This window comes from Pseudoalteromonas sp. AS71, from assembly GCF_038900275.1.
Lineage (GTDB): Bacteria > Pseudomonadota > Gammaproteobacteria > Enterobacterales > Alteromonadaceae > Pseudoalteromonas.
In genome coordinates this window covers 1-48,320 of the sequence record NZ_JBBMQZ010000032.1, presented here as the reverse complement: position 1 = coordinate 48,320, position 48,320 = coordinate 1, and the positions used below count along the sequence as shown (strand labels likewise).

Here is a 48,320-nt window from a genome sequence, read left to right as displayed (position 1 = left end):
TTTCACCCAAATTTGTATGCTTATCAGCATAACATTTCTTTCTTAATGGGTGGCCAAATTAACTATGCCACTACACCCCCACACCACCCATCATGCGGGTCCGCAATGGGCGGTTCATCTCCCGTAATGAATCTTGATCCAAATATCTCTCAATGACACTAAACCTTGTGACGCTAAATACTCATTACCTAATGCAATGTTAATTCCTTTTGTTTTTGAGCTTCGACAAGGGCCTTTGCTGGTGATACCACAGGCTATGGCGAGTCGTTCGCTAACACCCAGCTTTATTAAACTGCGTACTTTCGTGCGTGGTTTACGCCATTGCCGCCAGTAGGGGACAGCTAGGATGACACCCATTCTAACTTTTACTGAAATCATTAATTAAAGCAATGTGTTAAGTGGGAATTATAAATAATTAGTTACGCAAAAAGCTGAGTAATGTAGACAAGATGAAAGTAAAAATAGACAGCCCAATAGGGCGACGACAGCTGTTTATTAAAGAATGGCAAACGACTCGGTTGTATTGAGCCTGCTTTCCTTTAAATAAAAAACGCAATATTACCGTCAACAAGGGCATGAATAAATTGGCCTTACGGGGTCAAACGAAAGTGAATGCGCAATGGCAACTGTATTGCCTAGTTCATAATATAGAAAAGCTGCAAAACACGATGCATTAAGAAAGGGAAGCCCTTTTACCCTAAATATAAGCCACTCAAACACCCGTAATTCCTTTCAAAACGCGAATAAAACCCACACTAAACATTTTTTACTATTCTGCGTAAAAACACAGTAATTAATTGAACCAAAATAGGAACTCAGCTATGGTTTGTTTATCAATAAAAACAAATAAAAAACGAGTTAATCTACAGGCTCGTTGAGTGTTCAAGGAGGAAACATGATCAAAGCTACTTGTCATTGCGGTAATATCGTTATAACAGCAGACATGCTACTAGAATCCATTACCAGTTGTAATTGTTCAATGTGTTACCGGCTGGGTGCTCTTTGGGCTTATTACACAGTCGATCAAGTTGATATTAAAGTAAAGTCAGAGGCTACTGTTTATTTGTGGGGTAGCAAAGTTCGCTCATATCATTCTTGCACTTTTTGTGGTTGTACGACTCACTACACACAAAAAAGAGATGACGGTACAAATAGGGTCGCAATCAACACCAGAATGGCTACTCCTGAGCTATTTAAGTCCGTTCATGTTAGGTTTTTCGATGGTGCTGATACCTTTAAATATGTTGAGCAATAGAGCACTTACAAGGGTCTAAGGTTACGACAGTCCACTCATGACACTTTCCAGCCACTCGACAACATAAAAGATTGATGATAATTGGCAAGATATTTTACTGTGTCGGATGGTGTGGCGAAGCCACTTATCCGACCCACGTTAAAAGGTAGATTGGTTAAGCCGAAGACACCACCCAACAGAGTATCGATTCACGCTTTAAGGTCAGCTTTTGGCTGTGAGTTCAACTGTGAGCGAAAAACTGGCTGTCAGCCCCAATTATTCCAAATATTGATTATCTTATAAAAGAAACAACAACGATAACCAGAGTAATAAACCCCGCAATCACAGCCTAATTAATAAGTATAAATTGATGAGCTATTGTTACTTTTAGTGCCTTATTGTTATTTATTGATCGTAATCAATAGATAACCTTTTAATACTCACTACACTTAACCTGCTGAGATGGAGCCGAGTCTATTCTTATGGAGTTGGTAATATCATTGAAAAATATGATTTTAAATTGTGAAGGAGAATAATATGCGAACAGGTAATATTTTATGGCCTACGGATTTTTCTGATACTGCATCACATGCTTTGCAATATGCCATTGAAATGGCGAATTTATATCAAGTAGGCATTCGTATTTTACACATTGTTGATCAGCCTTCAGATAATGAAAATTATATGATCCTTGCGATAACTCCCCAAGAGTTAGCTAAAAATATGGAAGACGCTGCGGCGAGTAAAATGCACGAGCTATTAGGTCAGTTGAATACTGATTTAAAGATTGAAGCGGTTATTCGACATGGTGATGCCATTAATGAGATTTTAGATGAGACTAATAGCGGTGATATAGGCATGGTGGTAATTGCCAGTCATGGAAGGACCGGACTTTCTCATTTTTTGAATGTTAACGTTGCAGAAACGATCGCCAATAAAGCGGGTTGCCCAGTGTTAATAGTCAAATAAAATTGGCGCGTATCTCTTGTCCCGCTGCGGTCTTAGACGGGACAAAGTGGCCAGCACGTTGGGTAAAAATGTGAGTTGTGTAAACGTCAATACACGGTTTAACTGCCCGAAAGTGAACTTTTCATACTGGGGCAGGGTCAACGCAAAACTTTTACAGCAGTGAGTGTTAATTTTTGCACTCATTGCGTAGGCATTCATTGCAGACGTCTTTTAACTGATACTTTCACTCTACCAGTATGTACAACCTGGTCTTTTCCTCTTGAATTGACTGAATAATGAAGGTCCGCTCAACCACTCGACAACATAAAATATTGATAATAAATGACAAGGTATTTTACTGTGTAGGATGGCGCTTCGCTTATCCGACCTACGCTAGCACAAAGCGGATTATCCCTAAGTCCATCCATTTAACTCCCAAGCTATAAAACCATTACTCAATACTAATACCTTGTTTTAAAAGATACTCCACTGCTTTATCAGTATGAGGTTTAAATGCTTTCCAGCGGCCGATTGCTTTATTATTAAGTGGTTGGCGTACTTGCACCTTGCTTGCGGTAGAAACCGGAGCGGTATTTAAGTGAAAATCTATACATTGTTCTTGCCACTCTAAGTTACAAAAGCTGACTAACTCTTTTATTTGCTGCTCGGGCTGTGCGACTAATTGTTCGTATTTTACTAATTTTATATTGCTGTGTTGCATGCTGAAGTGCTGCATTAGTTTGTAAAAACGGCTGTAAATTTTAGCGGTGTCGAGTAAATTGAGCGAGTACGCGTAGTAGAGGTTATTAATGGTAAATAACTGTCGGTAGTTACCAATGCAGGTGTCCATAGGATCGCGCAGCATACAAATAATTTTAGCGTTTGGCAGGGCTTTGGTAATTAAGTCGATATAAAAAAAGTTAAACGGGAGCTTATCAATAAAGTGCTTATGGCTGCCTGTTATTACGCGTGTTGCGTTTAAATAGGTTGACCCAAGCTGATTAAAATCAAGCTCGTAGGCTTTACTGAGTGTTTGAGTGTCGAGTACATGCGGTGTTTGCGTTTGGCTTAGCTTTTTAACACTTAGGCCAAAGTCTTGTAATTCACCGGCTGATTGCACGTCGCTGTGGCTCGATAAAATACGCTCAACCAATGTGGTGCCAGAGCGGGGCATGCCTAATACAAAAATAGGCTCTGCCGTTGGGTTACCTTGTGTCAGCGCTTGTGTGTGCTGCTCACTTAAGCGTTTAATATGTTCAAATAACTCAGTTGAGCTTTTATGATCAAACGGCTGCACAGCTCGTTTTGCTACTTTACCTTGCTCTAACGCGTTAAAAGCCTCTGAAAACTCACCAAGATCTTGATATTCTTTTGCTAAAGCATGGCCAATATGCAGTTTTGCATCGGGGTGTGTTACTTGCTCAAACACGTTTTTTAAGCGTTCAATGTGGTTGTTTTGCCTACTTACATTAGTTAAATCACTTAATGCAAAGTGACTTTGATGATGCAGCGGGTTAAGCGCTATTGCATTTTCAAAAGCGTGTTGGGCTTTATCAAATAATCCTAAAAACTTAGCGCTTACACCGTAGTTATAATAAAACGGTGGTTGAGCTTTGTTAGCCGCTGTAGCCAGTTTAATAGCGCGTTCAAAGTAGTTAAGTGCGTGTTCGTGAATGCCTGCTTGAGTAAGTGCAACGCCAAGTGTGTCGGCATCAAGTGCTTTAGTTATTTGTTTTAATGGCACCGATAGTGCGGTGTTTTTTGCTTTTTGTAATTCGCCAGTAAGTGCGTAACATTTAGCAAGTTGCGCGGTGTATTCAATACTTTGGCCAAGGGTGAGGGCTTTTTCGATGAGCTTTATTGCTTTGTGTATTTGCCCAACAGTTAAATTAACCATTGCCAGCAAAAAATACCCATCAGCAAAGTCTGGTTTGAGTGTAACTAACTCCACTAGGGCTTTGTGTGCTTGCTCTATTTTACCTTGGTTTAGGGAGTGTATTGCGCTTTGATGAAGTTGCTTTAAATTTGGCTGCATGGTTTTTGGTAATTATATTGTAAAAGAAAATAAAAAGGCTCAAATAAATTTGAGCCTTAAAACAGTGTTTAAAAAGTGAGACTGTTTAAAAGTCGCTTAAATTATATTTCAAATTTGTAGTTAAATTTAACACCTACCGTTAGCGGGCGATTAATGTAATGGCCGTAGTTACGTTGTATATCGGCGCCATTAGCTGATGTTATATCGGCATCTGAACGACGAACTGACGTAACTGCGTATTTGTTGAATAGGTTATCAACATATAGGGTAGTTGACCATGCATCAGCTGTTAATTTAGCTGATATATTACTTAAGCTGTAACCTGGTAGTGTTTCGCCGTTATCACGAAGCCCAACTCTTGAAAGCACGTCGCTTTGCGCGGTTAAACCGTAGTTAATATCGAGTGTTTTGTCGTTAAATACGTCTGTTTGATAGTTTACACCCATCGAAAATTGGTTTTCAGGTGAACCAGGTAAACGGTCGCCATCTTCTGCGCCACCGGTGCCATCGGCGTTAAACAAAAATGGGGCGTCTGATGTTAGCTCTGCTTTTGTGTAGGCATAAGTTGCATAAACCGAGAACGAGTCAGATAAAATTGCACGAGTTGATATTTCAACCCCTTTTGCATTAGCGCTGCCTGCGTTTGAAATATATGTTAATTGGCCTATATCTGTAGCGCCCGTGATTTGCGCATCATCCCAATCTACGTTAAATAACGCGGCGTTAAAGTGTAGTTGGCTTCTAAACCATGTACTTTTAAAGCCTAGCTCGTAGTTTGTTGTGGTGTCTGCTTCATATAATAATTCGTCAGGTTTACCACAACCTGTTTGTTGATCCTCAACAATTGGATCAGGACAAGACACTAAACCGTTTGAGCCGCCAATTCTGAAACCTTCACTGATTGTTACATAGCCCATTACAGAGTCAGTAAACTGGTATTTAGCATTAAATTTAAATAAGTTACCGTTATCGTCTGCTTCGTCTTTTTCGTATTCGACGGTTATTTCATCAGGACCAGCGCCATTATACAATGTATTTGCTAGCGGGAAGTCAAAAGCCGCTTGCGACTCTATGTCGTACTTGTAAAAACGGGCACCAATGGTAATATCTAATTTTTCGGTTACTTGGTAGCCAACTTCACCAAATAGTGCAGACTCAGTGACTTTACTTTTTGTAAGCTCTAAGTATTCTAATGAGTCTGGTCTTAGCTGCTCGCCACCAAAGTTATCGATAGCGAATTGGTCAAACCCAGGCGTAAACTCTCTGCTTGATGCTTCGGTTTCTGTTTTGTTGTAAAAGCCACCCACAATCCAGTTGAAGTCGCTGTCGCCTTGCGACACTAAGCGAATTTCTTGAGTGAAGGTATCTTCTTCATCTATTTCACGGGTAAACGTTGAAAACGAAGGAAACTCTTCATAGCCGTAATCAAGACGAATAAGTAAGTCTGTTTGGTCGCGTTGGCCGTCGGCATCAAAGCTCGAAATACCAGTAGCCGATACTAGCTCTGCAAAACCTAGGTCGGCTTTTAGTTCAAGGCTTAGTAATTGGTCTTTTTTCTCGCGAGGCTCTTCAAAGCGATAAGCTGACTCGTATTTACCTATTACGTCGCTTAAACCGTTGTTTGCATTAAGACTGTTGTAATGAACAATCGAGCGGCCTTCGCTGTCTTGGTTTTGGTAAAAGTAGTTAAGCGTACCTTCAAACGATTCATTTGGTTTAAAGCGAACAGAAATACGACCTGTTGTGGTGGTTTCGCCGTTGGCGTCTTTTACATTTTTAAGGTTGTTATTAACTGCTGAGCTGTCGCTCCAATCTGGATCTGGCAACGATACGCCAGGCTCACGTACTACATAACCGTAATCGATAAAACCCGGATCTTCATATACGTTTAAGCTTGCACGAACTGCTAATTTATCTTCAATAATAGGAAGGTTAAATATAAAGCCGCCTTCGCCACCTAAAGAGTCACTTTCTTTTGTTTGAAATAGGTCGCCGTAAACTTCAAGCGATGTAAAATCAAGCTCAGGCTGTTTAAGCATGTAACGAATTGCACCGCCTAATGTGCCTGCACCATAAAGGGTGCCTTGTGGCCCAATCAATACTTCAACGCGCTCAATATCTACTAGGCGCATATCTACCGAAACTGGAATTTCGTTTATATAAGTAGATACCGTGCCGCCATCTGACGATGGACCAGAAGAATTTGTATTTAAACCACGAACAATAATAGGCGAGCCTGAGCGGCCACCTTGATCGGTAATTGTTAAACCAGGTACCCAGCGTGCTACATCCGCAAGCTCATTGATATTTTGATCTTTCATAATATCTGCATCAAGAGCGGTAATATTTAGCGGTGCATTTTGCACAGAGCCGCTGCGCCTTGTTGCTGTAACTTCGATTACTTCGAGTGATTTGTTTTTAGCTGCAACTTCTTCTTGAGCAAGTGCGGCATTTGGTAATAAAAATACGCTAGAAACAGCGCTCGAAATAGCCAAGGTTAACAAGCTTGGTTTAAACATAAAAAGTGATCCCCAGTTCAAATGTTTTACATTAGTAAATTAAGTTAAGTAGTTTATCAGGGAGTGAAGTAGCTGGGAATATTTAAATTGAATTTTAATTCACTTTTATAGAATAAATATGGCTTATTTTCAGGGTTTTTATTTGGTTAATAGGCAATACAAGCAATAGGTTAGTGGAATTAGGTACAGTTAGGTTAAAAATTACACCCTTGTTTAAAGGTAAATAGTCATTCATGTTTTAAAGCTGGTGTTATGACGTGCTCGTTAAACAGATTATTACATTAAAATTAATATTTCATAATGTCATTACTTATACTTTTATTAGCACTATTAAAGTGTGTTTTTATCCCCATTATGAGTGATAGTCGTAATTATAAGTGACTGCATAAGCTTTTGAGTGGGCGTGTTTGATTGCCGCTTCGTATTCTCTTTTTTATTTTGTCCGCACTTTTTTGTGCGTGTTTTAAGGATTAACAATGAGCCAACTATTTTCGCCTTTATCACTTGGGCAAGTAACGTTAAATAACCGTATTATTATTGCACCCATGTGTCAGTATTCAGCAAACAATGGCGCTGCTAGCGATTGGCACACTATTCATTTAGGCCAATTGAGCTTAAGCGGTGCCGGGTTACTTATTTTAGAAGCAACAGCAGTAAATCCAGAAGGGCGTATTAGCTACGGCGATTTAGGGCTTTGGAATAACGAAACACAACAAGCGTTAGATAAAAGTCTAAAAGCAGTAAGGCAATACAGCCCTATGCCTATTGGCATTCAGTTAGCACATGCTGGGCGAAAAGCATCAACTGAAAAACCATGGGACGGTGGCGATGCGATTGCACCTGATGACGTAAATGGCTGGCAAACGCTCGCACCTTCGGCAATTGCATATGACGATAAAAGCCCAGTGCCAAAGGCAATGAGCCAACACGACATAGACTCATTAATTAAAGACTTTGTAAGTGCAGCTAAACGCGCTGATGAACTCGGCCTTGATTTAATCGAGCTACATGGTGCACACGGTTACCTGTTACACCAGTTTTTGTCGCCACTTTCAAACAAGCGCGATGACAACTACGGTGGTAGCCTAGAAAACAGAATGCGTTTATTGCTTGACGTGTTTAAAGCAGTAAGAGCGGTATTCCCTAGTGAAAAAGCAGTGGGTGTACGTATTTCGGCAACCGATTGGGTTGAAGGTGGCTGGGATTTAGAGCAATCGATAGTGCTTAGTAAAGCGCTTGATGAACTCGGCTGTGATTTTATTCATGTAAGTACGGCGGGCCTAAGCCCTGATCAACAAATACCTGTTAAACCTAATTTTCAGGTGCCGTTTGCAACAGCCATAAAAGAAGCTGTGAATATGCCTGTTATAGCGGTGGGTTTAATTACTGAGGCGCAGCAAGCCGAAGATATTATTAGTGAGCAGCAAGCCGATGGCGTAGCACTTGCGCGTGGCATTTTATATAACCCGCATTGGCCTTGGCATGCAGCTGCAGAGCTTGGCGCTACAGTAACAGCACCTAAACAGTATTTACGCTCAAGCCCACATGGGCAGCCATCTCCAATTAAATAAAACACGCCCTAAGCAAAACCCAACCCGCGTTTGCGGGTTGGGTTTTATTATTTTTATAAAGTAGAGACACACATGACTCAAACAGGCGTTTCACCACAACCTCTTAGCAATACACTCGTTACTATTATTGCTTTGTGTTGTGGCCTTATTGTTGCCAATATTTACTACGCTCAACCTATTATTGAGTTACTCGCCCCAGAGGTGGGACTAAGTGCACACAGTGCTAGCCTTATCGTATCGCTTACACAAATAGGCTACGCTTTGGGGTTGTTTTTTTTAGTGCCGTTAGCTGATTTAGTTGAAAATAAAAAGCTCATGTTGATCACACTTGGTGTGTCATTTTTAAGCTTAGTGGGGACTGCACTTGCTGACTCACCTAATGTAATGCTTATTTTATGTTTAATGATAGGTATTAGCTCGGTTTCTGTTCAGGTGCTAATTCCGCTTGCTGCGCATTTATCGTCTGACGAAAAACGCGGGCAAGTCTTAGGCAATATTATGGCTGGCCTGTTGTTAGGTATTTTGCTGGCAAGACCTATATCGAGCTTAATAGCCGATCACTTTGGTTGGCGTGCTGTATTTTACTTTGCAGCAGGATGTATGGTGTTTATTGCTGGCGTAATTTATTTTGCTATTCCAAGCAGGCAACCTACCCACAAAACAACGTATTTTAAGTTATTAAAATCGCTTAAACAGTTAATGATAAGCCAGCCAGTACTGCGCCAACGTTCACTTTTTCAAGCATTAATGTTTGCATCGTTCAGCTTATTTTGGACAAGCGTACCGGTTGTGCTTGCCCGTGAGTATGGTTTATCTCAATCAGAAATAGCACTGTTTGCACTAGTGGGTGCGGCAGGTGCTGTAGCTGCCCCCATTGTTGGGCGTTTGGCAGATAAAGGCTATACACATCAGGTATCGTTACTGGCCAAAGTAATTGCAGCAGTGTGCTTTTTACCAAGTTTATTTGAGTTACCTTACGGGATCGTAATTTTGGCATTAACCGGTGTGTTTATTGATTTTGCTGTGCAGGCCAATATGGTATTGGGTCAACGTGCAGTGTATGCACTAGAGCCACAAAGCCGTGCGCGTTTAAACGCTATTTACATGACGAGTATATTTGTAGGTGGCGCAGTAGGCTCGCTTATTGCCAGCCCATTATATGAAGCAGGCGGTTGGACAAGTATTGCCCTGGTTGCTACGGGCATGCCGCTTATTTCGTTGATTGGCTATTTGGTTACAATTAAAAAGCAAAGTAAGACGGTAATCTAATTACGTTGCTACAAAAAAGCCACTGCTTATGCGGTGGCTTTATTTTTTAGGATTAGTCGATTACAGTTTTTACTTAAGCAACCTGTTTTTTTGCATTTGAAAACGAGCTACCAACAGATGCAACAATCACAAGTAAAATAGCGAGCCACTGCCATAAAGTAAGTAACTCACCCAGTATAATAAACCCCGCGAGCGAGGCTATTGCAGGCTCTAAGCTCATCATTACGCTAAATCCTTGCGAGGGCATGTTACGCAGTGCAACCATTTCAAGTGTGTAAGGCAATGCGCTTGATAAAATAGCAATGCCAATACCCAATGGGATAATTTCCCATGTAAACGCGGCGCTTTGTAAAATACCGCCATAAGGTACTAGCACTATAGCGGCAACGGTCATTCCCAATGCGACAGTTGCTCCACCAGAGCTTTGTGTGCCCGTTTTTTTACCAAATAATATATAAGCAGCCCAGCAAGCACCTGCACCTAAAGCAAGTGCAACACCCAATGGATCAAGGCTGTCTTGGCCGCTCATATCAGGAAGTAAAAGCAAAATACCGGCAATAGCACAGGCAACCCAAAATAAATCACGTTTGCGGCGTGATGAAAATAAGGCAACAGCCAGCGGGCCTGTAAATTCGAGCGCTACGCCTATGCCAAGTGGAATACGTTCAATGGCGTAATAAAACAAAATGTTCATGCCGCCTAAACTTAAACCATACACAATTATAGAAATACGATTACCAGAAGTAGGTAAGTGTTTCCAAGGTTTAAACACTAAGCAAAGTATTAGGGCAGAAAAACCAAGCCTAAGGGCAGTTGTACCTTCAGGGCCAACAATAGGAAAAAGCTGTTTTGCAAATGACGCGCCTGTTTGAATGGTCATCATTGCAAGCAGTACACACACGATAGCCAGTAAATAACTTTTTGAAGATGCTCGCATTTTTATCCTTGAGTTGAGTAACTCTATCAATTAGTTATGTAATGCAGGGAGTATAAAAGCTAAACCCGCCCGATATTAATGGCGGCATAGTATCTTTTTTTAAATTTATAGGTAAGTGTTTGCGACCAAAAATAACGCAATAAAAAGTATATTAAATAGGGTGGGTTAATAAAGTAAGAGGTAAAGTTAGCAAACAGGTGCTTGCTAACTTTAATCAGTTGGTTAAAAGGCCCTAATGGGCACTTTTATTAACTAAGCCATCAAGAGAGTAAAGGCCTCGTTTTTCATTATTTTTGCGTTTAATTTCTTCAAGTGCGCGCGACTCTACGGCATCAAATAAAGCATTAATTAAGCGGTTAAAATGTTTGTGCATTGCGCTGCGAGCTGCATTTGCATCATGAGACTTTAGGGCTGTATAAATAGCGGTGTGTTCGTCCATAACGCATTCGTTATTGTTTTTACATACACTACTATAGTCAGCAACAATTTGTGGGTTTGTTAAACGTAAATCCCACAAGTTAGATACTGCAAACTCAAGTGCTTTATTGCGTGTTGCTCGCGAAATTATTTCATGGAACTCACGGTCAGCTTGCTCAACATAAATGCCTTTTTCCATGGCGATTAATGTTTTATTTAGTTGCTCTAATTCTTCTTCTGTAATGCTTTGAGCAGCTAAAGCGGCAATTTCGCCTTCAATTAATGCACGCGCTTGCGTAAGTTCAAATGCACTGATCTCTTTTGATTTTATAGATGTATTTTTTTGTTCTACTACGTATACACCAGAACCGGTTTTAACTTCAACTCGGCCACGTACTTCTAATGCGATAATAGCTTCTCTAATGGTAGGGCGACTTACATCAAACATTTCTGCAAGTTCACGTTCAGGTGGTAAACGACTCCCAGCAGAAAATTCGCCTTGATTTATTAAAGACTCAATTTTATCAACTATGCGCCAAAATAAGCGACGATTACCCATACTTTACCTTCATTACCTTAAGGAATAATGGCCTCTGGGGCCTAAAAGTCAAAACCAACTGTTAATACCAGAGGTTACCTCAAAATTCACTATTATGTCAAAATTCTAACGCGATGTTATGGTTAAAAACCACTATACACCAATGGTTGTATTCTTGTATTACCAATTTAGTTCAAAATAATGCAATTGGCCAGCTTGATTGGTAATGTTTTTGTGTGTTAGGTTAGCTTTAAGGTTATTGAATAATAAATATTGGTAATAAACCGAGTTTAGGTTGTCAGTGTTAAGTTTGTTGTAGAAGTATTTGATTGCCCACGGATGGGGATCGCTATTATTTAAAAGTGTTTTGTAAAATGTGTAGTTGTACGAGAGCTATTTAAGCTTTCTTCTGGGCGTTAACTGTCGTTGGTTAACGCCCATATTTTATTTAATTAGTCGTTAGGGTACACAACCCCAAGCTGTTTGCGCGCTTCATCAAGAACGCTCATTACGTTACTGGCTAAAATATGTGTATTAACGGGTGACTCAAAAATATTTTGCTTCACTAATGACATAAAATGCTCAACTTCGTATTTCATAAACTGCTCATCAAATGGCTGGGATATAACCTCTACGTCACCATTATTAGCAATAAACTCAATCTTTTTTAGTTGCGATACAGCTTCTATACGTATGCGTCCAAGCTCGCCTTGTATTTCGGTTATGTTGTCGCCTTGCGATATTTTGGAGTAACTAATAACGGCTTGTTTATCTGCGTAGTTTAGTAATACATCGCCCGCACCATCTACACCTGTATCAAGTAATATGCCACTGGCACTCACGCTTTGCGGCGCTCCCCAAAGTGCAATTAATAAATACAGTGGGTAAATCCCTAAATCAACCAAAGCACCATTAGCAAACTCGGGTAAAAACGTATTTGGACGTTCGCCATTTTTGTATTTATCGTAACGCGATGAATATTGACTGTACTGGCCAATATATTTACGTGGTGTGCCAATTTTTTCCATTGCCTGTTGTAGGCCTGCAAAGTTAGGCAAGTGAGTGGTCATCATGGCTTCCATGTATAGGCGCTGATGCTTTTTTGCTGTAGCTATAATACTTGCAAGCTCTTTAGAATTGGCTGCTGATGGTTTTTCGCCAAGGACATGTTTACCTGCTTCTAGGCACATAACAGCGTATTGTTTATGTAAGCTGTTAGGGGCGGCTATGTAGACAGCATCAACATTTTGATCTTGGCAAACTTGCTCGATTGAGGTGAAAATTTTTGCTTGTGTATTTTGTGGGTGTTTGGCTAAAAACGCTTCACCGCTTGATACTGCGCGCGAGCACACCCCATATAAATTAAAATCGTTTAACGTATTTGCAGCGGCTAACAGTGTGTCGCTAATAAAATTGGTGCCAACAATAACAAAGTTCATGCTCACTCCTTAGAAAATATAAGAGCGATAATTGTATCATTTTAAATTTTGGTGTGTTTGTTTTAAAAGTTAAGTTTTTAACGTGTTTAGGCTTTAATTAACGTCGTTTTTTAGCTGAGGGTTTACGCAATATAAATAGCGATTAATGAGCTGGTTTTATGTATTGTGGTGTAAATAAAAAGTAAACGGTTAAGTTGTATGAGCACAGAGTATGATTACATTATAATTGGCGCAGGCAGTGGTGGTTGCGTTATGGCATCGCGATTGTCTGAGGATAAAAATGTAAGTGTGTGCTTAATTGAAGCAGGCGGTAGTGATAACAGTGTATTTGTACAAATGCCTGCAGGCATAGCAGCGAGTGTGCCTTATGGCATAAATAGCTGGCATTACAATACGGTGCCACAAAAAGAGCTTAATAACCGCTGTGGTTTTGTGCCGCGTGGCAAAGTGCTGGGCGGCTCGAGCTCTACTAATGCGATGGTTTATATTAGAGGTAATAAGTACGATTACGATAATTGGGCACAGCTTGGTAATGAAGGCTGGGATTTTGATAGTTTACTCCCGTACTTTATTAAAGCTGAAAACAATAAAACCTTTATAAATAATGAGCTGCACGGGGCAAAAGGCCCGCTACATGTACAAGAGCTAAATAATCCAAGCAATATAAACCAATACTTTTTAAATGCCTGTGCTGAGCAGGGCGTTAATTTAAGCGACGATATAAATGGCAAAGAGCAAAGTGGTGCACGTTTATCGCAGGTAACTCAGCACAATGGCGAGCGTTGTAGTGCAGCAAAAGCATATTTAACACCGCATTTAAACCGCCCCAATTTAACGGTATTAACCAATAGCCACGTTAATAAAATAAATATAACCAATAACATAGCGCAAGGCGTGCAAATAGAGCGTAATAAGGAGGTTATTAATTTACGTGCTAAAAACGAGGTAATACTTAGTGCTGGCGCTATTAATTCGCCGCAGGTATTAATGCTTTCAGGTATTGGCCCTAAAGCTCAGCTAAGCGCACATAACATTAAAGTTGAGCACGTACTTGAAGGTGTTGGCGCTAATTTACAAGATCACTTAACGGTAGTGCCACTTTATAAATCAAAAACAAGTAAGGGTACATTTGGTATAAGCCCACTTGGTATTGCGAGCATTATTAAAGGCTGCGTTAACTGGTTTAGTAAGCGAGAAGGGCGATTAACCAGTAACTTTGCGGAGTCGCATGCATTTATTAAATTATTTGAAGGCTCGCCAGCGCCCGATGTGCAACTAGAATTTGTGATTGGGCTGGTGGACGATCATAGTCGTAAATTACACACTGGGCATGGTTACAGTATACACAGCAGTATTATGCGCCCTAAAAGCCGAGGTACTATAACATTAGCCGACAGCAACCCGCGTAGTGCTCCACTTATTGACCCTAATTACTTAAGCCACCCAGACGACTTAGCTGTAATGATTGCTGGCCTTAAAAAAACACTCGCTATTATGCAAAGTAAAACTTTTGATAACATACGCGGTAAAATGATCTACCCGCTTGATATAAATAATGATGATCAGTTAATTGAGTTTATACGCCAAACGGCAGATACCGAGTATCACCCAGTTGGTACATGTAAAATGGGGCAAGACTCAATGGCAGTGGTGGATACTAATTTGCGAGTACACGGGGTAAGTAACTTACGCGTAGTCGATGCGTCGATTATGCCTACTATTATTACCGGCAACACAAATGCACCTGTAATTGCGATTGCTGAAAAAGCAGTTGATTTAATTAAACAGACAAATGTTTAATTGAATCAACTTTAGTAGGGCTATTAATTAGCTATAAAATTCATTTAGCCATTGTTGCCAATCGCTTTCAAGGTGCAGCATTTGCTGATGCTTTTTAGCATTTAGATGCTTGATTTCGTCCTCGCTTGCCATATAGGGTCCAACGCGGCAAAGAGGGCAGTGGTTTGGTGTTAAGTATGCTGGCTTTGTGAGGCGTGAGCTTAATTCGCTAGTGTGTGTATTAATACCTTTTTGGCTGAAAACGTAAGTGATACCGCTGGTGTCTTTTACGTGTTTATCACGGTCAACATTACGAATTTTGTAACCTTCAAAATGGCTAATATCAAATGGGATTTGGCCTAAATAATCAGCGTTTAAACCGTTATTTAAACTCCCTTCTATATTCCATTCTCGATAAGGTTTTACATCCTTTGAAGTGATGTAGCACAGCATTGGGCCATTTTTATCAAGCGCGTATTCGTTAGCGTATTTAATAAATTGATGCAGCAAAGCGCGGTTTAATACGTTCATACTGGTTTGGCGCGTGTTGTTTTCAAATGCTTCACGGCCAACAAACGCGGGTATAAGCGGAAATTGAAAAATAACCACGTCAAAGCTGTGCTGGTTTTCACTTAGAGTTTGCCAACACGCGGGGTTTGTTACATCAAAACCATTAAGTACTTCAACGTTATGCGCTTTTAAGTTGCTAAGTGCATTGTGATGATACTTTTGCTCAATAGTAGCTTGGTCATCGTAAGTGGATGCAACCAAAGCTTTTGGCGATAGATGAGTGTAAATAGCGTTCGAAAACGATAAATCGCCATCGCCTACGGTGAGTATTCGCCATTGAGGATTTAAATACATAAATTAAAATGGTTTAGTTGGTGTGTTATCGGCATCAGGCGTACTTTTTTGAGACTGCGCTGCAAGTAAACGATGAAAAGCAAGGCGTGTTTTTAACCCTTCAATGGCGATTTGTTTAATAATAAGATTAAAGGTAATTAAAATGGCAAAGGCAATATGAATAGGCCCATGGGTAAATCCTGCATTTGTATCGTAAAGCATTAAACCGAATAGCAAAAATAAGACAACCAAGAAAATTTCGAGTAATTGACTTGAATAAAAGCTCAAACGACCTTCGCTTTTATGATCTTTTTTAATGCGAATAGCACAAAAAAATGGGATCACTTTGATTTTAAATGCCGCGTTTTTTTCTACGTAGTTTTCACCAAGTTCATCGAGTTGTTGGCGTAATTGGTCAATCATGGTGTGTCCTCAAATAGCAGTGCGCGGATATTACCTTATTACTGTGCAACATTTAAGTTTACAGCTGCTATTTAGGATAAATACTCATACCAATAGTAAGAATGTGACAAACAAACACAACAGAGGTAAGTACTACACGCATTTTTTGATAATCTTTATGGTAGTTTTGCCATTGTGGAGTGGCCTTTTCAAATATAAGTACTAACCAAAAACTAGCACCTAGCCAAGCCAGTGCCCACTCAACAGGTAAAAATGATAAAAATGGAACTGGGATAACAGGTAATACCGCTTTAATTGCATTGCTATAGCTTTGTTCTCCGGCGCGCCACAAGTTACCTGCCATAAATGCTAAAATGGCGATACTGTAAAAAGTAAAAAACTCTAAGTTAAGGCTATTACTGCCAAACATAAGTGGCCAACCTACACACCCTAAAAACGGGATTAAGCCTAAGTAACCTAGTTGTATGTGGTTAACAAATTTTTCCATTACAGCGTGCCTTATGTTTAATGACTTATTTGAAGCGCGGCTATTGTAGCAGTATTGCGATTAGCGATCTTAATAATTCGCCAGCGTTTACAATTCAAATAATGCTTACGGTAAAAGAGATTATATAGTTCAATCCAAAAAACCGATTGTTTTAATCTAAACAATCAATTTTATTTAATTTCTCATTAGCCTTATTGTATTAACCAAGCCAACGCAGAAGGTCGTTTTAAACGAAAGCGTTGATTACTTTTTAAATACATTAAATATAGATGAGGAAATACCATGAGCACTTCATTAATCAATACAAAATTACAACCATTCAATGCAACCGCTTACCACAACGGTGACTTTGTAGAATTGTCTGAAAAAGATGTTCTAGGTAAATGGTCAATCTTCTTCTTTTACCCAGCTGATTTTACGTTTGTATGTCCTACTGAACTTGGCGATGTTGCAGATCATTACGCACAACTTCAAGAGATGGGCGTAGAAGTTTACTCAGTATCTACTGACACTCACTTCACTCATAAAGCATGGCACGATACGTCAGACACAATTGGTAAAATTACTTACCCAATGATTGGCGACCCAACAGGACGTATTACTCGTAGCTTTGGCGTAATGATTGAAGAAGAAGGCTTAGCACTTCGCGGAACATTTGTAATGAACCCGGAAGGCGAAATTAAAATTATCGAAACTCACGATTTAGGTATTGGCCGTAGCGCTAAAGAACTAGTTCGTAAAGTACAAGCTGCACAATACATTGCAACTCACGACGGTGAAGTTTGTCCTGCATCTTGGCAGCCAGGTGAAGACACACTTGCACCTTCACTAGACCTAGTTGGTAAAATCTAAGTATAGATTTATTCCTACTATGAGGGCAGGTAACTGCCCTTAAATCAACGAACATCCGTTTGTTGGTGCCTCCTATATCAATATACTTGTTTAAGCACATGCATTATTTGGCATGGGAGGCTTGCTGTTTAAATTTTCCTAAAAGGGTTAAGCCATGTTAGATAACAACATAAAAAATCAATTAAAAAGCCATTTTGAATCGCTTACTCAACCTGTTGAGCTGCTTATTGCCTTGGATGACAGCAAAAAATCAGCAGAAGTAGAAAGCTTAGCGAACGATTTAGCTTCACTGAGCGATAAATTTACGGTAATAAACAACCCAGATACAAGCGCGCGTCGCCCGTCGATGGTTGTACATTCACCTATTAAAAACACTCATATTACGTTTGCAGGCGTACCTATGGGCCACGAATTTACAAGCTTAGTGTTAGCACTTTTACATACTGGCGGACACGCAAGTAAAGCTAAAAGCGAAGACATTGAGCAAATACAATCGCTCACTCAAGAACTCAACTTTGAAGTATACATAAGTTTAAGTTGCCAAACGTGCCCGCAAGTAGTCCAAGCACTTAATACTATGGCAGCGACAAACAGCAATATTAAAGCGACCATGATTGATGGCGCATTATTTCAAAGTGAGGTAGAAGAGCGAAATATTTTAGCTGTACCGGCTGTATATTTAAATGGCGAACCATTTAGCCAAGGTGCACTAAGCCTTACCGACATACTCAATAAAGTAGATAGCAAAGGGGCACAGCGCCAAGCTGAATCGCTAAGTAAAAAAGATAAATTTGATGTACTTGTAATTGGTGGCGGGCCTGCTGGCGCATCGGCTGCGATTTACTCAGCACGAAAAGGGTTAAATACAGGCATTGTTGCCGACAGGTTTGGTGGACAAGTTGCAGATACATTAGCAATAGAAAACTTTATTTCGATTAAGGCGACAGAGGGGCCAAAGTTGGTTGCCCAGCTTGAAGAGCACGTTAAAGAATACAATGTAGATGTAATGCATAATCAGCGTGCAGCGGCACTTGGCTATAACAATGGCTACGAAATTACACTAGAAAATGGCGCAGTACTTAAAGCTAAGTCGCTCGTACTTGCCACCGGTGCACGTTGGCGCGAAATGAACGTACCAGGGGAGCAAGAATATCGCGGCCATGGTGTGGCATATTGCCCACATTGCGATGGTCCTTTATTTAAAGGTAAAGCTGTTGCCGTAATTGGCGGTGGTAATTCAGGTATAGAAGCGGCAATCGATTTAGCTAATATTGTGCAAAGCGTTACGGTACTTGAATTTGCAGACACACTACGTGCTGATGAAGTGCTTATTCGTAAAGCTAAAAGCATGGCTAATATTACTATTATCAAAAGTGCACAAACAACCGAAGTACTTGGTGATGGTAAAAAAGTAACTGGCTTAATGTACACAGATAGAGTGTCGGGAGAGAGCAAAGAGCTTGAACTTGCCGGTATATTTGTACAAATAGGCTTAATACCTAATACGGAATGGTTAAAAGATAGCGACCTTGAATTAAGCAAATTTGGTGAAATACTGATTGATGCTAAAGGCGCAACTTCATTACCAGGCATTTACGGCGCGGGGGATGCAACCAATACTCCGTTTAAACAAATTATTATTGCAATGGGCAGCGGTGCAACAGCAAGTTTAGGTGCATTTGATTATTTAATTCGCCACTCTGAAGAAGCTGATCAAAGCGCTGCTTAATGTAATTAGTAAAAACTCTCTTGATATAACAGCAAGGCTACACCCATAGCTGTTTGTTAACCCAAGCCGCCCTTCTCCAAAGGCGGCTTTTTTATGTCTGGTTATAAACTAGGTTAATCTGGTATACGTTCTTCAAGCCAAGCTCTGAGGTTTTCAGGATCTTTAATAAAAGGGATTCTAACCCAGCTACCGTAGGCATATAAAAATATGGTTGAATAACCAAATATACGACCTAAAATTGTTGTGACTTGCTCTACATTTTCAACGCTTTTGAAACCTAGTTTGTCTTCTCTTCTTGTGAGTATTCCACTAAATACGGTTATAGAATTGTCTTTAGTAAGAACTTTTACAAAAACTGCTTCCAATATTTTATGAGAATCTTTCAGGACATAAATTGCAGGTAAAACGACTAAGCTTAGTAGGACATCATTTTTGAACTGCTCACCGATTAATTCTTGTCCTATAAATGAGAAAATCAGATAGACTAATCCTAGGCCAAGGATTCGAGCACCAATTTCTCCTAATGCTTCGATCGAGCGCCAGAACTTAGCAATTTTAATCTTAGGCAAAATACTCTCTCTATAAATATTGTTCTATATAAATACGAATATTAAGAAGCGTATTAACTAATCGCACCCACCGCCAGAATCACCGCCGCTACAATGTGTATGAGAGTGCGATGGGTTACTGCTAGAGGAAACTGATGAGTCACTGCCAGTATAAGCTGATGATCCACGTGATGACTTAGCACTGATGAATGTAACTAACAGCAATATGCCTGATAAGATAATTACCGTTATTGATGACCCCCATTGCTCAGTGGAAACGCCTTTAAATATTGCTAAACAAAGCACCGTAAATAGTATTGTTCTTATTATACTTTTCATTTTATATCCTTATTTAACCAATAAGTTAACTATAAACGTTAACTAACGTTAGCTGTATGCTCAAGCGCATTAATAACTGCTTTTTCGAGTATTGGTAATTTAAAAGGTTTTGATATAAACATATCCATGCCAGCTTGTTTACAGGCCAGTTTGTCTTGTGATGAGGTATTTGCTGTTAAAGCCACTATGTAAGTTTCTTCACCTGGACAGATATTTTCCGCTCTAAGTTGTTTTGTTGCCTCAAATCCATCGAGTATGGGCATTACGCAGTCCATAAAAATAAGGTCATAACGTTTTTGGCGACATTTTAATACTGCATCTTGGCCATCAACGGCTGAGTCTGCTTTAATATTCAACTTATCTAGCGAGGCATGTAAAACTAATCTGTTAATGTCGTTATCATCAACAACAAGTACAGATAAGTCACTGCCGTTAGTGTCTAAGTTTGATTTAAGGCTTTCTTGTTTTTGCTCTTTACCTGGTTCTATCGGAATGCTCAATAAAAAAGTGGAGCCTTTATTAGGTGTACTTTTTACCTTTATTATACCGCCCATATATTCAACAAGCTCTTTTACTATTGCAAGCCCAAGGCCTGTGCCACCTTTTGAATTTTTAGCATCTACTTCTTGAGAAAAAGGTGAAAACAGTGACTCTAAAAAGCCTTTACTCATTCCGCGGCCTGTATCAGACACTTCAATGTTTAAACTTAACTTAGCTTTTACTTTAGAGAGGCTGGTGTGTAGGGTAACTGAACCATTTTCAGTAAATTTAAGTGCATTACTCAATAAATTAGAAACAATCTGGCTTAGTCGAGTATTGTCACTAAAAGCCCAGCAGTCATCATCAATTGTATTATTTACTTGTAGCGTTACATGCGTATTTTTAAATAGTGGTGTGTATAAAGAAGTTAAATCGGTAAAAATTGTTTTTAACAAAAAGTCAGTAGGCTCTAGCTTTAGCTCACCATGATTAATTTTAGAAAAATCGAGCACCTCATTAATAATACTAAGCAAAATATCAGCACTTCTAAGTGCTATTTTTATTTTTTCAGCACGTACTTCTTCACTATGTTCATCAATTAATGTGGTTAGCATGCCTGTGATGCCGTTAAGAGGGGTTCTTAATTCGTGGCTGATTTTAGCAAATAGCATGCTTCTATCTTCAAGTAAGCGCTCTGCTTGAGCTTGCTTTTGTTTAAGCTCTTCTCGAAGCTTGACTGACTCGGTTACATCTTGGCAGGTGCCAAATAATCGGACACATCGACCTTCATCAAATTCGGCCTCACCAAAGGTAGCCACCCATAAGTGTTTATTTTTAGCGGTTATTACTTCTAGCTCTAAATTCCATTTTTTGCCTTTTTCTATGGCTAATTCTACAGCGCGAGTTATACCTTCACGACTTGGGCCTTCTTTATAAAACTCGATTGCAGAATTCATTTGTGGTTGAAATTGTTCATCTACTTCATGTATGAGGTATGTTTGCTCGCTCCAGGTGATTTTATCGGAGATTAGATCAACTTCCCAGGTGCCTATATTTGCAACGTGCTCTAGCTTTAATAAGGTATTACTATTTTTTATGAGTTGTTCTTTAGTTTGTGCGCGAGCAAATTCCGAGCCTAGCCATTGCGCAAATAATTCGATGTAGTCGTAAGCATCATCGTTAAAAGCGAGGGAGTCTTTTGCGGATGAAAAGTTGACGGTACCAAATATTTTATCACCAATTTTTATTGGCGCGCCAATATAAGACTCTAACTGAAAGTTTATATAACAGGGGTGGTTTGCAATTGCGCTTTGAGAGGCTTTATGAAAAGCAAGTGCGGAGCCAGCCGATAGCGTATGTACACAATACGTACCTTGTAAGTCAAACACAGTACCGGGTAAAAGTGAGTTGTCGGGGGTTATGGCATATAAAACGGTATAACTGTTTTCATCTACTTTACTAATAATGCCTAGCTCTAGCTCGAATACTTCTAATCCAAAGATTAAAAGTTTATTGATTTTGGTTTGAAAATCAAACGACTGATTCGAAACTATATCGTGAAAACGTCTTAAAAAATTCAAAAGAAAACACCCCGTAAGCTTTTGTTCAATTTATACAATATAAAAGCCAATTAAAGGCATATTTATTAATTACCAAGTAAGTTTAGCAGTTTTTATCGATGATAACTAAAACTGATGTGTACACTTTAAATTTATAACCTTATGTTTTGTAAAATAATAGAGCATTAATATAACGCTGAGTGTAATGATGATTATATAATGCTCAGTGTTTTATATTTAGTAGGTTGAGTTTGGTGTGTACTCAGGATTTATATCGCCGCCAACTTCTTCCGGGTCTACATCGTTAAGAAGTAGTGTTTCACGTACAGCTTCAATGTGATCAAGTACGCTTTGGTAGCGCTCGCCATATTCATACTTTGTCACTTCAATCGCTTTAGGCATGTAAGTAAAGGCTATTTTAAGTGCGTGGAGTGCTTCTTCGTTTATTTTTTCGGTCATAATGTTCTCTTATGTGTAGGCTATAGCTAACCTGAGTTCTGGATAATAAATCTATCTCAAGCAGCTATTTTTAGCGCTAACTGCGTTGAATTTCCTTGCAATAGACCAGCTATTGACGCGTAAATTCGCCTTGTTTTCACCAAAAATTTCTAGCTAGAGAGAAACAGACTTAAATATCGTTATTATTTATAGTGTTTTTAAATCTCTTAACCAGAATTCAGGTTAGTTAGTAAAATAACACCAAATACGATTCGGTAAAGACCAAAACTAACAAAAGTGAAATTTTCTAGAAAGCGTATGAATAGTTTAATAGTAAAATAAGCGACTATAAAAGATGTTAAAAAGCCAACTGCAAGGGCAGTTAGGTCATCTAAGCTAAACAGTTGGTAATGTTTAAGTAAGTCGTACCCTGAGGCTGCTGCAAGTACAGGTAAACCAAGTAAAAATGAAAATTCAGCGCTGGCTTTTCGGTTTAAACCACATAACATGGCACCAACAATAGAACTTCCAGCACGACTAGTCCCTGGAATTAACGCAAATACTTGTGCTACGCCAATCCAAAGGGCTTGTTTATAAGTAACTTGGGTTACATCGGTAGTTGTGCATTGAGCCTCTTTATAATTGCGCTCTAATAGTAAAAAAATCACACCGCCTACAATAAACATAACACCTACTACTGGTACGCTAAACAGTGTTTTTATTACATCACTAAATATAAAACCAATAATACCCAAAGGAATAAATGCAATGGCAACTTTCACCCATAAATTGAAATGTTTAGGGCTAAACTTATCTTTATAGTTGGCTAGTACCGCTAAAATGGCGGCAAGTTGGATAATGACTTCGAAGGCGAGGTTAGCGTCTGTTGATTCAATGCCTAACCACTTTGACGCTACAATTAAGTGCCCAGTTGATGATATGGGTAAAAATTCTGTTATACCTTCAATAATACCTAAAATAATCGCGTTAATTATATCCACGGTTTACTGCTTCCTGAAAAATTAAAAAGCCCGAACTCGGCTTAACTGAAATGACCCATTACTGCGTACCTAAATTGCGAGGCATAGCATAAAAGCTCTTAAGGCAAACCAACAGTGTTTTTAGACTTAATTTGTTTAATAAATTGCATTAAACATTAAATGCACAATATAATGCTAATTATTATCATTTGCATATGCTGTTTTGTATATGTTTGGGCAAATTTACTGAGCGAATAATGAATAATAAAAAAACGTTTACAGCTACACGGCGTAGGCACTTAATTGCGTGTGTATTAGCGCTAGTTACAGCAGTAATAATGATTCCGGGTATGACAACCTATTTACCGTTTCAAATGAATGAACAAATATTACTACCTATTTTACTGTTTCCTTTTATTTGGACTGCGTTGTTTATTTATGCGTATTTGGCGCAAAAAGTATGGCAACCTTTTGTAGTCATGATTGCATTGTGTGTATTACATGGTTTATTGAGTTTTTGGGCGTTAACGCAGGGGCAGGGATGAAGTCGATTACTTTAAAAAAGCTATTTTTATTACATAGCTGGGTAGGAATTATTACTGCGGTACTGCTATTTATTGTTGCATTTAGCGGCGCATTAGCAGTTCTGTCGCGACCTGAGTTAAAAATATGGGCTAATCCAGAACTACAATCTAGCCAACACGTTGCCAGCGCGCAAATTAATAGACTAGTAAACGAATATCATAAACAAGTACCTAGTGAATTTGGCGAAAACATTCATGTGTTTTTACCAAGTGGGCATAACTTTCATTTATTAACGTTGGTATTTGAATCTCACCATGGCGATGAAAATTACGACCAAGAGGTGGCTAGAGTATTTCAATTTCATCCCAATACACTGGTGCTGGAAAATACTTACTATGGGCTTAGTAAAGAGTTTTACGCCAATAAAAAAACCGATGCGCCAACTTATATAGGTGAGTTTCATGCAGATTTGCATTTAGGGCGACCAATTGGGTTAATACTCACTGGGTTTTTAGGTTTAACGCTTTTAGTAAGTGCAGTGACAGGCTTGTTTATTCATCGCAAATTGATAAAAGAGCTCTTTACGTTTAGGCGAGATAAAGGGTTAGATATTGCAATAAGCGATGCTCATAAGGTTATAGGTATTTGGGGTAGCGTATTTAATATTGTGATTGGTTTTACAGGGGCATTTTTAGGGCTCGCGACCATTATTTTACTACCAGCAGCTGCCTTTGTGAGCTTTGGTGGCGATCAAGATAAGTTAATAGAAACGTTTACCGCCATTCCTGAGCCTGTAGTTAGCCACATTAAGCAACCTACAAAAATAGACACTATTTTAGAGCATGCTCATAGTCGTTACCCTGAAGCAATAATTAGAGATGTCACAATAATGGCGCATAACGATGCGAATGCGCAGGTATATTTGCGTTTGTTAGGTGGCGAGGCTGTTGCTTCTCAGTTACTGCATTATCAAGGCAATGGTGAGTTTGTACAGTCGATGAGTAGTTTTGGTGATATTTCAGGTGTTTCAATAAAAATAATTGAGCTGATGTTTCCGCTGCACTTTGGAAACTTTGCAGGGGTGTTTGTCAAACTGCTTTGGGTATTACTTGGTTTAAGTACTGCGCTTTTACCTATTTCGGGCATGATGATGTGGCTAGCAAAGCGTACACGTGGCAGTAGTCCTTCACTGAGTATGCAGGCATATGCACGCTGGAATCGTTTTATTATTGGCAGTTGTGGTGGCTTGGTATTAGCAAGCTTTGTACTATTTCCTGTGCAAGTTGTACTTAATTATACCGTTATTGGTGTGGCGCAAAATAGCTTTTTTGGACCCGTGTTTTTTTATACGTGGTTGGCATGGTTACTCTTTAGTGTATTACCCATAGATTATAAAAACTATTTCAAGCTGACTCTTTTACTATGCGGCGCTTCGCTTGCTTTGGTGCTGCCGCTTAACATCGTATTTGGCGTGAGCAATGTTATTAACCTTAATAGTTCGCTTGTTGCGGTAGTAGATATAAGTTTTATGGTGATGGGTATCGCGTGTATGTTTGGTGCCTTAAAAATAAAAAACACACAAAAATTACAAGTTGAGGTACAACCCGCATGAACGAGCTACTAATTACAATTGCGATGGTGAGTTTACTATTAATGATGCTCAATATACGAAAAAACACACTTACATTATTGGTCAAAACATTTTTAAGTACACTGCTATTTGGTTTAGCGCTGATATGTTTTATGAGTGTTTACGGTATTTTAGGGGGTGCAATATGCACCGTTGTGGGAGCTATGTTAGCTGGTTTACTAACCGCAGTTATTGCAGGTAAAGCACCGCAATTATTAGGTTAAATAATGCAGATCTTTAGCTAAAAAGGCCTTTGCAGTATTAACTCCCATGTTGTAACCACTATTAAGTATTTCAAACTTTTTAGTGGTACGCCCAACTTTAAAATTAGCCGGTGGTGCAATGATATTGATTTTGCAGTCACTAGGGCGTGTTAATAAATTAAAGCCAGGTACACATCGCGAAATCAACTGTTTTCTGGTAAGGTTTGGGTTACAAGGCTTTGTTAATAATAAAGAATAAGTATTTATGTTTGACCCTAGCGTAACCATTTTTGAAAGCACACAGAATCAGCTTGCAGAAAGTCCTCTTTGGCACCCTATGCTGAATACTTTTTTTTGGGTCGACATAAATAAAAAATTACTTTTAAGCAAAAAAATACACAGCGAAAGCCAACTAAAAACAATTAATATGCCCGATACACTCAGTGCAATAGCGTGGATTGATGAGCAGCACTTGTTGCTAGGTACAAGTACAGGTTTATACAAGTACCATATTAATTCGAGCACTCGCCACCTTATTTTTAATATTGAAAATACAGAGCTAAATAGGCGTTCAAACGACGGTCGCGCTGATCCATGGGGCGGCTTTTGGTTAAGTACAATGGACGTAAATGCTAAAAAAGGTGATGGTAAAATATACCGTTATTATAAACGCCAGCTTAAAGTCGTTGTAAGTGGTTTGAGTATTCCAAATGGATTGTGCTTTGATAAGCCACGTTTACGCGGTTATTACTGCGACTCTTTAACGAGTTGTATTTATGTATTAGATTTGGATGAGCAAACTGGCGAACCTTGCTCTGAGCCACGTGTTTTTTATCAATTTAATGATACTGATGTTGACCCCGATGGCTGCGTGACCGACCAATTAGGTAATTTGTGGCTAGCTGTGTGGGGAATGGGGTGTGTTATATGTTTATCCCCAGGCGGTGAGCTAATTGAAACAATCAAGCTTTGTGCAATAAAACCGACATGCACTGCATTTGGTGGTGATAATGCTGAGTTTTTACTTGTAACATCGGCATTTGATGAAACGATTAATAATACTGCTAGTGAACAAGGCACTGTATTTCAAATCTCAGGCATAAAAAACGGGCAGTTTGAGCCGCCCGTTTTACTGTAATCTCAGTACATGTGCTGATTACCATGATAGTGAGGTTATTCTTTTAAGCTTCGATTAGCTGAAGTTTTATCTATAAATAGAATAATAAGGTAAAGGCTATCTTTTTTCGTTAATTGGTATTTACCAAAGCGCTCGGTTAACCATCAAATTATTTTTTAGATTCATATAGTTATTTTTTTAAAACTGGCTATTTTATTTCTGCCTGTTTCTTTTGCGTTATAAAGGGCTATGTCGGCGTTATTTATTACTTCTTTAGGTGTTGTTTTTTGATTGGGTATAAGGCTATAAAATCCAATACTCAAAGAGAGGTAATTACTAGCACTTGAAAAATTATGTTCAATTGCGAGTTCTGCGATTTTTTCCTGAATAAGAACAGCAAACCTTTGACAATGATCTGTGTCGACTGCAGGTAAAATTATCGCAAATTCTTCACCACCGAAACGAGCGGCTAAATCACCTTCACGTTTACAAAGATCATGCAGCGCTTTGGCAACTTGTTTTAACACTTCGTCACCTAGCTGATGCCCATAGTTATCGTTATAACGCTTAAAAAAATCAATATCACACATTATTAAACTAATGGGTTCTTTATTACGTGCGCCACGCTTAATTTCGCATTTTAAAGTTTGATCAAAACAGCGTCTGTTAGCAATGTTTGTAAGGCCATCAGTATTAACTTGTTTGTTGAGTTTATGGTTGGCATTAATGAGTTGCTGCTGAGTTTTTTGTAGCTCTTGCTTGTAATTTAAATTTTTGAAAGCATTAGCAAGCATTTCACCTACTAACCTTAGGCGAATAAGGTCTAAATCAGTCCAGTTTCTCTTTTGAACAACGCAATCACAGCCTATAAAGCCAACGAGCTCTTTGTCATAACGTAACCCGATGCAAAGTACTGATTTTATTTTTTGTCGCTGAAAAATTATTTTTTCGCTCGTTGCTTGAATAGGTAACAACGTTACATCGTTAACTCTAAATAAGTGAGTACGGGCCATTAAAGTAAAAAAATAAGGGAGATCGCTTTTTGGAAGGTCCTGTAAGTCGTCTTTAAATGCTTGTATATCGTTATTGACCCATTCGTGAGTGTTATTTATTGTTTTACCGTCCTCTGCAAACTTAAATAAATAACTTCTATCTGCGTGGCATACGGTACCAATAGCTTTTAATGCATAGTTGATATGCTTATCAACGTCGTCGTTTTGAATATCAATTAAGTCAGTTGATATGTTCGAAATAATATTATCAAAATCATATTGTTCTTCGACATTGTTATTTAATATATCAATGATAATAATTGAATGTGAGTTAGGTAATTTTGCAAATTTTACATTGAGTAGTAATTTAGATGTTTGTTTTGATAAAGCAAACTGGCATTGATTATTTGCTGTAAAATAGTCTAAGAATAGATCTTCGATTAACAGTTCTTTTTTACTGTGGTGATTGGTTAAAGTGATATGTGCAAAATCGTTTTTTTTAAAATGTGGTTGCTCTTCTAAGTCAAATAAACTCAGTGCCTGACTGTTAACTTTGAATATATCTTCATTGGCATCATAAAGTAATATACAAAATGGCAGTAACTTCATGTTTTGCCACATTTCATCTGATCGGTTATTACTCACTTAACTCTCCATGTGCTTAAGCCACAATTAAATTGTTATCTATTGTATTTTTATTGTTTTTACCTACTAATTATTAGCACATTTTTTTTGATTTACTAAGTTTTTAGTGCGTTTGAGGGCAGTACGTATTATAATTGATACTGTATATCATTACCCTTTCTACTCTAAGCCATCTTTGGCTTATTTGCACTTTAAGTATAGGTTATTCAAGCATTTCATGACAGAAATCACTACACATCAAGCTTCTCGTCGTCGGTTACTTATTGCGCTAGCAATTACGTGTTCGTTTATGGTAATTCAGGTTATAGGTGCTTATTATTCTAATTCGCTTGCTGTACTTGCCGATGCGGGGCATTTGTTTGTTCACAATAGTTCGTTATTCATCGCACTGATTGCATCAAGTCTCGCTATTCATTTTGCTAAAACCTATAACGATGGTCATCAAAGAGCTGAGCTTCTAGGCGGTCTGGTGAACGGGTTTTTATATCTAGCAATAAGTTTAATTATTTTGTATGAAGGTGGTGAGCGCTATATACACCAGCATGAAGGAAATGAGCTGGCTATTAATAGTTATTTAATGTCGGTTATTGCTGCTATTGGTTTTTTGTTTCATGGTGCTGCTGCATGGGTTTTATATAAAGGCCGCAAAGCGAGTATTAATGTTTACGCGGTATTTTTACATTCATTCTTTGATTTGATTTCGACAGTATCGACATTTGTGGCTGGTATTCTTATATATTTTACGGGCTGGGTTGTTATCGATATTTTATCGAGCATGTTAATCGCCTCTTTCGTGTTGTTTACCGGTGTTAAGGTCATTATCAGTTGTATAAAAGGTTTACGCTTAAATAAGGCCAAACTCCCTAAAGTAGCAGATATTGAAAGTGAGATTACAGATATGGAGCATGTTCACAATGTCCATAACGTCACTGTCACGCGAAAATATAAGGGTGTAGTAGTAGGCGCACACGTTGTCCTTAAAGAACATTGTACTATTGAAAAACACGATGAAGCATGTCGTATGAAAGTAGAACAACTGTTAGCTGAAAAATTTAATGTACACAATAGTGTATTACAAATTGAAAGCCACGAATGCCATCACATTCATTAATACAAATTAATATAAAAGCGTGTAAAACTGATTAGCACGCTTTTAATGTTTTAAATCAAATCAATGATATTGCTAAAACAATCGCTTTTACGTAAGTCTTTAGCATCCATTGGCCTTGCAAAGTAGTAACCTTGCAGTACATTGCATCCAACTCCAGCTAAAAAGTTCATCTGTTCGCGCGTTTCTACTCCTTCTGCAATACAGTAAAGATCTAGGTTTTCGGCCAATGAAAGAATGGTCTTAATAATTGACTCATCACCTTTATCTATACCAATACTGTTTACAAAGCTTTGATCTATTTTAATAACATTAATAGGAAATTGGCTCAAATAGGTGAGTGACGAGTAACCTGTACCAAAATCGTCAAGTAGTAATTTAAAGCCAGCAGCTTTTAAGTTATGTAGCTGCTTGGCTGCTTTGAGTTTATCTTCTAGTAAAATACTCTCTGTTATTTCAAGTCTTAATTGTCTTGGATGAACTTGAGAGTCCGCTAATATAGACATTAACCTTTGGGTTATGTTTGTTTTTAAAATGTGTTTAGGCGATAAGTTTAAAGATATGTAAAACAATGGGTTTTCGCTGAGTATAGGTGCAAGTTCAATAAGAGCTCGTTGCAATGCTTGCTCAGTAAGGAGTTCTATTAAACCGGTTTCCTCTGCGACAGGAATAAAAAGTGCAGGCGATACTAACTGTCCTTGATTGTTCCAGCGCATGAGTAACTCCACGCCATTTATCGTTTTTTCTTCTATGTCGATGATAGGCTGATAGTGATTAAAAAATCGGTTGTCTTTCACTGCATCTTTTAAATCATTTTCGAGCAGTAACTTTTGTTTTATCAGCTCATTCATTTCATCGCTAAAAAACTTAAAGTCGTTTCTCCCGCCTTGTTTAGCGTGCATCATGGCTACATCAGCATTACGGATAAGTAAATCGGTGGTTACAGCATCGAATGGGTATAAAGCAACGCCAATACTGGCTGAAATATTAATAGAGAAGTCTTCAATAATTACTTTATTAGCTAACTCATTACTAATTTTTCTTACTGTATCGCGAAGAGACTGAAGCGATTTTATATTTTGAATCAGCACTAAAAATTCATCACCACTTTGTCGGCCAAGTTTTGCGTTTGCGCCGAGCATACCGTTCACTCTTTGAGTAATATTACACAAGAGCTTATCGCCAACTGCGTGGCCAAAAGAGTCATTAACAGGTTTAAACTTATCTAAATCAATAAATAATAATGCGCATTGTGTATTACTTTCATCGGCATACTTAATCGCTTCCTCAATGTTTTGATACATTAAACTACGATTTGGGAGATGCGTTAGAGGATCAAAGTTAGCCAAATAGCGCAATTCGTTTTCAGCACGTTTTTGCTCGGTTAAATCTGTAATAACCACCACATAGTAACTTGCAGTATCTTTTGTAACTGCTGTGGCACTTATATGAATTGGATGTTCGTTATTTCTTGCTGTTTTTATATAAGCATCACTTTGCCAATTTTCTGTCGGTTTTAATTTTTTTAAAATACCAGCAAACTCTTTACACTTATCTTTACCAATCGCTTTTATGAACAATTTAGGACTAATTTTAGTGGCTACTTTTTCATTTGAAAATGTTTCAATAAAACTGTTGTTCGCAGAAAATGGCATTAAATGTTTATCGAGTATAAGGAGCCAGTCATTTATTTGGCTGAACGCTTCACCTAAAATTTTTGCTTGTTGCTCGTTAGCACGTTGGGCTGTGATATTAGTATATATGCCAGAAACATATAACGGCTCATTTGTTTGAGGATCATATATAACTTGACCTGTATCTTGATACCATAACCAATGGCCATCTTTGTGCTGTAAGCGATAGGTTGCTTGCCAGTTTTGTTGTTTTTTGTATTTGAAGTAGTTTTCCCATTGGTTTTCAAAACGACGTCGATCATCAGGGTGTATTAGCGCCAAAAATTGTTCTATGTGTACGCGTACAGGCAAGCCTGTATAGCCTAATTCAATTCCTCTGAGCGTGCTTACGGAAGCATCTTTAAAATTATAATCCCACACGCCACTTTTGTTATTTTTAAGCGCGAGCTCTGTTTGCTTTTGCGAATGAATAGTCGCTCTATGAGCTTGTTCTATTGCAACTTGGCGGCTGCGGTATTGCCAAAAAATAAAAAACAATACGGCTAGTATTAAGGCTATATAGGCGGCAATAGCAAAGGGCGACTTCCATGGAGCGTAAGCTACGTTGATGTTAAGCGTGGCTGGTTCGCTTGTAACAATACCATCGCGATTATGTGCTGATATTTTTAGTGAGTAACTACCCGGTTGGAGCTTTGTGAAAAACACTTGATTAGATTGTAAGTCTTCATATGTAAGAGACGTTGGCCCTAAAAGGGTAACTTTATAATACGCTTTGTCTATATTGGGGTAAGAAAAGTTAGAAAAACTAACCGTAAGCCCCATATCTTCATAACTGAGCTCAAGTGGTTGGCTAAGATATTGATGAGGGTAATAATTGAGCTCTTTGGTAAAAAGATTTATACCGGTAATCGCTACATTATTTTTTTTAAATAACTCTTCTTCATCAAAGTCTAGAGGGTCAAAGAGTAGAGCTCCGACATTACTGCCAAAAATTAGCCTGTCATCATTTAACGTTGTTGCAGCTACAGGAGTAAATTGGTTTATATTCAATCCGTCCTTTACTGAATAACTCACCACAATGAGTGTATCTAGGTTTATTTGGTATAAACCATTGTTACTACTTACCCATAAAAAACCATTTTGATCAGGAAGTAATGAATAGATAGAGTCAGTATTAAATGAATTTTTTAATCCTATGTAGTGTTTTCTCTCATAAGTAACTGGGTCAACACCAATTAAGCCTTCCTGGGTGGTTGCCAACCATAAAGTATTCCGTTTTGAGTCTAAGTAAAAGTTTTCTACAGTGTAAAAAATATCTTCTTTAGGATTAAAAGACTGAAATATAGTCGTTAAAGTTTTCGTTTTTTCGTTGTACCTAAAAAAACTTTTTGATGTACCAAGCACAAACTCTTCAGGATGTGTGTCGAGGTGTTTATAAAAAGCGTAAGAAAATAAAGGGTCGACTTGCTCTTTGAGTCCCTTGATAATTCTTGTTTTTCCGGTTGTTTCATTAAAAAGATAAAAGTTATCATCAGACATAAATGCATATGTGTCTGCAGATAATTGGGAAAAGCCAAATAAGTTTGATCGGTTAATTACATCATTCTCTGTGTCTTGGTTTTCAATAACTTTACCTGTTTGCTTATCAAAAAGTTTGAACCCGTTGAAAGTAACAAGCCAAAGGAATTGATTATCGCCAATTGAAGACGGAAAAATATCATAAACGGCAGATGCTCCATATATAGCTTTTGAGTCGGTCGAGCTTAAATATACTTTACTTTTATTTGTAACTTGGTCGTAGCGCGCAATACCATCTTCGGTCCCTAGCCATATAATATTATTTTTATCTTGATAGACAGCATGAACAGTATTATTCCCAGGTAAAAAAATATGTTTAAACCGTTGAGTTTTGACTGGCCAAGTAAACACTCCTTGGGTTCTAGAAGCTAGCCAAAGTACACCCGATTTATCAATCATTAGGTCGTTGATTGAGTTTTCACTAATATTAAACTTACTTTTTTCATAATTTAAAATGAACTCTAGTTCTTTGGTTTCGCGGTGATAACTGAACAATCCACTTTCGGTTGCTACAAACTCCCCGTAAACAGTATTGGCATAATCCCATATATTATAATCGGGGATTAAAGTTGTAATATTTGCTGCAGATATATTTTTGTTATTATCGAATGCTAATTGATACATGCCTTCAACAGTACCAACAAGTAATCCTAATTCATTATCAACACTTAAGAATTTGACGTTTACATTATCTATCGTATTTTTTTCAGGGGGATGAAGAGGGATTTTTACAAGTTCTGAATTATCTATATTTGCCGTGTATAAGCCATCATTTGTACCAATATATAAAGTATTTTTATATATCGTTAATGACCTAATGTAGTCACCTTCATTTGGTAGAGCTAGTTTAAGTGCAAAGCGTTTACTCGTCTCATCAAATGTATATATTTGACCATCTATGGCGAAGTAAAAAGTATTTTGTTTTTGGGTCATCGCGGAGATTGGAGAAAACATCTTTTGTTCTTTATCTATTTGACCTGAATAGATTTTTTCGGTTTTTAAAGTGAGGGGATCTATTATAAACGCACCAGAAAGATCAGTTGAAACGATAATCTTTCCGTCTTCGGCTTTAAATAACGCATAAATATAGTGTTTATCTAAGCCAAAGCCACCATTAAAAGTTTTTACTTTATACCCGTCAAAGCGATTTAAACCTTGTTGGGTAGCTATCCAAATATAGCCAATTTCGTCTTCTTGTGTCTGCAAAACGTAACTTTGCGAGAGACCTTCGTCAGTAGAAATACGTTGTAATTGTTGAGCATAGTTCTGTGATGCAAAAGTACATTGAATGCATAGTAAAAAAATAATGGTGATAGGAAAAAAAACTTTGCTCAAACGCACTTATAAACACTCTCAGTGGAGGATAGGATGATACTTAGCTAGATAGTAAATATAGCATAAGTTTTTATTTTTTAATTACAAATAATATACGTAAAGTTAAAAGTTCTATTTTCAAATAGTGAGCTAATCTAAATAGATAACAGTTAATGTTCATGAGGAGAGTATAGTGGTTTTATCTAATATTGATGTAAAAAACAGCGTATTATTAATAATAGACTTACAAGAGTTGCTTGCTCCTGCAATTAAAGATTTTCCGAATATTTTAAAAAGTACATTGCAGTTAGCGCAGGCAGGTATTATTCACGACGTCCCGGTCTTAATAACTGAGCAATATGTCAAAGGGTTGGGCGCGACTAATCAGCAAATTAAAAATACATTACCTAATGCTATGTATTTTCATAAAACGTACTTTAGTGCATGTGCAGAGCTTGGCTTTATTGATAAGTTAAAAAGCCATGATAAAAAGCAGGTTGTTGTTGTGGGCACTGAAGCGCATGTGTGTGTTTTACAAACATGCTTAGATTTAATAGAAAATGGTTTTGAGGTTATTGTCGTACACGATGGTATTGGCTCGAGAAATCCGCAACATAAAAACTTGGCAGTTGAGCAATTACGCCAAGCGGGTGCGGTAATTTCATGCGCTGAAATTGTTATTTTTCAATGGACAAAAAAAGCAGCAACGCCTACGTTTAAAAAAATACTGCCTATAATTAAGTAGACCACATGTATATAATGTAAATCAAATGCATTACTTTTTGATGTGTCGGTAGTTTATTATTGCGTTCAGTGAACTGAAACTCGTTTTTACACGTATATTGCAGACTGCTTTATAAAACAACAATGCAAACAACAATTTTAAGGTTTTTATGTCTAGTATTGGCCGGTTATTTACAATTATTTTCAGTCTTTTGTTTGTCGAGTCTATCGCTATTGGCTTGTATTTCGACACATTAGCGCAGGCCTTTATGATAGGTTTGCCATTGTGTTTATTACCTATATGGCTTTTAAACACACAAGGGGACAGCCCTGTTACCCCGCATGTGATAGCTGCTGCCATAATGATGTTTTCTTTTTTGCACATACAACAAACTTTTGGGTTGATTGAAGTCCATTTTGAAATATTTATTTTAATGCCCATGTTAATTGTTTTTGTACAGTGGCGAGTGTTTATTACTGCAATTGTATTCGTGGCAGTTCATCATTTGTCTTTTTATTATTTACAAACTCAAAATACAGGATTTTATGTATTTGATCCTGACAGGCTTGCTTTTACTACGGTGCTTATTCATGCTGGATACGCAATAGTTGAAGTGTTAGTTGCAGGCTACATTGCCATAATGTTGCAACGCGAACGTCGTGCAGCTCTATCTTTAAGTTATGCGACAGAGCAAATAATGAAAGACCCTGAAAACATAAAACTCTCTCTTCGCGCTGATGATACTAAAAGTGAAGCTGTAGCAGGTTTTAACACGTTACTAGATTACTTATCGGATGTTATTAAGCAGGTACAAACTCAATCTGAATCACTGCAAAAAAACTCACAAGAGCTTATACATGTTCATGATCAGTTGGCGGGTGGTGCAGTGCAGCGTACACAACAAACTGATGATATTGCTAATTCTGGCGCTCAAGTTGCTAATGGTTTTAAACTTGTAGAAGAAGAAAGTGAGGTGCTAAAGCGTCAAGTAGACCATATTACACAAGCTGCGAGCGACGCATTAAAAGAAGTTCTTCAAACAGATGCTAAAAGTAGAGAGCTGTTAACACTACTTAACCATACTGAAGAAAAAATAAACCTCTTAGTGGCTGCGGGTGATGTTATTTCAGGTCTTCTAAATGAGATATCAGGTATTGCTGAGCAAACAAACTTACTTGCTTTAAATGCCGCTATAGAAGCTGCCCGTGCAGGCGAACATGGTCGAGGTTTTGCTGTTGTTGCTGATGAGGTAAGATCTTTGGCTAACCATAGTAAAGCAACAACAGATAAAATTAGTCTAACATTAAAAGATCTTGTTAATAATAGTAAAACGTCAACACAATCAATGAGTCAGTGTGTGAGTTTTGTAGTTGATTTAACAAGTATTAGTGCTGCAATGAAAGAAAATATTTCAGCAATGAGCGAGCAAATAGCCGCAGTATCTTCAAGTTCTGATTCAGTTGCACAAGTTGTAGCTGAGCAGGCAGGTAATACTGAATTAATAGCAAGCAGTACTGATACTATGCGACAAAATCAGTACCAAGATACGCAAATAGTGCAGCAGTTAACCGCTAAGGTGCAGTTAATCGATGTCAGTATTGATGTGTTAGAGCAAAGCATTGCCAAGTTTAAATAAATCTAACTCTTTCGTATTTTCGCTTATAGCTACATGGCTTATTTGTGTTGTTGCAGGGTTAGTTTATTTTCAATTAGAGCAGCTTAAACCGTTTGATAGCTCAAAAATTTTAATGCAAAAACATTGGTTTAGTAATTTTAAAAAGCAATTGGATTGGATTGATAGTGGTGAGCCGTCTTTAGTGCTTATAACAGAAAAAAACTGCGGGTGTACTATACAGGCTAAGCCACATATTTCATCGCTAACTTCTTTTGCTACGAATAAAGGCATAAAGATTGTGGAAGTTGAATTAACACCAATTCTTAAACACATTATTCCGGCAACGCCTGCTGCTGTTATTATTAACAAAGCGGGTGAATTTGTTTATGCAGGGCCGCTCTCCGAAGGATTAGCTTGTGCTCAGGGAAGTGGTTTTGTTGAAACTGTGGTCACTAATTTAGCTGCAGGTTTTAACTCAAACCTCTTAATTACACAAACCAAGGGATGTTACTGTGTAAATAATGCATAAATAACGTGCAGAAAAAATTAAAGCTCGCACTTAAATTAACAGTTGCGAGCTTTAATATTTATTAAATTGTAACTAAGCCATAAATACCTAATGACACAAACACACAAGCAGCAATAGCATGTACGGTGTTTAAAGATATTCTTTTTAGTAATGCATTTCCGGCGTATATAACAGGGACATTAGCAATTAGCATACCTAACGTGGTTCCTACCGTTACCCAAAACACAGACTGATATTGTGCGCCTAGCAACACCGTCGCTATTTGTGTTTTATCACCAATTTCTGCAATAAAAAATAATACAAAAGCGACTAAAAAAGCTCCGTAGCTATCATATTTACTACTTACAGTTTCGTCTTTGTCTGGAACTAGCAACCAAAGTCCAACTACAATAAAGCTTATGTTTACAAGCCAAGGTAAATATTCAGAAGAAAAACTATTACTTAACCACTGCCCAAACCATGCTGATAAACCATGATTGAGTAAGGTTGCGGCTAAAATACCAAGAATAAGCGCGCCTTTATTACGAAAGCGGGCGGCTAACAGGAGCGATAAAAGCTGGGTTTTATCGCCTATTTCGGCAAGTGTGACAGTGACGGTTGAGGTTAAAAAAACTTCCATTATTGATTCTTACAGGCGGGAATACTAAACCAAGGCAAACAACTATCTCCCGCCATGAGGATAGTGTCTACCTAGGTCTCGCCGATAACGCTTGCTACAACATTACAAACTTACCATGCACATGAGGTGCAATTATGTTGATAAGTTTACTCATTACTGAGCGGGCTACTCCCCTAAGAGGCGGGCATTATTCCACAAAACTTTTGTGCGGTAAATATTAAGAATCATACATAGTTAATTTATTTGGGAGTAATAACGTTAGCTTTTGGCAATTAGTTGATAGTCAGGAAAGTGCGATAAGCGGTCGGTCAGGGTTAATTATTATTAGCTAATAGATACTATGAGGAAACTTTTCCCTTTTACATAGTGAAATAAACTTCAACAATCATAATGTTTATAGCTGGCAATAGATTACACTATTTGCTATTAATATAAGTTCATTAAATAAGGATGTTTTCGCGCTAAAATATGGGAAGTGTACTCTGATAAAGTTGTTATATCTCAGAAGGAGTTGAGTCATGCGGATTTATTGTTTAGCTCTATATTTCTTCTGTTCGGCTGTGTTTGCCACTAGCTGCTATATTACCGAAGAGCAACGCACTGAAAATAGCATCAAATATCAGGATCAAGTCGAAATCGAGATAACACTTTCAGATTCAGATTACTCAGTGATGATATCAATTCCTTCTCAAATAGGTGAACTCCCATTTCAAGGAGTCTTCCTTGTTACTGATAGCCTAGAGGACCCAACATTTTTCACTCAGCTTCAATCTTTCGAAGAAAATGGAAAAAATGTAGCCTGGTACACAATAAATACTGGTTTAATTCGCCGTCACTTTATCGTGGCTAGCTTCGGTGAGTGTAGTATGGATGTCTTCAGGGAAGTTTTATACCATGAAATATAACAAAACCACTCAATGCTCTCGCTTCACTCGCTAGGACGCTAGGTATACAAGGAGGTCCTGTGAATTTAAATCAAGTTACGTTACCCGTAAATAACATGGATAAAGCTACAGAGTTTTATCGTGCTCTAGGTTTTACTCAAATAGTTGATACACCTCATTATGCACGTTTTGAATGTCCTGAAGGAAATTCAACTTTTTCATTATCTTTAGAAAGCTCTGACTTTAAGAGTTGTACTGTTATCTATTTCGAACACGAAGAGTTAGATAGTTGGGTTGCTCAATTAAAGTCTAAAGGTCTTAATTTCGATCAAGAGCCAACGGATCAGAGTTATTTGTGGCGAGAAGCTGTTTTATATGATCCGTCTGGTAATAAAATTAAACTTTATTGGGCAGGCGAAAACCGCCTTAATCCACCTTGGCGTGTCGAAATGCGCACCTAACAACACGTCCTGAGGTGGACGACCAGTAAAATTTAGCTATTAATTGCGAACTTTAAAAATGGTGAGCCTTACTTATTTTAGCCAACAGCAATTTGCCGTTTAAGACAGCGTTCTGCGCTTAGTCTAGTTCGGTTGTGATTCACTATTAGGAGTAAACTTTGAATAAAGGGATTTTGTTATTTTTACTCACCGTACTTTGTACCATCAATTCTGCGAACTCCGCAGAGACAACTTGGAAAACCCAAGGTTATGGTTACGTTTTTCATACTGTGGACAATAAAACAACAGCCTTTGATTTAACAACTAAGCATTGTTTGGAAAACCACTTTATCACCGATGAGTTTGAACAAATCTCGTTCATTGAAGAAACACAAAAAGTGAATAAATATAATCGCTTACTTAACTTTGGTGGTTTGTTTCCGTTAAAGCTAACGAAATTAGATAGTTTACCCGCTCAATGTCAATCCGAAAAAATTATTAGTATTAAAGACAAAAACTACGAATTTAATGCCAGTATTGTTCTTGACGTTCTAATGAATAATTTTGAAGAGCACTATGCATTTTCAAAAGATAAAGATATTAATTGGGTTGAGCAGAGAAAACTTTGGCAAAAAAGAATAACCTCAAAAACTACGCAAGATGAGCTATTTAGTATCATAGATGACTTTCTTAAAGAATTACGCGACGGTCATGCCATATTACTCAATCAAGAACTTGATAGGCTTTCACATTATTCACCAAGAAAGTGGTCATTTTGGGATGAATTAAAAGCGCACTCAGTAAATTACCCTGAATACTCAACTTACTGGGAATTACATACCGCATTAATTGAAAAATCTCAGGAAAACATTAAGAATTACATTGATAAAAACTATTCCACTCTTCAATATCACGATAATTTTACCTTAGCAAAAACGCCTCAAAATATTGCCTATTTAAAAATAAGTAACTTTGATGATTTCTCAAATAATGACGTAAAAGCAACAAAAGAGGTTATGGAGATATTTACGCCTATCATCAAACAAAGCAATGGTTTAATTATTGACTTACGTTTTAGTATGGGTGGAAGTGACTTAGTGGCATTTTCTATTTTATCTTACTTAATAGATTCAGAATTAGCCTTGGGGGGGAAACAGTTTAAAACATCGACAGGTTACAGTGAACTTCAAAAAATTGTTGTCGCTCCATCAAAAATTAATAATTACACAGGAAGCATTGTTGTTCTAACTAGTCAAAAAACACCTAGTGCGGCTGAAGTATTTCTTTTAGGTTTACAAGCAAGGGGCAATGTTACTTTTATTGGTGAAAGAAGCTACGGAGCTTTTAGCGATGCGTTAACAAAAGCTTTGCCTAATGGTTGGGGGATCACATTATCAAATGAAAGGTATCTCAATTCTCATGGGGAAAATTATGAAAACATTGGATTGCCTGTAGATCATGAATTTGTATTTCTTAATGTGAACAATATTGAAAGCGGAACAGATGTGCAGCTTAATGAGGCAATTAAAGCTTTTAGATAGGTGCATTCGGCGTATAACAAGGCGTCACTAATGTCCGCTGTTGGCACTTTTGCGAAGTTCGGTAGAAATTAGGATGACATCCATATTAACTGGGATAGCTTTGTTTGTTCAATTAAGGTGGTTGTCTGGTTTAATTTTTAATTGCATTATGGCAATTGCTTTTATTGCATGACCTAATTAAATTATCTTTATATGGCCCCCTTAATCGCTTTTCATTAAAGTTATTATTCGGCAACTTATCTCGAAAAAATGGTAAACAGGGAATTTTATGAACTACCTAAAAAAGCTAAGGCTCCTCGTCATAATCATTTGTCTCTTGCCTCTATTTTCTGCCAATGCTGTCATTGTTAAAGAACACATAATTAACTCTAAGACGTTGGGAGAAAAGCAAAACGTCACCGTTTATCTGCCAGATAATTATGGTGACTTTCCGGATTATAAATATCCAGTTTATTATTTTCTGGATGGCAAATATTACAAGGACATGATTCAGGGGGTTATGTCATCCTATTACGAGAATGGTTTGGCACCATCCATGATATTGGTTGCAATTGAAAACGAAAGCAGAATTAGGGATTACACACCGACTGAACATGTCGAATACAAACAAGGTGGTGGTGCGGATGTCTTTTTGGATTACATAGAGAGAGAGCTGCTTCCCTTTGTCGATAAGCACTACCAAGCCTCTGATTTTAAAACCTTGAATGGACACTCTCTTGGCGGGCTTCTTTCTTTGCATGCAATGCACTCCCGACCGGGGCTGTTTACTGCCCATGTAGCATTAAGCCCTTCTATCCACTGGGGCAATAAAGTCACATTGCCTAAACTGAAAAGGTACCTGTCTTCACAAGACAATTTGAATCAGTTTCTTTATGTCAATCTAGGAGATGAAGGCTTTCAGGTGATTGACGATTCGGCAATAGCTATGCGTGAGGGGTTTTTAGAATTAAAGGCATTTCTAGAAGAAACCAAACCCAACGGCCTCAGATTTAAGATAGAACATTTGCAAACGCTGCCCCACGTAGCGACGCTAATGACAGGTCTGGTTAATTCCACCAATGAATTGTATCGCAACTGGTCAGTACCTTTTAGAGTTTTTACAGAGGGACCTGAAGGTTTTGATAAGCATTTTAAGCTGCTGTCGCAAGACTTATTCCAGAAGATCAAACCTCGAAAAGGTGCGATCAATTTTGCTTCATATTATATTACAGGGCTTGATTCGCCCGAAAAAGGCATGGAGCTGTTGCAATATAACGCAGGGCTTTATTCAGATTCTGCATGGGTGTTGCTTAATCTGGCCAAAGGCTACGAAGAGAGAGGGGATCAAGATAAGGCTAAACAGCAAGCTATGCTGGCTCTTGGGAAAATCAAAAGCCATGAAGAAAACCTCAAAACCACTATCGATGAGTTTATTGCGGGGTTTGATACAGAGGAATAGATATGTAGGTATGCTAAAGGAGTCAACCCTTGATTTTATGTATCAAAAAACAACACCGCCCCGAATTGGCACTTTGGCGAAGTCCGCCTAGAGCGAGGAGCGGACACTGAAAAGTTAAATTTATTACTACTTCTTTGAGTAGGAGCCTAATTTTGTCCGATAACATTATTAAACGCCGCTTTGGGGAAAAATAACATGCTTAATATCTCGCTATTTTAATTACTTGTTTACAAAGCAATTATTGGTGAAATTATCGGGGTATGTAATATACGCCGTTTTGGTGTGTTATGAACCACCAAAATGGTGTTCAATAAGCTGTTAGGGTTTACGGAGAAACTGGTGCATATCAAATCTATTATTTTTATTATTTCACTTTTATCGTTTTCATCATTTGCAAATGATATTAGTGAATTCTGGGCAGCCGAGCCTGAATATTTAAAAGTTGTTAAAATCAATGTGTCCCAACTTTATAATAAAAATCCTGATTTACATGTCCTCGAATTTTCGATTAAACGTGACACTACAAAAATTGAAACAGACAATGAGTATTTTATTTACCTTAAAGCACTAGATAAAGCAGATATAACCTTAGATCCCGATCCTAATGTTCAGGCTTGGGCAAAATCCGAAGGTATTGAGGCAAATGAAATTGCTGTTTACAGTGCGATCTTCAAGTTGCCCAAAGGTGAGTTTAAGCCTTATATGCTATCGGTCATTCAATCTCGTGCTTTTTTAAATAATAAATGGGCGGAGTTGGTAAAGCCCTAACAAAGCAAATCAACTAGGACACGTAACAGTTGGCAACGTTTCGCTACACAATTTTAGCCAACCATTACTTAGCCTGTTATTTAGGCGTTGGTATGACTCCCACTGTCAAGTTAAACGCACTGATCCCTGCCTAACTTTTTAAGCCATAATTACTTTAACTCGAATTAGAGCGAGTTAATACATAGGATGAAGCAAGTAATGTCGTCGGTTATCTTGCTGATATTCGTTGGTTATTACTATTTCTAGTAACAGAGCAGACCTTACTTATTGCGTCCTGTGGCGGTCACCGATGGCACCTGTCTTCAGTCTATGTTCGTGGTTCAATGCAGCGTTAGCTACATTGCCATCCTAACGCCGTCGGTGGTTGTGCCACACCCGATGCTTGATCCCATGCATTAACTCTAATTCGTTTATCATGCGGGTACTCTTGCCAATCTAAGTTTTGTATTCACTCGCGTAAGCACCACTTCTTTTGCAATAGCTCATATGTACGCAATCATTTCTCGGGCAATGGCGGTAACAACCAGATTGTAGTGTTTCCCTTTGGCTATCATTTTTTATAGCGTTTGCAGAGCCTAATCTGTGCTTTCCACGCAATATCAATAATGTCCTTTGGTAAGCCTTCTTGTCGTTTTTGCATATCGGTCGATATATTTGCCGCATACCGATAAGTGTGTGCACCTTCCACAAGAAGGCGTCTTGCTCGGCCATTTCCGCATTTTGTGATGGCGCCAATATGGCGTTTGCCACCACTCGAGTGTTCACTGGGTACAAGACCGAGATAACTCATTAATTTACGGGGATGGTCGAAACGCGATAAATCGCCAAGCTCAGCAACAACGCCGGTGGCGACCAACAAACGGACACCACGCATAGCTTGTATTGCTTTGACAACAGGATAATAACGCCACTGGTGAACGTGGTGTGTTAGTTCATTGTCTAGCCGTTCAAGTCGGCTTATTCGTTCGGTAATTGTGTGTAAAGACTCTGTAAGACGATGTGCTGAGCGGGGTGTGGCAGCACAAGCCCAGTAAGCGAACGTAAATGTTTTTGTTACCAATTCGCAGTGCCTTTGTAATTGATATTATTGCGAAGCAACAGCGCCTTTAATTGATATTTAGCATCTTTTAAGTCCTTCATTGCCACTTCGCGTGCACGAGATAAATCGCGTACAGCTTCATCTTCAGGCTCGGGAACATAGATAGGTGTTAAATCTTCAGACTTAAGTAATTTAGCAAGCTTAAGAGCATCACGTTTATCGGTTTTAATCTTCTCACCAGGTTTTTTAGGAATAAGAGAGGGCGCCACCACGTAACAGCAATGGCCGAGGCTGGTAATTAACCTGTAAATCCAATAACCACATGGGCCTGCTTCATAAACAAAATGAAGTGTTGCGCCAGGGTATTTCGATTCGAACTGACGAACAAGCTTTTGAACGGCCACTTTGGAAGACGAAACTCGGCCAAGATGAACAGGTTGCGCACTTCTATGTTCTTCAATATAGGCGACTTCATTGAATTCTTTATGTGTATCAAGACCGATAAAAAGTATGCTATGTTTATTCATGTTAGCCTCTGCTGTTTAGTTAATTGACAAACTAATTATGGCTCTGGCTTTGAATTAAGCTAACCCACGAAAAGCGGAGGCTAACACCGTGTGGGAGTCATTATGTCTATGTTTTTTTCAAACTATGAGTAAATTTAAAGTTTTGTTAATCCCAGTAGCTACTTTACTAGGAGCGCTATTAGGTTATTTTCTAGCACCGCCACAACCACTTTATCCCTTTGCAGGTGAAAAGCATGAACTTGAACTCATTTACTATATTGAGCTTCATATAATTATTTATTTAGGTTTCTTTTCAGCATGCTTCACATTTTTATCTTCTAAGCTCCTCAATACTTCCATAAGTTTAGCCATAGGTTCATTAATTTCAGTTGGTTTATTTATTGGCTCAATAGATGATTTAAGGAGCGGAGCTATACCTTATTACAGTTTTCGCGAAATAGTTGTATATATTGTTGGTTGTATTTCTTGGTATGGTATAGTTTATTTGTTAAGTAGCTTTTCCAATAAAAACAAAGTGGTATAAACACATAACAAGACGTTAAAGGCTTCCATTTTGGGCCTCCTAGAGGTAAAGTGAAAGAATAGATAGTGATTAATAGTGTTTCTCGCAGGTCTTATAGATAGTCGACTTTACGACAACCCCTGAGTATGCGTATTGAAACAAATTACTCCTGTTGATCCGAAAGTCTTGTTACAAACATTAATTGTTTCCGCTCAAATATTGGTAATCAACAGAAGCATATTCCATGTATTAATGAGATAGGTAAATACATTAATTAATGGAACGGAGTAACTATAAGTTACTCAAACGGACGCTAAACAGTTGGCTAGCTTCGTTCCTCGCAATTTTAGCCAACAATTTCGCGCCGCTTAGTAGGCGTTAGGTACTTCATAGTGTTTAGGTGTAATTTTCAAGTTTTATTGATATCAATTATTGGAATGCCATTTGCATCAGCGCAAGATGATAAATTGTGCGAACACTTAATTTCCTTTGCTAGCAAATCAAAAGTCGGCAAACCTTTAAAGGTAAAATTGATTAATGATTTGGCTAACTTCTCAAAGAGCTGTGAACATAATGAGACAGAGGAAGGTAAGGAGTTCTGCAATTACTTAATAAAAAACACTTCAACTGAATTTATGGATATTAATTTATCAAGAGTGCTGAGTTGTAGTGTAAATGATTTTAATCTTGGTAGTGTTCACCTAAATAAAATATCAGGTGAATTTTCAGTATTTGAAACACCTAGACTAAACCAAGACATTACATTGAATATAAACTTTTCAATTGGCGACGATGTAATAAATGACTTTATAGAAATCAAGACTGAGAATGAGAATGAGCCTGTAGAATAAGTACCTCACAAGCGCATGAAATTCGACTTCACAAACTGTCCGATTTTTTGCGAAAAATAAACGGTGCAAAAATACGTCCAACATGTTCCGCAATTTATGCGGGCGTTATGTAACTATGAGTAAACTATGAAATTTGTATTCTTATTAATCTTTCTTTCTATTAATGCGCACGCAGAAAAATCGAATTTGAATGATGTTGTAAATAAAATTAAATCTGATAAAAGCTATACAATTTTAAGTACTCAATGTCCCACTGAATTCTTTCCTGAATCGGGTGTACTTTATAAAAACCATATAGATTACTGCTCAACTAATCTTAATTCATGCTTAAAACTATGTAATGACGGTGACGCTAATTATTGTTTATCGTTAGCAAATTACACTCAGGGCAAAACCGAAGGTGAATATTATTCTGAAGCTTTATTTTCAAAATCTTGTAAATTAGGCCAAGTTAGCGCATGTACAAATAGAGCTTCAGGCTTAATTAAATATAATGGTGATTCATCTTTAACCTGTGCAGTTAAGACTTTTGAACTTTCTTGTTCTAAAAATGATGCGTGGGGCTGTACAATGTATGGGGCTTATTTGGCTCAAGGTAAAGGCGTTGAACGAGATTTTGATAAAGCTTTAAAAGTGCTTGAGGTTGGTTGTCAAAATGGAATTCAAGATCCTGCTTGCCAAAACGCACAAAATATTAGCAATCAAATTAAAGCTGTATTATCTAAAAGTGAATGAAATAGGGCGTTACATAACAAGATAATTGGACTCCCAACTTCTACACTTAGGTAGAAATTTTTTTTCGGAGTTCAATTATGAATAAGTTAAGACTTGGTGTCGATTTAGCTCATAAATTAATACAAGTTTGTAGTTCTACAAAGAATAAAGTGCACTCAAATAATGAGATGACACTGCAACAATTTAGTGAGTACTTGGTATCGCTTAGTTCTTCAACGATTATTTTTGAGGCCTGTGCGAGTGGTAATTATTGGCATCAATTTGCAACTTCACTTGGTCATAATTCCTTACTAATATCTGCGGGATTAGTTATGTCTGTTCGTCAAAGTCAAAAAACAGATAAAAATGATGCTTTGGCTGTTTTACAAGCATCGCTGTTACCAGATGTTCACTTTATTACTGCAAAATCAATTAATGAACAGCAAGCGCAATCAATGCTCAAATTGAGAGAGCACAGTGTTAAACAAAAAGTAGCGCTTAAAAATCAACTCACAGGTTTACTGCGTGAATTTAATATAAGCAGTGGTCGCTCAATAAGTTAGTTTGCAGGTACAATCCAAGATACATTGGAAGATGCCGAGAATGGTTTTTGTGATGCATTTAGAAAAATGCTTAAAGTATTATTGGATTTATATTTAACGTTAACTGAAGCAATCACGACCTATGATTTAGCATTGGCTGAATGGGTTGATGAAACACCAAGCTGTAAAAAACTAATGCGCCTAGAAGGGGTTGGGATTTTAAATGCCATTCATTTTTTTATTAATTTGTCGTCGGGTGAATTAGCCAGGTTTAAAGCGGGCAAAGATGCCGCTGCTTGTATAGGTTTGACAACGACTCAGCACAGCTCTGGTGGTAAAGTAAGTTTAGGTAGAATAAGTCGGCGTCGAAATACAACATTACGTAGTTTACTGATTACAGGTGCAATGGCTGTCATCCAACAAGTTGTTAAGCGAGAGCCAAAAACAAGTAAAGAGCGCTGGCTTAAAGCGTTAATAGAACGACGAGGAAAAAAGTGTGCAGCAGTCGCATTAGCTAATAAAACGGTTAGAACCGCTTTTTCTTTAATCAATAATAAAACAGAATATAAAGCTGTTTTATTATAAAAAAATCAAACATCAGCTTTAGCTAAATTAACAACATGTTAGACGACACAGTATAGTCACAAGAGCGAAAAGCTCGTTAACAAGAAGAGTGCTCTAACACGCGAAATTATTTTGGAGTCGAGGTAGCGCCTCATTTAGAACTCGTACATAAGAAAGCGAATTTATTTAGTTAAAATAGTTGTTGATAAATGGGACTCCACATAAGTGACTATGAAGCCACCGTCCGCAATTGGCACAAACCGGAAATCACCCCTCCATAAATTCCGTATTTATACATTAAGGTTTTTAAAGCCTTAATGTAATTAATTTGCAACCATTCAAATATTTAGCTAAACCGAATTTTACTTACATTTAAAGTGGGCTTTAATTAACAAAGCTCGATTTATGTACTATACTTTATTTCAATTTAGGCTTTTTCAGCGGCTGAAAAATTTCGATTTAAGTGGCACTGGCCAAAAAAAATTCAAATAATACACATTTTTTCAAATAACAATTGATAACCATTTTCGTTTAGATTAGTATGCACCTACTAAATGAAATTGAGAGTGGTTTGTATTCATGTATATTTGTCTATGTCACGGTGTGACTGATAAAAAAATTGAGCAAACAATTGACGATGGTGCAACAACCATGCGTGAATTAACTAAAGAGCTTAAAGTAGGCAGCCAATGCGGTAAGTGTTGTGGTTGTACTAAAAAGATCCTTAATCGCAGACTTATTCAGATTGCGGATGTGACGGATCAAGTTGCTTAATTACATATAAAATTTAGATATAAAAAAAGCAGCTTTTTAGCTGCTTTTTTTATGCTTGTTACTGTCTTGTCCTGAAATGTGTTTACACATTTAGGACTTATTCTATGAAAACCACTAAAACTAAAGACGTTAAGCGTAC

40 protein-coding genes and 4 pseudogenes are annotated in these 48,320 nt (G+C 37.9%); 25 read left to right on the top strand and 19 right to left on the bottom strand.

The features are described from left to right. Positions 1–895: 895 nt before the first annotated feature. Both WNY98_RS19045 and WNY98_RS19040 read left to right on the top strand, forming a co-directional pair. A complete protein-coding gene (locus tag WNY98_RS19045) occupies positions 896–1,255 on the top strand; it encodes an aldehyde-activating protein (RefSeq protein ID WP_342878666.1) in 360 nt (119 codons plus the stop codon). A 516-nt stretch (positions 1,256–1,771) separates the two neighbouring features. Continuing rightward, positions 1,772–2,203, top strand: coding sequence for a universal stress protein (locus WNY98_RS19040; protein ID WP_342878665.1), 432 nt, complete (start codon positions 1,772–1,774; stop codon positions 2,201–2,203). 430 nt (positions 2,204–2,633) lie between these two features. Here the strand turns inward: WNY98_RS19040 and WNY98_RS19035 are convergent, their stop codons facing one another. Next, positions 2,634–4,217, bottom strand: a complete 1,584-nt coding sequence (locus WNY98_RS19035) for a sulfotransferase (RefSeq protein ID WP_342878664.1) — start codon at positions 4,215–4,217, stop codon at positions 2,634–2,636. A 101-nt stretch (positions 4,218–4,318) separates the two neighbouring features. Further along, a complete protein-coding gene (locus WNY98_RS19030; RefSeq protein ID WP_342878663.1) occupies positions 4,319–6,736 on the bottom strand; it encodes a TonB-dependent receptor in 2,418 nt (805 codons plus the stop codon). A 476-nt stretch (positions 6,737–7,212) separates the two neighbouring features. On the opposite strand from WNY98_RS19030, the gene WNY98_RS19025 reads away from it, so the two are divergent. Together WNY98_RS19025 and WNY98_RS19020 are read left to right on the top strand one after the other, a co-directional pair. After that, positions 7,213–8,307 (top strand): NADH:flavin oxidoreductase/NADH oxidase, encoded by a 1,095-nt coding sequence (locus WNY98_RS19025; protein ID WP_342878662.1) that lies wholly within the window; start codon positions 7,213–7,215, stop codon positions 8,305–8,307. Positions 8,308–8,379: 72 nt separating this feature from the next. Beyond that, positions 8,380–9,576 carry an MFS transporter gene (locus WNY98_RS19020; RefSeq protein ID WP_342878661.1) on the top strand — a complete coding sequence of 399 codons (1,197 nt, stop codon included), beginning with the start codon at positions 8,380–8,382 and terminating at the stop codon, positions 9,574–9,576. A 73-nt stretch (positions 9,577–9,649) separates the two neighbouring features. On the opposite strand, the gene WNY98_RS19015 is transcribed toward WNY98_RS19020, so the two are convergent. The 3 genes from WNY98_RS19015 to WNY98_RS19005 form a co-directional block, all read right to left on the bottom strand. Continuing rightward, entirely contained in the window at positions 9,650–10,513 is an 864-nt protein-coding gene (locus tag WNY98_RS19015) for a DMT family transporter (protein ID WP_076924222.1), read from the bottom strand. A gap of 232 nt (positions 10,514–10,745) precedes the next feature. Further along, the gene (locus tag WNY98_RS19010; RefSeq protein ID WP_197184832.1) at positions 10,746–11,489 is read right to left on the bottom strand and encodes a FadR/GntR family transcriptional regulator; all 744 of its coding nucleotides are present in this window, start codon (positions 11,487–11,489) and stop codon (positions 10,746–10,748) included. A 431-nt stretch (positions 11,490–11,920) separates the two neighbouring features. Further along, positions 11,921–12,907: a Gfo/Idh/MocA family oxidoreductase gene (locus WNY98_RS19005; RefSeq protein ID WP_076924221.1), complete on the bottom strand. Its 987-nt coding sequence runs from the start codon at positions 12,905–12,907 to the stop codon at positions 11,921–11,923. Between the two features lie 198 nt (positions 12,908–13,105). On the opposite strand from WNY98_RS19005, the gene WNY98_RS19000 reads away from it, so the two are divergent. Beyond that, on the top strand, positions 13,106–14,707 hold the full coding sequence (locus WNY98_RS19000) for a GMC family oxidoreductase N-terminal domain-containing protein (RefSeq protein WP_342878660.1): 1,602 nt from the start codon (positions 13,106–13,108) through the stop codon (positions 14,705–14,707). Between the two features lie 27 nt (positions 14,708–14,734). Here the strand turns inward: WNY98_RS19000 and WNY98_RS18995 are convergent, their stop codons facing one another. From WNY98_RS18995 to WNY98_RS18985, 3 genes are all read right to left on the bottom strand, one after another. Further along, a complete protein-coding gene (locus WNY98_RS18995) occupies positions 14,735–15,550 on the bottom strand; it encodes a class I SAM-dependent methyltransferase (protein WP_342878659.1) in 816 nt (271 codons plus the stop codon). A gap of 3 nt (positions 15,551–15,553) precedes the next feature. Further along, positions 15,554–15,952, bottom strand: a complete 399-nt coding sequence (locus WNY98_RS18990; protein WP_076924217.1) for a hypothetical protein — start codon at positions 15,950–15,952, stop codon at positions 15,554–15,556. A gap of 67 nt (positions 15,953–16,019) precedes the next feature. After that, a complete protein-coding gene (locus WNY98_RS18985; RefSeq protein WP_342878658.1) occupies positions 16,020–16,439 on the bottom strand; it encodes a DUF3429 domain-containing protein in 420 nt (139 codons plus the stop codon). Positions 16,440–16,721: 282 nt separating this feature from the next. Between WNY98_RS18985 and ahpC the strand changes: the two genes are divergently transcribed. Both ahpC and ahpF read left to right on the top strand, forming a co-directional pair. After that, positions 16,722–17,291, top strand: coding sequence for an alkyl hydroperoxide reductase subunit C (gene ahpC / locus WNY98_RS18980; RefSeq protein ID WP_008134426.1), 570 nt, complete (start codon positions 16,722–16,724; stop codon positions 17,289–17,291). 154 nt (positions 17,292–17,445) lie between these two features. Further along, a complete protein-coding gene (gene ahpF / locus WNY98_RS18975) occupies positions 17,446–19,020 on the top strand; it encodes an alkyl hydroperoxide reductase subunit F (protein WP_342878657.1) in 1,575 nt (524 codons plus the stop codon). 113 nt (positions 19,021–19,133) lie between these two features. Here ahpF and WNY98_RS18970 read toward each other — a convergent pair whose 3' ends face one another. The 5 genes from WNY98_RS18970 to WNY98_RS18950 form a co-directional block, all read right to left on the bottom strand. Then, positions 19,134–19,589, bottom strand: coding sequence for a PH domain-containing protein (locus tag WNY98_RS18970; RefSeq protein WP_165735631.1), 456 nt, complete (start codon positions 19,587–19,589; stop codon positions 19,134–19,136). A gap of 57 nt (positions 19,590–19,646) precedes the next feature. Continuing rightward, positions 19,647–19,907 (bottom strand): hypothetical protein, encoded by a 261-nt coding sequence (locus WNY98_RS18965; RefSeq protein ID WP_342878656.1) that lies wholly within the window; start codon positions 19,905–19,907, stop codon positions 19,647–19,649. 38 nt (positions 19,908–19,945) lie between these two features. After that, positions 19,946–21,967 carry an ATP-binding protein gene (locus WNY98_RS18960; protein ID WP_342878655.1) on the bottom strand — a complete coding sequence of 674 codons (2,022 nt, stop codon included), beginning with the start codon at positions 21,965–21,967 and terminating at the stop codon, positions 19,946–19,948. Positions 21,968–22,183: 216 nt separating this feature from the next. After that, a complete protein-coding gene (locus WNY98_RS18955; RefSeq protein WP_076924211.1) occupies positions 22,184–22,405 on the bottom strand; it encodes a penicillin-binding protein in 222 nt (73 codons plus the stop codon). A gap of 206 nt (positions 22,406–22,611) precedes the next feature. Further along, complete coding sequence (locus tag WNY98_RS18950; protein ID WP_342878654.1) at positions 22,612–23,385, bottom strand: undecaprenyl-diphosphate phosphatase; 774 nt, start codon at positions 23,383–23,385, stop codon at positions 22,612–22,614. A 236-nt stretch (positions 23,386–23,621) separates the two neighbouring features. Between WNY98_RS18950 and WNY98_RS18945 the strand changes: the two genes are divergently transcribed. From WNY98_RS18945 to WNY98_RS18935, 3 genes are read left to right on the top strand one after another with little or no spacing between them, the layout of a single operon-like run. After that, positions 23,622–23,909: a hypothetical protein gene (locus WNY98_RS18945; RefSeq protein WP_342878653.1), complete on the top strand. Its 288-nt coding sequence runs from the start codon at positions 23,622–23,624 to the stop codon at positions 23,907–23,909. Next, entirely contained in the window at positions 23,906–25,501 is a 1,596-nt protein-coding gene (locus tag WNY98_RS18940; protein WP_342878652.1) for a PepSY-associated TM helix domain-containing protein, read from the top strand. Before WNY98_RS18945 ends, WNY98_RS18940 begins: the two co-directional genes overlap by 4 nt. Next, complete coding sequence (locus tag WNY98_RS18935; RefSeq protein ID WP_024600572.1) at positions 25,498–25,743, top strand: hypothetical protein; 246 nt, start codon at positions 25,498–25,500, stop codon at positions 25,741–25,743. The genes WNY98_RS18940 and WNY98_RS18935 overlap by 4 nt, the downstream gene beginning before the upstream one ends. Here WNY98_RS18935 and WNY98_RS18930 read toward each other — a convergent pair. Next, a pseudogene (locus WNY98_RS18930) lies at positions 25,735–25,887 on the bottom strand (DUF6363 domain-containing protein); the annotation flags it as partial. The gene WNY98_RS18935 and the pseudogene WNY98_RS18930 overlap by 9 nt on opposite strands. A gap of 100 nt (positions 25,888–25,987) precedes the next feature. Here WNY98_RS18930 and WNY98_RS18925 point away from each other — a divergent pair. Then, positions 25,988–26,860 carry an SMP-30/gluconolactonase/LRE family protein gene (locus WNY98_RS18925; protein WP_342878651.1) on the top strand — a complete coding sequence of 291 codons (873 nt, stop codon included), beginning with the start codon at positions 25,988–25,990 and terminating at the stop codon, positions 26,858–26,860. A gap of 38 nt (positions 26,861–26,898) precedes the next feature. Here the strand turns inward: WNY98_RS18925 and WNY98_RS18920 are convergent. Then, a pseudogene (locus WNY98_RS18920) lies at positions 26,899–27,003 on the bottom strand (paraslipin); the annotation flags it as partial. Between the two features lie 18 nt (positions 27,004–27,021). Continuing rightward, positions 27,022–28,476 carry a diguanylate cyclase gene (locus tag WNY98_RS18915; RefSeq protein WP_342878650.1) on the bottom strand — a complete coding sequence of 485 codons (1,455 nt, stop codon included), beginning with the start codon at positions 28,474–28,476 and terminating at the stop codon, positions 27,022–27,024. 217 nt (positions 28,477–28,693) lie between these two features. Here WNY98_RS18915 and WNY98_RS18910 point away from each other — a divergent pair, with 217 nt between their 5' ends. After that, complete coding sequence (locus WNY98_RS18910; protein ID WP_024600569.1) at positions 28,694–29,587, top strand: cation diffusion facilitator family transporter; 894 nt, start codon at positions 28,694–28,696, stop codon at positions 29,585–29,587. Positions 29,588–29,637: 50 nt separating this feature from the next. On the opposite strand, the gene WNY98_RS18905 is transcribed toward WNY98_RS18910, so the two are convergent. Further along, positions 29,638–34,137: an EAL domain-containing protein gene (locus tag WNY98_RS18905; RefSeq protein ID WP_342878649.1), complete on the bottom strand. Its 4,500-nt coding sequence runs from the start codon at positions 34,135–34,137 to the stop codon at positions 29,638–29,640. A gap of 166 nt (positions 34,138–34,303) precedes the next feature. On the opposite strand from WNY98_RS18905, the gene WNY98_RS18900 reads away from it, so the two are divergent. From WNY98_RS18900 to WNY98_RS18890, 3 genes are all read left to right on the top strand, one after another. After that, the gene (locus WNY98_RS18900) at positions 34,304–34,855 is read left to right on the top strand and encodes an isochorismatase family protein (RefSeq protein WP_024600567.1); all 552 of its coding nucleotides are present in this window, start codon (positions 34,304–34,306) and stop codon (positions 34,853–34,855) included. Between the two features lie 148 nt (positions 34,856–35,003). Further along, entirely contained in the window at positions 35,004–36,470 is a 1,467-nt protein-coding gene (locus WNY98_RS18895; RefSeq protein WP_342878648.1) for a methyl-accepting chemotaxis protein, read from the top strand. Continuing rightward, positions 36,454–36,978, top strand: a complete 525-nt coding sequence (locus WNY98_RS18890) for a DUF6436 domain-containing protein (RefSeq protein WP_342878647.1) — start codon at positions 36,454–36,456, stop codon at positions 36,976–36,978. Before WNY98_RS18895 ends, WNY98_RS18890 begins: the two co-directional genes overlap by 17 nt. 61 nt (positions 36,979–37,039) lie before the next feature. Here the strand turns inward: WNY98_RS18890 and WNY98_RS18885 are convergent, their stop codons facing one another. Continuing rightward, a complete protein-coding gene (locus WNY98_RS18885; protein ID WP_342878646.1) occupies positions 37,040–37,597 on the bottom strand; it encodes a TMEM165/GDT1 family protein in 558 nt (185 codons plus the stop codon). 518 nt (positions 37,598–38,115) lie between these two features. Here WNY98_RS18885 and WNY98_RS18880 point away from each other — a divergent pair. The 5 genes from WNY98_RS18880 (at position 38,116) to WNY98_RS18860 (ending at position 42,668) form a co-directional block, all read left to right on the top strand. Further along, entirely contained in the window at positions 38,116–38,502 is a 387-nt protein-coding gene (locus WNY98_RS18880) for a hypothetical protein (protein WP_024600563.1), read from the top strand. Positions 38,503–38,561: 59 nt separating this feature from the next. Then, on the top strand, positions 38,562–38,942 hold the full coding sequence (locus WNY98_RS18875; RefSeq protein WP_024600562.1) for a VOC family protein: 381 nt from the start codon (positions 38,562–38,564) through the stop codon (positions 38,940–38,942). Between the two features lie 158 nt (positions 38,943–39,100). Next, positions 39,101–40,462 (top strand): S41 family peptidase, encoded by a 1,362-nt coding sequence (locus tag WNY98_RS18870; RefSeq protein ID WP_342878645.1) that lies wholly within the window; start codon positions 39,101–39,103, stop codon positions 40,460–40,462. 268 nt (positions 40,463–40,730) lie between these two features. Then, the gene (locus tag WNY98_RS18865; protein ID WP_342878644.1) at positions 40,731–41,900 is read left to right on the top strand and encodes an alpha/beta hydrolase-fold protein; all 1,170 of its coding nucleotides are present in this window, start codon (positions 40,731–40,733) and stop codon (positions 41,898–41,900) included. Between the two features lie 339 nt (positions 41,901–42,239). Continuing rightward, the gene (locus WNY98_RS18860; RefSeq protein WP_024600559.1) at positions 42,240–42,668 is read left to right on the top strand and encodes a hypothetical protein; all 429 of its coding nucleotides are present in this window, start codon (positions 42,240–42,242) and stop codon (positions 42,666–42,668) included. A 413-nt stretch (positions 42,669–43,081) separates the two neighbouring features. Here WNY98_RS18860 and WNY98_RS18855 read toward each other — a convergent pair. Continuing rightward, positions 43,082–44,234: pseudogene (locus tag WNY98_RS18855) on the bottom strand (IS110 family transposase). A 124-nt stretch (positions 44,235–44,358) separates the two neighbouring features. Between WNY98_RS18855 and WNY98_RS18850 the strand changes: the two are divergent. The 5 genes and pseudogenes from WNY98_RS18850 to WNY98_RS18830 all read left to right on the top strand — a co-directional run bounded on the left by WNY98_RS18850 (position 44,359) and on the right by WNY98_RS18830 (position 48,181). Next, positions 44,359–44,757, top strand: a complete 399-nt coding sequence (locus WNY98_RS18850) for a hypothetical protein (protein WP_024600558.1) — start codon at positions 44,359–44,361, stop codon at positions 44,755–44,757. A gap of 416 nt (positions 44,758–45,173) precedes the next feature. Next, positions 45,174–45,587, top strand: a complete 414-nt coding sequence (locus WNY98_RS18845; protein WP_342878643.1) for a hypothetical protein — start codon at positions 45,174–45,176, stop codon at positions 45,585–45,587. A 126-nt stretch (positions 45,588–45,713) separates the two neighbouring features. Continuing rightward, positions 45,714–46,322: a hypothetical protein gene (locus WNY98_RS18840; RefSeq protein WP_342878642.1), complete on the top strand. Its 609-nt coding sequence runs from the start codon at positions 45,714–45,716 to the stop codon at positions 46,320–46,322. Between the two features lie 77 nt (positions 46,323–46,399). Continuing rightward, a pseudogene (locus WNY98_RS18835) lies at positions 46,400–47,428 on the top strand (IS110 family transposase). 558 nt (positions 47,429–47,986) lie between these two features. Beyond that, positions 47,987–48,181, top strand: coding sequence for a (2Fe-2S)-binding protein (locus tag WNY98_RS18830; RefSeq protein WP_002960627.1), 195 nt, complete (start codon positions 47,987–47,989; stop codon positions 48,179–48,181). Positions 48,182–48,320: the final 139 nt, after the last annotated feature.

Excerpts from the sequence above, each read along its gene's own strand:
- WNY98_RS19045 (WP_342878666.1), top strand. The coding sequence starts at position 896 with ATGATCAAAGCTACTTGTCATTGCGGTAATATCGTTATAACAGCAGAC.
- WNY98_RS19040 (WP_342878665.1), top strand. The coding sequence starts at position 1,772 with ATGCGAACAGGTAATATTTTATGGCCTACGGATTTTTCTGATACTGCA.
- WNY98_RS19035 (WP_342878664.1), bottom strand. The coding sequence starts at position 4,217 with ATGCAGCCAAATTTAAAGCAACTTCATCAAAGCGCAATACACTCCCTA.
- WNY98_RS19030 (WP_342878663.1), bottom strand. The coding sequence starts at position 6,736 with ATGTTTAAACCAAGCTTGTTAACCTTGGCTATTTCGAGCGCTGTTTCT.
- WNY98_RS19025 (WP_342878662.1), top strand. The coding sequence starts at position 7,213 with ATGAGCCAACTATTTTCGCCTTTATCACTTGGGCAAGTAACGTTAAAT.
- WNY98_RS19020 (WP_342878661.1), top strand. The coding sequence starts at position 8,380 with ATGACTCAAACAGGCGTTTCACCACAACCTCTTAGCAATACACTCGTT.
- WNY98_RS19015 (WP_076924222.1), bottom strand. The coding sequence starts at position 10,513 with ATGCGAGCATCTTCAAAAAGTTATTTACTGGCTATCGTGTGTGTACTG.
- WNY98_RS19010 (WP_197184832.1), bottom strand. The coding sequence starts at position 11,489 with ATGGGTAATCGTCGCTTATTTTGGCGCATAGTTGATAAAATTGAGTCT.
- WNY98_RS19005 (WP_076924221.1), bottom strand. The coding sequence starts at position 12,907 with ATGAACTTTGTTATTGTTGGCACCAATTTTATTAGCGACACACTGTTA.
- WNY98_RS19000 (WP_342878660.1), top strand. The coding sequence starts at position 13,106 with ATGAGCACAGAGTATGATTACATTATAATTGGCGCAGGCAGTGGTGGT.
- WNY98_RS18995 (WP_342878659.1), bottom strand. The coding sequence starts at position 15,550 with ATGTATTTAAATCCTCAATGGCGAATACTCACCGTAGGCGATGGCGAT.
- WNY98_RS18990 (WP_076924217.1), bottom strand. The coding sequence starts at position 15,952 with ATGATTGACCAATTACGCCAACAACTCGATGAACTTGGTGAAAACTAC.
- WNY98_RS18985 (WP_342878658.1), bottom strand. The coding sequence starts at position 16,439 with ATGGAAAAATTTGTTAACCACATACAACTAGGTTACTTAGGCTTAATC.
- ahpC (WP_008134426.1), top strand. The coding sequence starts at position 16,722 with ATGAGCACTTCATTAATCAATACAAAATTACAACCATTCAATGCAACC.
- ahpF (WP_342878657.1), top strand. The coding sequence starts at position 17,446 with ATGTTAGATAACAACATAAAAAATCAATTAAAAAGCCATTTTGAATCG.
- WNY98_RS18965 (WP_342878656.1), bottom strand. The coding sequence starts at position 19,907 with ATGAAAAGTATAATAAGAACAATACTATTTACGGTGCTTTGTTTAGCA.
- WNY98_RS18955 (WP_076924211.1), bottom strand. The coding sequence starts at position 22,405 with ATGACCGAAAAAATAAACGAAGAAGCACTCCACGCACTTAAAATAGCC.
- WNY98_RS18945 (WP_342878653.1), top strand. The coding sequence starts at position 23,622 with ATGAATAATAAAAAAACGTTTACAGCTACACGGCGTAGGCACTTAATT.
- WNY98_RS18940 (WP_342878652.1), top strand. The coding sequence starts at position 23,906 with ATGAAGTCGATTACTTTAAAAAAGCTATTTTTATTACATAGCTGGGTA.
- WNY98_RS18935 (WP_024600572.1), top strand. The coding sequence starts at position 25,498 with ATGAACGAGCTACTAATTACAATTGCGATGGTGAGTTTACTATTAATG.
- WNY98_RS18925 (WP_342878651.1), top strand. The coding sequence starts at position 25,988 with ATGTTTGACCCTAGCGTAACCATTTTTGAAAGCACACAGAATCAGCTT.
- WNY98_RS18910 (WP_024600569.1), top strand. The coding sequence starts at position 28,694 with ATGACAGAAATCACTACACATCAAGCTTCTCGTCGTCGGTTACTTATT.
- WNY98_RS18895 (WP_342878648.1), top strand. The coding sequence starts at position 35,004 with ATGTCTAGTATTGGCCGGTTATTTACAATTATTTTCAGTCTTTTGTTT.
- WNY98_RS18885 (WP_342878646.1), bottom strand. The coding sequence starts at position 37,597 with ATGGAAGTTTTTTTAACCTCAACCGTCACTGTCACACTTGCCGAAATA.
- WNY98_RS18880 (WP_024600563.1), top strand. The coding sequence starts at position 38,116 with ATGCGGATTTATTGTTTAGCTCTATATTTCTTCTGTTCGGCTGTGTTT.
- WNY98_RS18865 (WP_342878644.1), top strand. The coding sequence starts at position 40,731 with ATGAACTACCTAAAAAAGCTAAGGCTCCTCGTCATAATCATTTGTCTC.
- WNY98_RS18850 (WP_024600558.1), top strand. The coding sequence starts at position 44,359 with ATGAGTAAATTTAAAGTTTTGTTAATCCCAGTAGCTACTTTACTAGGA.
- WNY98_RS18845 (WP_342878643.1), top strand. The coding sequence starts at position 45,174 with ATGCCATTTGCATCAGCGCAAGATGATAAATTGTGCGAACACTTAATT.
- WNY98_RS18840 (WP_342878642.1), top strand. The coding sequence starts at position 45,714 with ATGAAATTTGTATTCTTATTAATCTTTCTTTCTATTAATGCGCACGCA.
- WNY98_RS18830 (WP_002960627.1), top strand. The coding sequence starts at position 47,987 with ATGTATATTTGTCTATGTCACGGTGTGACTGATAAAAAAATTGAGCAA.